Source organism: Rhizobium mayense (assembly GCF_030272705.1).
Taxonomy (GTDB): Bacteria; Pseudomonadota; Alphaproteobacteria; order Rhizobiales; family Rhizobiaceae; genus Rhizobium; species Rhizobium mayense.
The window spans coordinates 57,672-113,080 of record NZ_JARFYM010000007.1 but is presented as its reverse complement, the minus strand read 5'-3'; the positions used below and the strand labels follow the sequence as shown (position 1 = coordinate 113,080).

The window sequence follows — 55,409 nt, the reverse complement described above, 5'->3', positions numbered from 1 at the left end:
TTCAACGACGGGTGCACGTGTTTCAGGACGCGCATGACTTCGGCGCTGGTGATGGCGATAGAGCCGCTTGTTTCTTCCAACGCTTTGAGAGCTGCCTCGGCATCGTGCACCGGTTCTGCCAGCGGCAGAAGCAGCGGCTCATGGCCCATCTCCGCAAGCCGCCGGGCGGTGCGTTCACCCGAATATGCGGGACGGGTGACGACGACGCGCATTGGATATCAGGTCCAATCTTCGAAGAAAGTACTTCCTGCTTCCGCACGGATCGCCTGGCCGGCGTTCGTGCCAAGCGCCTCGGCGTCCCGGCGGTGGCCTTCGATGGTGGTGGTGTGCACCTGCCGGCCGTCGGGCGTCAAGATCATGCCGAAGAACCTGATATGGTCACCCTCGCAGACGGCATAACCGGCGATCGGCGTGCGGCAGGAGCCATCGAGTGCCGCCAGGAAACCGCGTTCGCAGGAGACGGTGTCGAAGGTCGGGCCATCATTGACGGCGAAAAGCAGATCGTTGATCGGGCCGTCACCGATACGGCTTTCGATGCAGATCGCACCCTGGGCCGGCGCCGGCGGGAATTCGTCGGGATTGAGTATGTCGGTAATCACATCCACCTTGCCGAGCCGTTTCAGGCCGGCAAGCGCCAACAGCGTGGCGTCGGCCTGGCCTTCTTCGAGCTTGCGCAGGCGGGTTTCGACCGATCCGCGAAAGGTGATGACGTTGAGATCGGGACGCAGCCGGCGGATCAGCGCCTGGCGGCGCAGCGATGCGGAACCGACGGTCGCGCCGTGCGGCAGGTCGATCAACCTCGGCGCCGTACGGCCGATCACGGTGTCGCGGATATCCTCGCGAGGCAGATAGGCTGACAGCGCCAGTCCTTCCGGCAGCTTCGTCGCCATGTCCTTCGCGGAGTGTACGGCGAAATCGAGTTCGCCGGAGGTCAGCTTCTGCTCCAGCTCCTCGGTGAACAGGCCCTTGCCGCCGATCGCCGCCAGGGAACGATCGATGATGCGGTCGCCCTTGGTGGTCAGGACGACGATCTCGAACATTTCCTCGGGCAGGCCATGCGCCGCCATCAGGCGGTCGCGGACCTCGTGCACTTGGGCCAATGCAAGTGGGCTGCCGCGCGTGCCGATCCGGAAAGGTTTTGTTTGCATCCGCTTTGATCCGTTGTTACCGACAGTTCCCGTAACCATATTTCCGCTTCATCGCAATCGACCAACAGGCAACGAACAGCTTCCATGGCGCCCATTCTTCGCATTCTCGGCATCGAAACAAGCTGCGACGAAACCGCCGCGGCCATTGTCGAGCGCCGGGACGACGGCACCGCCGCGGTCGCCTCAGACGTGGTTTTGAGCCAGTTGGACGAGCATAGCGCCTATGGCGGCGTCGTGCCGGAAATTGCTGCGCGGGCCCATGTCGAGGCGCTGGATACATTGATCGACGAGGCCCTGAAGCGCGCCAATGTGTCGCTGTCCGATGTCGACGCCATCGCGGCCACTTCCGGTCCCGGTCTCATCGGCGGCCTGCTCGTCGGCTTGATGACCGGAAAGGCGATATCGAGGGCGACCGGCAAGCCGTTATACGCAATCAACCATTTAGAGGGCCATGCACTGACGGCAAGGCTGACGGATGGCCTTAGCTTCCCCTATCTCATGCTGCTCGTATCCGGCGGCCACACGCAACTGATTTTGGTGCGCGGCATCGGCGAATATGAGCGCTGGGGTACGACCATCGATGATGCGCTGGGCGAAGCCTTCGACAAGACGGCGAAGCTGCTCGGTCTGCCTTATCCGGGCGGCCCGGCGGTCGAAGCGGCGGCGAAGAACGGTGATCCGGATCGATTCGATTTCCCCCGGCCGCTGGTTGGCGAGAGCCGCCTCGATTTTTCCTTTTCTGGCCTGAAGACCGCGGTGCGGCAGGCCGCAACGGCGATCGCGCCGGTGACCGAGCAGGATATCGCCGACATCTGCGCCTCCTTCCAAAAGGCGATCTCGCGCACGTTGAAGGATCGGATCGGGCGCGGATTGCAGCGCTTCAAAAAGGAATATCCGAAGACGGTGGACAAGCCGGCGCTGGTGGTTGCCGGCGGTGTCGCCGCTAATCTCGAGCTGCGCCGCACACTGCAGGACCTGTGCGATCTCAATGGTTTCCGCTTCATCGCGCCGCCGCTGAGGCTCTGCACCGACAACGCAGTGATGATCGCCTGGGCAGGGCTGGAGCGCATGGCGACAGGTGCAGCGCCCGACGGTCTCGATGTGCAGCCGCGCTCGCGCTGGCCGCTCGATCAGAAGGCCGAAACTCTTTTAGGGCACGGGAAACGAGGAGCGAAGGCATGAGCGATAGTGAACGGATCGCAGTGATCGGCGCCGGCGCCTTCGGCACGGCGCTTGCCGCCGTCATCGCCTTGACCGGCAAGAGCCAGGTGACGCTGGTCGGGCGCAATGCCGCGCTGATGGCCGATCTCAGGGCTGATCGGATGCACGACACGGCGTTGCCGGGCATCGATTTGCCGGATGCGCTGCAATTTTCCGCCGAGCCTGACGCGATTTCGGACGCCGGCATCGCGCTTTTTGCTATGCCGTCGCAGGCCCAGGCGGATGCGGCACGTCATTACGGGCCTTATCTCGCTGAGGATGCCGTGGTCGTCACATGCGCCAAGGGCATCGACAAGGTTTCCGGTGACCTCTTGACCGACATGTTGGAGCGGGAATTGCCGCACCACGCCATCGCCGTTCTCTCCGGACCGGGCTTTGCCAGCGATATTGCCAAGGGCTTGCCGACGGCAATGGCAATCGCGGCTGCGGATATGGCGGTGGCGGAACGGCTGGCACAGGCGATTTCAGGGCCGACATTCCGTCTCTATGCTTCTTCCGATCGGGTTGGCGTGCAGCTCGGCGGTGCGCTGAAGAACGTGCTCGCCATCGCCTGCGGTATCGTCGAAGGATGCGGCATCGGCGATTCGGCGCGTGCGGCGCTGATCAGTCGCGGCCTGGCGGAAATGTCGCGATTCGTGTCCGCCAAGGGTGGCAAGGCGGAGACCGTGCGCGGGCTCTCCGGCCTCGGCGATCTCGTATTAACCGCGACCAGCCACCAGTCCCGCAACCTGCGCTTCGGTATCGCACTCGGCCACGGCGAAACGGCCGATCCATCGCATGGCGAGCTGGTCGAGGGCGCCTATGCCGCCTCCATTGCGGCGCGCATGGCGCGGGGGCTTGGCGTCGATATGCCGATTACCGAAGCGGTCTCGGCCATCATCGACGGCAAGCTGGATATCCCGACGGCTATCGAGCAATTGATGACCCGTCCGATTACGACGGAATAGAAAGCTTGAATATCGGCAGCGCGCTGGATATATTACTGGATATAACCGGAGGCGATGATGGGCAGCTCACAAAAGCGCGCGATTCAGAATTACCGCTCTCGTCTTGAAGAGCGCGGCCTGGCTCGCTTCGAGGTGCTTGGCCTTGATGGTGATCGTGCCTTGATTCGTTCGTTGGCGCGACGTCTGGCGGAAGACGGGGCTGAATCTGCCCGTATCCGCAATATCCTGAACCAGGTGATCTCCGGGGAGCCGCCGAAGAAGGGCGGCGTTTATGCCTGGCTGCGCAGTTCGCCCCTTGTTGGCTCGGATCTTGATCTCGAGAGAGTTCGCGGCAAAGTGCGCGAGATCGATCTTTGACCCGCTATTTGCTCGATACCAATATCATCAGCAATACGATCAAACCTGAGCCGGCGCCCAATCTCGCCAATTGGTTTCAAACACAGATAGATGGCGATCTTTTCATCGCGGCGTCCACGATTGCCGAGATTCAGCGCGGAATTTTGATCAAGCCGGCGGGACGCAAACGGGACGAACTCGAAACTTGGTTTCTCGGCCCGCAAGGACCGCTGGCATATTTCGCCGGACGCATTCTTCCCTTCGACGAAAGTGCTGCCTTAATTTGGGCACAGCTTATGGCGGAGGGTCGAGCAGCCGGGCGACAGCGCGACCCCATGGACATGTTGATCGCTGCCGTCGCAATCGCGAATGAATGCGTTATCGCAACGGACAATGAGGCGGACTTTTGGGGCCTCGACATTATCAATCCGCTTCGCGCAGAAACAAGATGACCTTCGCTGGATGAGGCTTTATCCATCATCCTCAATAGCCTGCTGATTTCCATAGGAGAATAAAATCATGCTGTTTGCCTTTGTCTGCAAGGACAAGCCCGGTCATCTGAATGTCCGGATGGAGACCCGCCCTGCCCATGTCGAGTATTTGAACAAGCTCAATGCCGAGGGTACGTTGAAGATGGCGGGTCCTTTCCTCGACGCGGAAGGCAAGCCGAATGGCACGCTTGCCATCGTCAGCGCAGAAACGATCGAAGCAGCAAAAGCGATTGCCGATGCCGATCCCTATACCAAGGCCGGCTTGTTCGAGAACGTCGAGATCAAGCCCTACAACTGGGTCTTCAACAATCCGGAGGCATGAAACATGGCGCATTGGCTGTATAAATCCGAACCGGCGTCGTGGTCCTGGGAAGCGCAGAAGAGAGCCGGCGAAAAGGGCACCGAATGGACGGGCGTGCGCAACTACCTCGCCCGCAACAACATGCGGGCGATGCAGATCGGAGACAAAGGCTTCTTCTACCATTCCAATGAGGGGCTGGAGATTGTCGGCATTGTCGAGGTTTGTGCGCTGTCACATCCCGATTCGACTGCCAAGGACGATCCGCGCTGGGACTGCGTGGACATCCGTGCCGTTCGCGACATGCCGAAGCCGGTGACGTTGAAGGATATCAAGGCCAATCCGAAGCTTTCGCAGATGGCGCTCGTCACCTCGATGCGGCTTTCCGTGCAGCCGGTGACATCAGAGGAATATCTCGAAGTCTGCCGCATGGGCGAACTCGACAATCCGCCTGTCTGACACCTCTGACTCGAGGGCGATTTGAAGACCGATCCTGAGAGCTTCATTCTTGCAAACACCAGTCTCATGGCGCCGCCGCATGTGCCGGAAATCCGGCTGCATCTGGCGAGCGAAGTCCATGATCTCTGGTTGAAGACGGAGGAGGAACTCGAAGAGATCGGCTTGCCACCGCCTTTTTGGGCTTTTGCCTGGGCGGGTGGACAGGGGCTTTCGCGCTATGTGCTCGATCATCCCGATGAGGTCGCCGGAAAACGGGTTCTGGATTTCGCCAGCGGCTCCGGCCTCGTCGCGATTGCGGCGAAGCTTGCGGGTGCCAGCCATGTGTTCGCCGCCGATATCGATCCCTGGGCGGAGACGGCGATACGGTTGAACGCAGCGGAGAACGCGATCACGCTTGAATTTACCGGTGACGATCTCGTTGGCCAGGCGACGAATGCCGAGGTCATTCTTGCTGGTGATGTCTTTTACGATCGCGATTTCGCCGATCGTCTGATTCCCTGGTTCCGGCAGCTGGCGAACGAGGGCCATCTCGTTCTGGTGGGCGATCCCGGAAGAGCCTATCTCCCGAAGGATCATTTGGAGGCCCGTGCCACTTATCAGGTGCCGGTAACGCGGGCTTTGGAAGACAGCGAAGTGAAGAAGACGACGGTCTGGCGATTTCTTGCCGGCTAAGGACCGTCAGGGGCGAATCACGCAGACGCCGGCTTCATAGGAGCAGGCGCTGCGGGCGAGTTTGACGTTGATGACCTTGGCCCGCGGCTTCAACGGCGTAACAGCTCCGTTCTGGTGTCCGCCATAGCCGCCATTTCCGCCGTAGCCTAGGACATAGGTCCCGCCGTCGGCCTGATAGACATCGGTCGTCCCGGCATAGGTGCCCGCACTTGCCGCATATTGCGGATCCATCAGAATGATTCTGGCAGGCTGCGTCCGCCCGTAGCCCTGCGGCCAGGAGATTTGTCGCAACCGAACAAAGCGCGAATGGCCGAACGGAGCAAAGCGAGAATGGTGGAATGGAACTAGGCCAGAATTGTGGAACGGAACAAAGCTGGAATGGTGGAACGATACAAAGCGGGACTGGTGGAACTGGCTCTGTCCGCGGCGAAAGTCGCCCGCTGAGGCCGATACGCACGAAAGAGCGGCGGCTGCCGCCAAAACGAGCATTGCTGCCTTGAAAAGATGCCGTCCCATTGGTTCGTCTCGCCTTCCAAATCCTTAACGAATTATGAAGAGCAGAGTGCAGCAAGAGAAGCGTTAAGTCCACTCGGTTGACGGGAAAATCGTATCGATCGGCCAATCGGAGAATGTCGTTTCTGCGCACTCGCTAAAGGTGTCTGATGATCCGAATCGATTAAATTCGAGGCAGACAGCAATTGTGCTTGTCGACATGGCTTTCCGTGATTAATGGTCACAATTGATGCAACGCACACAGGATTTCTCCAGGTGCGTAGCCCCGGAGACATCCGGGATCGAAGCGTATCGTAACGCCGCGAGGTTCTGATGGCGAACGTCACACAAAACCGGCCCCTGTCGCCGCATCTGCAAGTCTACAAGCTTATTCCCACCATGGTTATGTCGATCGTTCACCGCATCACCGGCGGCGCGCTTTATTTCGGCACGCTGCTGGTCGCCTGGTGGCTGATCGCGGCGGCGACCGGTCAGGGTTATTTCGACCTGGTCAACTGGATCATGGGTTCGATCATCGGCCGGCTCGTCCTGCTCGGCTATACTTGGGCGCTGCTGCACCATATGCTCGGCGGCTTCCGCCATTTCATTTGGGACCTCGGATACGGCTTCGACCCCGCCGTCTCGACCAAGATGGCCAAAGCGACGCTTGTTGGTTCGCTCTGTCTTACCGCGCTGGTCTGGATCATCGGCATCGTCATCCGGCTGATTTGATTGGTATGGTCTTGTCCGAAAACGGCGTCACACTATTCGCTTCGCGGTCCTTCGGTTTGAGATCATTGCTTTAAAGGATATTTCTCATGGATATGCGCACCCCCTTGGGCAAAGTCCGCGGCCTCGGCTCCGCCAAGGAAGGCACCGAGCATTTCTGGCGCCAGCGTCTGACCGCCGTTGCCAATGTTCCGCTCATCATCTTCTTCGTCATTTTCCTGATGATCTATGCTGGCGCTCCCTATGCGGATGTCGTGCACGCGCTGTCGAATCCGCTCGTCGCGGTCATCATGGGCCTAATGGTGATCTCCGGCGTCATTCATATGAGGCTCGGCATGCAGGTCATCATCGAGGACTATGTCCACAGCGAGATAGGCAAAATCGTCCTTCTCATGCTCAACACATTCTTCGCGATTTTCGTGGCTGGGCTCTGTCTCTTCGCCATTCTGAAGATCGCGTTCGTAGGATAATTGTAAGATGGCACCGAATTCATCCGCTCAGAATGGGCCTGCTCAGAACGGGAAAGCCTACAAATATGTCGATCACTCCTATGACGTGATCGTCGTCGGCGCCGGCGGCGCGGGCCTGCGCGCCACGCTCGGCATGGCCGAGCAGGGTTTCCGTACCGCCTGTATCACCAAAGTATTCCCAACCCGCTCGCATACGGTCGCAGCCCAGGGCGGCATTGCCGCCTCGCTGCAGAACATGACACCGGACAGCTGGCAATGGCATCTCTACGACACCGTCAAGGGTTCCGACTGGCTCGGCGACGTCGATGCCATGCAGTATCTCACGATGGAAGCGCCAAAGGCGGTCTATGAGCTCGAGCATTACGGCGTGCCGTTCTCGCGCAACGAAGAAGGCAAGATCTACCAGCGTCCGTTCGGCGGCCATATGCAGAATTACGGCGAAGGCCCACCGGTGCAGCGCACCTGCGCCGCCGCCGACCGTACCGGCCACGCCATCCTGCACACGCTTTACGGCCAGTCGCTGCGCAACAATGCCGAATTCTTCATCGAATATTTCGCGCTCGACCTGATCATGTCCGATGACGGCAGCCGCTGCACCGGTGTTGTCGCCTGGTGCCTGGACGACGGCACGATCCATCGCTTCGCCGCCAAGATGGTGGTGCTGGCGACCGGCGGCTACGGCCGCGCCTATTTCTCGGCGACCTCGGCCCATACCTGCACCGGCGACGGCGGCGGCATGGTTGCCCGCGCCGGGCTGCCGCTGCAGGACATGGAATTCGTACAGTTCCATCCGACCGGCATCTATGGTTCCGGCTGTCTGATCACCGAAGGCGCGCGCGGCGAAGGCGGCTATCTCGTCAATTCCGAAGGCGAGCGCTTCATGGAGCGCTATGCGCCCTCGGCCAAGGACCTTGCCTCGCGCGACGTCGTTTCGCGCTGCATGACGCTGGAAATCCGCGAAGGCCGCGGCGTCGGCAAGAGCAAGGACCACATCTTCCTGCACCTCGACCATCTCGACCCGGCCGTGCTGCACGAGCGCCTGCCGGGCATTTCCGAGAGCGCGCGCATCTTCGCCGGCGTCGACGTGACCCGCGAGCCGATCCCGGTTCTGCCGACCGTCCACTACAATATGGGCGGCATTCCGACGAACTATTGGGGCGAGGTATTGAATGCCGACGGCAATAATCCTGAGCGAATTCTGCCGGGCCTGATGGCCGTCGGCGAAGCCGGTTGCGCTTCGGTGCACGGCGCCAATCGCCTCGGTTCCAACTCGCTGATCGACCTCGTGGTCTTCGGTCGTGCCGCCGCCATCCGCGCCGGTCAGGTTATCGACCGGGCGAGCCCGGTGCCGCCGGTCAATGTTGCCGCCTGCGACAAGATCATGGACCGTTTCGACGGCTTGCGCCACGCCAGTGGCTCGACGCCGACCGCGGTGCTGCGCGAAAAGATGCAGCGCGCCATGCAGGAAGACGCTGCCGTGTTCCGCACGCAGGAATCGCTGGAATCCGGTTGCCGCCGTATCTCGGCAATCTGGAAGGAGCTGCCTGACGTCAAGGTCACCGACCGTTCGCTGATCTGGAACTCCGATCTTGTCGAAACGCTGGAACTGCACAACCTGATGGCCAACGCCATCACGACGATCTACGGCGCCGAAGCCCGCAAGGAAAGCCGCGGCTCGCATGCCCGCGAAGATTACACCGAAGGCAAGTTCGGCGGCCGCGACGATGAAAACTGGCGCAAGCACACGCTCGCCTGGGTTAACGAAGCCGGCGACGTCAAGCTGGATTATCGCCCTGTTCATACCGAACTGATCGCCGAAGGCATCGATCCGCACAAGATCGAGCCTAAGGCGCGCGTGTATTGATCTGAGAGGAACTGACTATGGTTGAACTCGCTCTACCCAAGAACTCTCAGATGCGTGAAGGCAAGGTCTGGCCGAAGCCGGCAGGCGCGAAGAATACACGCGAATTCCGTGTCTACCGCTGGAGCCCGGATGACGGCCAAAACCCGAGCATCGACACGTATTACATCGACGTCGACGATTGCGGCCCGATGGTGCTCGACGGCCTGCTCTACATCAAGAACAAGATCGATCCGACGCTGACGCTGCGCCGTTCCTGCCGCGAAGGCATTTGTGGCTCCTGCGCGATGAACATCGACGGCACGAACACGCTCGCCTGCACCAAGGGCATGGACGAGATCAACGGTACGGTGAAGATCTATCCGCTGCCGCATATGCCTGTCGTCAAGGACCTCGTGCCGGATCTGACGAATTTCTATGCTCAGCACCGCTCGATCGAGCCCTGGCTTAAGACGGTGTCGCCGCCGCCGGCGAAGGAGTGGAAGCAGAGCCATGAGGATCGTCTGAAGCTCGACGGCCTCTACGAATGCATTCTCTGCGCTTGCTGCTCGACCTCCTGTCCGAGCTATTGGTGGAACGGCGATCGCTATCTTGGCCCGGCCGTTCTTCTGCAGGCTTACCGCTGGCTGATCGACAGCCGCGACGAGGCAAAGGGCGAGCGCCTCGACAATCTCGAGGACCCGTTCCGCCTCTACCGCTGCCACACGATCATGAACTGCGCCCAGACCTGCCCCAAGGGTCTGAACCCGGCCAAGGCGATCGCCGAAATCAAGAAGATGATGGTCGAACGGCGGGTCTGACCCGCCGGTGATCGTGCGTCTGTGCCGCGGGTAATATGAACCTAACCACTGTGATCGCCGCTTCGTTCATGTCGGACCGGAGCGGGATCATTCCGCAAATTGCTCTCGGTTGAGAAGCAGTTGCGCGAGGCGGGCAAGCGCTCGCTGGTGTGGCCGCTCACGGAATTTTTATCAGCCTCGCTCGCACGCCATTCCGATCTTTCGGGCAATCTCCGCCATGACATGGAACGCGATAAAAACATGCGGAGGCTGGCCGATCATTTCTATCTGGATGAGGTTCGCCGGATGGTGCCTTGAAACCACCCGATTCTTGTCGAGCTATGGTCTAGGGCAATTTGTGGCGGTATCGACTTGATTAACCAAAGTGAAATACGCTAATTCCCACATCATTGAGCATCACTTTGCAAATGTCAGCGGTGGACAAATAATTAGGAGTGTGATGATGCAGTTCAGATATGCAGTGACGGCTGCGGCGATAGGTCTGTCGCTTGCCGGTTGCCAGCGCACAGCATACAACGACGATTATTCTCCCCCGCCACTGCAGGCTCAGCCCGTTCCCTCCGTCCAATCCAGCCAGCTTCCGCCCACCGCCGGCGCTTCGCAGTTTCCGGCGGCGCCGACGAATACGCCGAATGCAGCCAATCCGCAGCAACAACAGGCGATGGCCGCTTCGGCGCAGGACGTGACCAAGGAATCCATGGTCGGTAGCTGGAAGGTCAGCAATGGCGGATCGAGCTGTGACATGTTCCTGACGCTCACCAATCTCGGCAGCGGCTCGCGCGGCGGCACGCGCGGTTGCGCGGGTGAACTGACGACCATGGGCTCGTGGGAAGTTTCGGGCAAGCAGGTCATCCTCAAGAACCGTGATGGCAGCCAGATCGGCTCGCTCTACAAGACGGCGGATTCGCGTTTCGATGGCTCCACGGCGTCCGGACAGCCGCTCAGCCTCAGCCGATAAAGCCTCTTTTGAAGCGGTTGGGCCATCCGGCCGCTTCCCTCATGCACAGGCGGGTATCTCCCCATGCAGCCCATGCCAGACTATTCCATCAGCGTCGTCGAACATTTAAAGGCGCTGACGGCTTCCGGATCGCTCCAGGTGGATTCGGCGCAGATGGATGTGGCGAAATCCCTCGATCACGTGCTCGCCGCTCTTAAGCGGAAGCGGCCGGCGACCAAATCGAGCGCGCTCGGCTGGATGTTTGCCGCGCGCAAGAAGCCGGCCGAGATCGTCCGCGGCCTCTATATCCATGGCAGTGTCGGGCGTGGCAAGACGATGCTGATGGACATGTTCTACGGAATGGCGCCCTGCAACAGGAAGCGTCGGGCGCATTTCCATGAATTCATGGCCGATGTGCACAACCGCATCGCCGCCCATCGGCTGAAGTTCAAGAACGGCGAGACCAAGCAGGCCGATCCGGTGCCGCCTGTCGCGGCCGACCTTTTTAGCCAGGCAGAGCTGCTCTGCTTCGACGAATTCTCGGTGACCGATATCGCCGATGCGATGATCCTGTCGCGGCTGTTTTCCGAGCTGTTTTCGCTGGGCTGCGTGTTGGTCGCCACATCGAATGTCGAGCCCGACAATCTCTATCGCGACGGCCTCAATCGCGGTCTGTTCCTGCCCTTCATCGATCTTTTGAAGCGCTACGTCGATATCGTCTCGCTGGATTCGCCGACGGACTACCGCCTGGAAAAGTTGAACAGCCAGCCGGTCTATCTGATACCGCTCAACGATCGCACCGATATGGCGATGGATGCATCCTGGACGCAGGTACTGCACGGGCGCAAGGCGCTACCGCAGGACATTCCGATGAAGGGGCGTTCCGTCCATGTGCCGCTCGCGGTCGATCGCATGGCGCGGTTTTCCTTTGCCGACCTTTGCGAGGCGCCGTTGGGTGCCGCCGATTTCCTGGCCATCGCCAACCGCTTCGACACGATCTTTATTGATCGCGTTCCGAGGCTCGGGCCGGAAAAGCGCAACCAGACCAAGCGCTTCATCATCCTTATCGACACGCTTTACGATCATGCCGTCCGGCTTTATGTTTCTGCAGAGGCGATGCCGGAGGATTTACTGGTCGAACGGCGCGGTACGGAGGGCTTTGAGTTCGACCGTACGGCATCGCGGCTTTTCGAAATGCGCAGCGCGGAATATCTCGCCCAGACTCACGGAAAGCGTGCCGCCGAGTAACAATTTGGTGACAGAATGTCTTACGTTTACGTAAGACATTATTGATCTAACCGATTGAAATTCCTGATCTCAAAATAATCAATTGCCAATTTCGGCCTTTGGGTCTATGCGATTGGCGGCAATGGTGGATGCCTTGCAAGGTGTCCCGCCACAGATTTTGATCGCAAAGGATACACCGAAATGGCGCGCAACAAGATCGCACTTATTGGTTCTGGCATGATTGGTGGCACGCTGGCGCATCTCGCCGGCCTGAAAGAATTGGGCGACATCGTCCTGTTCGACATCGCGGACGGCATCCCCCAGGGCAAGGGTCTCGACATCGCCCAGTCTTCGCCGGTCGAAGGTTTCGACGCCAATCTCACTGGCGCCAGCGACTATTCCGCGATCGAAGGCGCCGATGTCTGCATTGTCACGGCCGGCGTTCCCCGCAAGCCCGGCATGAGCCGCGACGATCTGCTCGGCATCAACCTCAAGGTCATGGAACAGGTCGGCGCCGGCATCAAGAAATATGCCCCCGACGCTTTCGTGATCTGCATCACCAATCCGCTCGACGCCATGGTCTGGGCGCTGCAGAAGTTTTCGGGCCTGCCGACCAACAAGGTTGTCGGCATGGCCGGCGTGCTCGACTCCTCGCGCTTCCGCCTCTTCCTCGCCAAGGAATTCAACGTCTCCATCGAAGACGTCACGGCTTTCGTCCTCGGCGGCCATGGCGACTCGATGGTGCCGCTCGCTCGCTACTCCACCGTTGCCGGCATTCCGCTGACCGACCTCGTCACCATGGGCTGGGTCACCAAGGAGCGCCTCGAAGAAATCATCCAGCGCACCCGTGACGGCGGCGCCGAAATCGTCGGTCTCCTGAAGACCGGTTCGGCCTATTACGCCCCGGCCGCTTCCGCCATCGCGATGGCTGAATCCTACCTCAAGGACAAGAAGCGCGTCCTGCCTTGCGCCGCCTACCTCTCCGGTCAGTACGGCGTGAAGGACATGTATGTCGGCGTTCCCACTGTTATCGGCGCCGGCGGCATCGAGCGCGTTATCGAGATCGACCTGAACAAGGCCGAGAAGGAAGCGTTCGACAAGTCAGTCGCAGCCGTTGCCGGCCTCTGCGAAGCCTGCGCGACCATCGCGCCGTCGCTGAAGTAATTTCCGCGTTCCAATAGGGATAAATCCATGAACATTCATGAATATCAGGCCAAGGCGCTGCTGAAGACCTATGGCGCACCCGTCGCGGACGGCGTTGCCATCTTCTCCGCCGATGAAGCCGAAGCCGCTGCAAAACAGCTTCCGGGCCCGCTTTACGTCGTCAAGAGCCAGATCCATGCTGGCGGTCGTGGCAAGGGCAAGTTCAAGGAACTCGGCCCCGACGCCAAGGGCGGTGTTCGCCTCGCCAAGTCGATCGAGGACGTTGTTGCCAACGCCAAGGAAATGCTCGGCCACACGCTGGTGACCAAGCAGACCGGCCCCGCAGGCAAGCAGGTCAATCGCCTCTACATCGAAGACGGCGCCGATATCGACCGCGAACTCTATCTCTCGATCCTGGTCGACCGCTCGGTCGGCAAGGTTGCCTTCGTCGTTTCGACGGAAGGCGGCATGGACATCGAGACCGTTGCGCATGACACGCCGGAAAAGATTATCACCGTCGACATCGACCCGTCGGCCGGTGTTACGGCTGCCAACTCGGCTGCCCTTTCCGACGCGCTGAAGCTCGAAGGGGCTGCCCGCGAAGACGCCGCCAAGCTCTTCCCGATTCTCTATAAGGCCTTCGTCGAAAAGGACATGGCCCTGCTCGAAGTCAACCCGCTGATCGTCATGACCAATGGCCATCTGCGCGTGCTCGACGCCAAGGTCTCCTTCGACGGCAATGCGCTGTTCCGCCACGAGGACATCGTTGCGCTGCGCGACACGACCGAAGAAGACGCCAAGGAAATCGAAGCGCACAAGTATGACCTCGCCTATGTCGCCCTCGACGGCAACATTGGCTGCATGGTCAACGGCGCCGGCCTTGCCATGGCAACCATGGACATCATCAAGCTCTACGGCGCCGAGCCTGCGAACTTCCTCGATGTCGGCGGCGGCGCGTCCAAGGAAAAGGTTACCGCGGCCTTCAAGATCATCACCGCAGACCCGGCTGTCGAAGGCATCCTGGTCAACATCTTCGGTGGCATCATGAAGTGCGACGTCATCGCCGAAGGCGTGCTCGCAGCCGTCAAGGAAGTCGGTCTGAAGGTTCCGCTCGTCGTGCGCCTCGAAGGCACCAACGTCGAGCTCGGCAAGAAGATCATCAACGAATCCGGTCTCAATGTCATCTCGGCCGATGACCTGGACGATGCCGCCCAGAAGATCGTCAAGGCAGTCAAGGGAGCCTGAGGCAAGATGTCGATCCTCATCAACAAAGACACTAAGGTTCTCGTTCAGGGCCTGACCGGCAAGACCGGTACCTTCCATACCGAACAGGCGCTCGCCTATCACGGCACGAAGATGGTCGGCGGTATCCATCCCTCCAAGGGCGGCGAAACCTGGACCGGCAAGGACGGCGAAAAGCTGCCGATCTTCAAGTCTGTCGCTGAAGGCAAGGATGCGACCGGCGCCAACGCCTCGGTCATCTATGTGCCGCCGGCAGGTGCTGCGGCTGCGATCCTCGAAGCGATCGAAGCCGAGATCCCGCTGATCGTCTGCATCACGGAAGGCATTCCGGTTGCCGACATGGTCAAGGTCAAGGATCGCCTGCAGAAGTCGAAGTCCCGCCTGATCGGACCGAACTGCCCCGGCGTCTTGACGCCGAACGAATGCAAGATCGGCATCATGCCGGGCTCCATCTTCAAGAAGGGCTCTGTCGGCGTTCTCTCGCGTTCGGGCACGCTGACCTACGAAGCCGTGTTCCAGACCACCAATGAAGGCCTCGGTCAGACGACGGCGGTCGGCATCGGCGGCGACCCGGTCAAGGGCACGGAATTCATCGACATCCTGGAAATGTTCCTCGCCGACGACGAAACCAAGTCGATCATCATGATCGGCGAAATCGGCGGATCGGCGGAAGAAGACGCCGCACAGTTCCTCAAGGACGAAGCCAAGAAGGGCCGCAAGAAGCCGATGGTCGGCTTCATCGCCGGCCGCACGGCACCTCCCGGCCGCACTATGGGCCATGCCGGTGCGGTAATCTCCGGCGGCAAGGGCGGCGCTGAAGACAAAATCGCTGCTATGGAATCGGCGGGCATCCGCGTGTCGCCTTCGCCGGCGCGTCTCGGCAAGACTCTGGTGGAAGTCCTGAAGGGCTGATCCTACCTGTAGCAAGATCCGGACGGGGCAGCGACATCCGCAATCCCGTCCGGCTTTCGAGTTTTTGAAAGCCGATGTGCGGTCCAAGGATCGCGAACGAAATAGGGTCGCCGGATTTCCATAAGCCGGCAAAGTAAACAAGTCGGGAGGCGGACGAGAGCGTCCGCATATCACCATGGCAAGGCAAGAAGCCAACGAGCAGTTTCAGATTACCTCGTTCCTGGACGGCGCCAACGCTGCCTATATCGAGCAGCTTTATGCGCGCTACGAGGAAGATCCGTCGTCGGTCTCCGACGAGTGGCGGTCATTCTTCAAGGCATTGGAAGACAATCCGGATGACGTGAAGAAGGCGGCCAAGGGCGCCTCCTGGCAGCGCAAGAACTGGCCGATCCAGGCGAACGGCGAACTCGTCTCAGCGCTCGACGGCAACTGGGGCATCGTCGAGAAGGCTATCGAGACCAAGGTGAAGGCCAAGGCCGAAGCCGCCGGCAAGCCGACCGACACTGCAGACGTCCTGCAGGCGACACGCGATTCCGTTCGCGCTATCATGATGATCCGCGCCTATCGCATGCGCGGCCACCTGCACGCCAAGCTCGACCCGCTCGGCATCGCCGCCGCGGTCGAGGACTATAAGGAACTGTCGCCGGAAGCCTATGGCTTCACCGAGGCCGACCTCGACCGCAAGATCTTCATCGATAACGTGCTCGGCCTCGAATATGCGAGCGTGCGCGAGATGATGGAAATCCTCGAGCGCACTTATTGCTCGACGCTCGGCGTCGAATTCATGCACATCTCCAATCCGGAAGAGAAGGCATGGATCCAGGAGCGCATCGAAGGCGTCAACAAGGGCATTAACTTTAGCGCCGACCGCAAAAAGGCGATCCTGCAGAAGGTCGTTGAATCCGAAGGCTATGAGCAGTTCCTCGACGTCAAGTTCAAGGGCACCAAGCGTTTCGGCCTCGACGGCGGCGAATCGCTTATCCCGGCGCTGGAGCAGATTCTGAAGAGCGGTAGCCAGCTCGGCCTCAAGGAAGCCGTGTTCGGCATGGCCCATCGCGGTCGCCTCAACGTGCTGTCCCAGGTCATGGGCAAGCCGCATCGCGCCATCTTCCACGAGTTCAAGGGCGGTTCCTACGCACCGGACGAAGTCGAGGGCTCGGGCGACGTCAAGTACCATCTCGGCGCCTCTTCGGATCGCGATTTCGACGGCCTCAAGGTGCACGTTTCGTTGACGGCCAATCCGTCGCATCTGGAAATCGTCAACCCGGTCGTCATGGGCAAGGCTCGCGCCAAGCAGGACATGAGCGCCACCGTCTGGGACGGCGACATCATTCCGCTTTCCGAGCGTGCCAAGGTCGTGCCGCTGTTGATCCACGGCGACGCCGCTTTCGCCGGCCAGGGCGTGGTTGCTGAAATCCTCGGCCTGTCGGGCCTGCGCGGCCACCGCGTCGCCGGCACGATGCACGTCATCATCAACAACCAGATCGGCTTCACCACCAATCCGGCCTTCTCGCGTTCGTCGCCCTATCCGTCCGACGTCGCCAAGATGATCGAAGCGCCGATCTTCCACGTCAACGGCGATGATCCGGAAGCTGTGGTCTATGCGGCCAAGATCGCGACCGAATTCCGCATGAAATTCCACAAACCTGTCGTCCTCGACTTGTTCTGCTACCGCCGCTACGGCCACAATGAAGGCGACGAGCCGTCCTTCACGCAGCCGAAGATGTACAAGGTCATTCGCGCCCACAAGACCGTGCTGCAGCTCTACTCCGAGCGACTGGTCGGCGAAGGCGTGCTGACCGAAGGCGAAGTCGAAAAGATGAAGGCCGACTGGCGCGCCCATCTCGAACAGGAGTTCGATGCCGGCCAGTCCTACAAGCCGAACAAGGCCGACTGGCTGGACGGCGAATGGTCGGGCCTGCATACGGCCGACAATGCCGATGAGCAGCGTCGCGGCAAAACCGCCGTGCCGATGAAGTCGCTGAAGGACATCGGCCGGAAGCTGTCGGAAATTCCGGCTGGTTTCCACGCGCATCGCACCATCCAGCGCTTCATGGAAAACCGCGCCAGCATGGTTCAGACAGGCGAAGGCATCGACTGGGCGATGGCGGAAGCGCTCGCTTTCGGATCGCTCGTGGTCGAAGGCCACAAGATCCGCCTGTCCGGCCAGGATTGCGAACGCGGCACCTTCTCTCAGCGTCATTCGGTTCTCTACGATCAGGAAACCGAGGATCGTTACATCCCGCTCGCTAACCTGTCGCCGACCCAGGCCCGCTACGAAGTCATCAACTCGATGCTTTCGGAAGAGGCGGTTCTCGGCTTCGAATATGGCTATTCGCTCGCACGTCCGAATGCGCTGACCCTGTGGGAAGCTCAGTTCGGCGACTTTGCCAATGGTGCGCAGGTCGTCTTCGACCAGTTCATCTCCTCAGGCGAACGCAAGTGGCTGCGCATGTCCGGCCTCGTCTGCCTGCTGCCGCATGGCTATGAAGGTCAGGGTCCGGAACACTCCTCGGCCCGCTTGGAACGCTATCTGCAGCTCTGCGCCGAAGACAACATGCAGGTCGCCAACGTCACGACGCCGGCGAACTACTTCCACATCCTGCGCCGTCAGCTGAAGCGCGACTTCCGCAAGCCGCTGATCCTGATGACGCCGAAGTCGCTGCTGCGCCACAAGCGCGCCGTATCGACGCTCACGGAGATGGCGGGGGAAACCTCCTTCCATCGCCTGCTGTGGGACGATGCGGAAGTGATCAAGGACGGCCCGATCAAGCTGCAGAAGGACGCCAAGATCCGTCGCGTCGTCATCTGCTCGGGCAAGGTCTATTACGACCTGCTGGAAGAGCGCGAGAAGCGCGGCATCGACGATATCTACCTGCTGCGTATCGAACAGCTCTACCCGTTCCCGGCCAAGGCGCTCATCAACGAGCTCAGCCGCTTCCGCAATGCGGAGATGGTCTGGTGCCAGGAAGAGCCGAAGAACATGGGCGCATGGTCCTTCATCGATCCCTATCTGGAATGGGTGCTTGCCCATATCGATGCCAAGTACCAGCGGGTTCGCTACACCGGCCGTCCGGCCGCCGCCTCTCCGGCGACGGGCCTGATGTCCAAGCATCTGGCGCAGCTTGCTGCATTCCTTGAGGATGCGCTCGGCGGTTAAGGTGTGATTCGGAAAGGGGTGCGCGATGGCTTATTTTCATCTGAAACTTGTGCCGCCGCGCCCCAGCTTCCCGCATGACGCCACAGGGGAGGAGATGGCCGCCATGCAGCAACACGCCGCCTATTGGCGCGAACAGGCGAGCGCCGGGACGGCAATTGTCGTCGGTCCGGTCTTCGCGGCCGATGGCGCTTTCGGCATGGCCGTCCTCGACGTGGAAGACGCCAATGCCGCCAAGGCGCTTGGTGATGCCGATCCCGTCCTTCTCGCCGGGCTCGGTTTCCGTATTGAAATCTCGCCGATGCCCTCGATCATTCTCCGGCCGTCCGCCGCCGGAAACTCTACCGCGCCGCACGTCCGCGAGGACGTGCAAAGGTCGCAGTAGCACTTAAAAATGGCGCATAAGCCTTTCCGAAAATCGATTCCGATTTTCGGGGTTATGCGCAAACTTATAACGACGAAAAATCAGGATTTGAACAATGGCCACAGAAATCCGCGTTCCTACCCTCGGCGAATCCGTCAGCGAGGCGACCGTCGGCACCTGGTTCAAGAAGGTCGGCGATGTCATCAAGGTCGATGAGCCGATTCTCGAGCTGGAAACCGACAAGGTCACGATCGAAGTACCCGCGCCCGCAGCCGGCACCTTGTCCGAAATCGTTGCCCAAGCCGGTGAAACTGTCGGCCTCGGCGCGTTGCTCGGTCAGATCTCCGCCGGCAACGGTGCTGCGGCTGCTCCGGCTCAGGCTGCCGCGCCGGCCGCTGTTGCTGCCGCTCCGGCAGCGACTGCCCCGGTCGCCGCTCCAGCCGTTGCTGCTCCGGCTTCCGCCATGCCGCCGGCACCCGCCGCCGCCAAGCTGCTCGCCGAAAACAATCTCTCCGCCGATCAGGTCGATGGCAGCGGCAAGCGCGGCCAGGTCCTGAAGGGTGATGTCATTGCTGCTGTCGCCAGGGCCGCTTCGGCTCCGGCCGCGGTCCCGGCCGCTCCGATCAGCGCCCGTGCGCCGACGCCGGTCGAAGACGCCGGCCGCGAAGAGCGCGTCAAGATGACCCGCCTGCGCCAGACGATCGCCAAGCGCCTCAAGGATGCGCAGAACACCGCCGCCATGCTGACCACCTATAACGAGGTGGACATGAAGGCCGTCATGGACCTGCGCAACAAGTACAAGGACATCTTCGAGAAGAAGCATGGCGTGAAGCTCGGCTTCATGGGCTTCTTCACCAAGGCCGTCACGCATGCGCTTAAGGAACTGCCAGCCGTCAATGCCGAAATCGACGGTACCGACATCGTATACAAGAACTACTGCCACATCGGCATGGCTGTCGGCACCGACAAGGGCCTCGTTGTTCCCGTCATTCGTGATGCCGACCAGATGTCGATCGCGGAAGTCGAAAAGGAGCTTGGTCGTCTGGCAAAGGCTGCCCGCGACGGAACGCTGTCGATGGCTGACATGCAGGGCGGCACCTTCACCATCACCAATGGCGGTGTCTACGGCTCTCTGATGTCCTCGCCGATTCTCAATGCGCCGCAGTCGGGCATCCTCGGCATGCACAAGATCCAGGAGCGCCCGGTCGCAATCGGCGGCCAGGTTGTCATCCGCCCGATGATGTATCTGGCGCTTTCCTACGATCACCGCATGGTCGACGGCAAGGAAGCCGTGACCTTCCTCGTGCGCGTCAAGGAAAGCCTGGAAGATCCGGAACGTCTGGTTCTCGATCTCTAAGGGAGCGTTGGCTCATGTCGAAATGGCCCATGCGGACGATGCGCGGACTTTTGTGCGCCGTCGCCGCATGGATTCCGTCGTCCGCCGCCGCGGAAGATTTCGACGTAGCAAAGCTCAGCAGCAATCTCGATCTGGCGTCGCTGAGCGACGCCGATCTCTCTGCCCGGTCGATCACCGTCTTTCATATGGGCGATGTCGAACTGACGTCTGGCCGCATCGTCGCCAGTGATCCGCTGGTCGGGCCGGATCGCTTGGCCTTCGTCAGGACCGTTCCGCCCGGCAACTATCCCGTGACGCTCTATGAAGCCTTCGGCCGCATCGCCGCCGCCAGCCTGCGCTTTGCCGACGGCAAGCCCGCACGCTGGGAGTTGGCGCTTATTCCCGGCCAGGATGTCAGGTCGCTGAAGAGCGACCAGTTCTTCGGCTATCCGGTCGATGCTGGCCTCGGTTGCTACATGGATGCGGATACCTACGCGCTGATCCAGGAGCGGGAACAACAGGTTCGTATCCAGAGGTCCTCTTCGGACATCAACTATTACGACGATGTGCTGGCTGCCGAGATCAAGATAAACGACGACAAATATGTCATGCATCGGCCAATTGTCGGCAAACGCGGCAATGTCGCGGTGTTCTGGAGCGGCTGGGGAGACGGCTTCTATCCGGTGTTCTGGGGCCTCGATGCAAATGATCGCCCGCTTGTCCTGTTCACGGATTTCGGGGTGACGGAAAATGCGGACGGTCGGCACGAACCGAGGGAAGGGTGATCATGCCGACAAACCGCGCGATGGCACGATTTACCCCGGTGCACTGGGCGATGATGGCGTTTACAGCCATCCCCGCACCGGCGCTGGCGGACGAATGCGTGCAGGAAAAGGCGATCTATGGCGACATGGACGACGCTTATGAGCTGCGCTTCGAGCCAGTCGGTGCCGAGATGGCCGTCAGCAACAAGTTCAAATTCGCCGTGCGCAACACCCCGGTCGTGGCCGATGGCGTTGTGATGCGCTCGGACGATCTTCTGCATGCCAACGGCATGATCATGTTCAACTGCCCGGAAGGCGATGTGACCGGCGCCGATCTTCGCGCCTGCACCGTCTGGCAGGGGATGATCTATGCCTCAGACCTGACGGGCAATATCAGTGCCCTGCCGGCGGAGGGTGCCGGAGCTGCGGAACGCTTGTTCCTGCCGGCGCTCGGGCCTTCGATCCGTGAATCCTCCATGTGGGGTGCGGGCAAAGCGACCATCGCGCTTTGGGATGTCTTGACCTTGAAAGGATGTAGCGAATGACCGGCAAATCTCCTGTTCTTCTCGTCACCGGCGGCAGCCGCGGTATCGGGGCGGCGATTTCGATCGCCGCTGCGCGGCAGGGCTGGGCCGTGGCGGTCAACTATGCTTCGAACAAAGCGGCTGCGGAAACCGTCGTCTCTGCGATCCGCGACGCCGGCGGCGAGGCGATTGCTATCGAGGGCGATGTCGGCTCAGCCGACGATATCCGATCCATCTTTTCCGCCGTCGACCAGCATTTCGGCCGGCTGAATGGTCTCGTCAACAATGCCGGCATCGTCGATCGCGTGCAGCGGCTTGACGAAATGACGCCGGAGCGGCTCGACCGCATGTTTCGCATCAACATCACCGGCTCGATGCTGGCAGCCGCTGAAGCTGTCCGCCGTATGTCCACTCGCCATGGCGGCAAGGGCGGCGCGATCGTCAATGTCTCCTCCGTGGCTGCCACCCTCGGCGGCGGCGGCCAATATGTGGACTACGCGGCGTCCAAGGGGGCGATCGATACGTTCACCCTCGGCTTGGCGCGGGAGGTGGCGGCCGAAGGCATCAGGGTCAATGCGGTCCGGCCCGGTATTATCGATACGGATATCCACGCCGCCGCCGGCCTGCCTGAACGGGCGCGCGAGATCGCTCCGCAACTGCCGATGAAGCGAGCCGGGACGGCGGACGAAGTGGCCGACGCCATCCTCTACCTGTTGGGGGACCAGGCTTCCTATATAACGGGCGCCATCCTCGATGTGAGCGGCGGTCGCTGATCGGAAAGGGCTGTGACCATGCAATATGTTTTGGAATTCCTCGGGTTGATGGCGGTGTTTTCGATTTTCATCGTCGCACCGGGCGCTGATTTCGCCGTCATCCTGCGCCAGAGCATTGTGCATGGCCGCCGCGCGGCCGTCATGACCGGCCTTGGCATGGGCTTCTCGCTGCTCTTCCATGTGAGCTATACCATTCTCGGCCTCGGCCTGATCGTGTCGAAATCGCTGATGCTTTTCAGCCTGATCAAGTGGGCTGGTGTCCTCTATCTCGTCTATCTAGGCATCAAGTCCTTCCGGGAGCCGGGCTTCAAGGTGAAGGAGATCGAGATCAGCGATGAGGACCGCACGCCGGTTTCCGTCTGGCGCTGCCTGGCGACGGGTTTCATCACCAATGCGCTCAATCCGAAGCCGGTGCTGTTTTTCCTGTCGCTGTTTTCGACGCTGGTACATCACGACACGCCGGCACTGATCCAGTTCAGCTACGGCGTCGGCATGGCGATGGCGCTCGTCGCCTGGTTCGCCGGCGTTTCCATCTTCTTCACCGTCAAGCCGGTCCGCGATCGCTTCATCGCCAGCGGCAAATGGTTCAACCGCATCACCGGAACGGCACTCGTCGGCTTCGGCATCCGCCTCGCACTGGCGCGGGCGACTGACTAACAAAGATAGAAAACAAGGAAATTAAAACCATGTCCTACGATGTGATCATTATCGGAACCGGCCCCGGCGGCTATGTCTGCGCCATCAAGGCGGCGCAGCTCGGCCTCAAGGTGGCCGTCGTCGAAAAGCGTTCCACCTTTGGCGGCACCTGCCTCAACATCGGCTGCATCCCGTCCAAGGCGCTGCTGCACGCCTCCGAAATGTTCCATCATGCCGGCCATGGCATGGATGCGCTCGGCATCGAAGTCGCGGCACCCACGCTCAACCTTTCGAAGATGATGGCGCACAAGGATGCGACCGTGAAGGCGAATGTCGACGGCGTCGCCTTCCTTTTCAAGAAGAACAAGATCGATTCCTTCCAGGGCACCGGCAAGATCGTCGCTGCCGGCAAGGTTTCGGTTACCGCCGAAGACGGCAAAGTGACCGAGATCGAAGGCAAGAACATCGTCATCGCCACCGGCTCCGACGTTGCCGGCATTCCGGGCGTGTCCCTCGAAATCGATGAGAAGGTGATCATTTCGTCCACCGGCGGCATCGCGCTCGACAAGGTGCCGGCGAAGATGATCGTCGTCGGCGGCGGCGTCATCGGCCTCGAGCTCGGGTCGGTCTGGTCGCGCCTCGGCGCCAAGGTCACCGTCGTCGAATATCTCGACACCATTCTCGGCGGCATGGACGGCGAAGTCTCCAAGCAGTTCCAGCGCATGCTGGCCAAGCAGGGCGTCGACTTTCACCTCAGTGCCAAGGTCACCGGCGTCGAGAAGGTCGGCAATGGCGCCAAGGTCACCTTCGAGCCGGTCAAGGGCGGCGACAAGGTAGTGCTCGATGCCGATGTCGTGCTGGTATCGACCGGCCGCAAGCCCTACACTGCAGGTCTGGGCCTGGAAGAGGCAGGCGTTGTCCTCGATGTCAGGGGCCGCGTCCAAATCGACGGCCATTTCAAGACCAATGTCGCAGGCATCTATGCCATCGGCGACGTGGTGAAGGGCCCGATGCTGGCGCACAAGGCCGAAGACGAGGGCGTGGCGCTCGCCGAAATCCTCGCCGGCCAGGCTGGCCATGTGAACTACGACGTCATTCCGAGCGTCGTCTACACGCAGCCGGAAGTCGCTTCCGTCGGCAAGACCGAGGAAGAGCTGAAGGCCGCGGGTATCGCCTACAAGGTCGGCAAGTTCCCCTTCACCGCCAACGGCCGTGCCCGCGCCATGCTGGCGACGGATGGCTTCGTCAAGATCCTCGCGGACAAGGAGACTGACCGCGTTCTCGGCGGCCACATCGTCGGCTTCGGCGCCGGCGAAATGATCCACGAGATTGCCGTGCTGATGGAATTCGGCGGCTCGTCGGAAGATCTCGGCCGCACCTGCCATGCACATCCGACCATGTCGGAAGCCGTGAAGGAAGCTGCACTCGCGACCTTCTTCAAGCCGATCCATATGTGAGGATTGGGGCAGGTCAGGCGGGTGCATCTTTGCCGCGCCGATGTGCCTGGCCCCTCACCCTGGCCCTCTCTCCGCCATTGCGGGGAGAGGGAACTGGTTCGGCGTTTGCCGTTCTCTCAGAGCGTTGATCTTACACGGTAAATCCCCTCTCCCCGTTTTACAGGGAGAGGGTTAGGGTGAGGGGCAGGGCACAGTCTTTCCCCCCAAACAGCTCTATTCGGCGTCGCCAAACTCGCTCAATTCGCCGCCGTTACCGTGAAACCCTGCTTGCGCAGCAGCTCCACCAGACCCTGATCGCCTACCAGATGCAGAGCGCCGACGGCGATGAAGACGTTGCCCCTGGCGAGGATCGGTGCGGCGCGCTCGGCCATCACCTTGTTGCGGTCAAGAATGATTCGTTGTTCGAAGGTGGCGGTGTCTTCGTCCGACAGCGTCTCGTCGGGTTCGATCGTTTTCAGCATCGGAACGATCGCTCCAACATTTCCGGCAAGATAGAGATCGGTCATCGTTTCGTTGACGTCATTGATCTTGTCGCCAAGTTCCAGCGTCTGGATCAGCGATTTCAAATGCAGTTCGATCGGCAGATCGCTCATGGCCTTGGCCTGCTCCGCCAGTGTTTCCAGGCCCTTGACCTGTTTGCCGGTGGCCGCGGCATCGGTGGCGAGTTTCTGATCGAGGAATTTCATGCCGGCCGCTTTGCGGCGGACTTCGCAAGCGGTCAGTTCGAAGGAACTCGAGATCAACCAAGGCTGCATATGGGAGACGGCGGCGAGCGGCACGCCGCGCTGTTTCAGGCCCGCTTCCAGCTTGGCATTGTCTTCGGGCGACAGATGCTGGCTGATGGTCGACCCGTCGGTCAGCATGGTCAACGACGGATTGACGAAGAGAGCCGCCGCCGCTTTCTTGTCGTCCAGGATTTCATCGGATTCGACGACGATCGTGTCGGCGGCAGCGCTCGCTTCGGCTGCCCCCTTCGGCATGGTCACCACGCGCGCGTCGCTGACGTGCATGGTGCCGAGCAGCCAGGAGGGTTTCAGGCCGGGCTTTTCGATCTTCCAGAAGATGCCCTTTCCGTTTTCCACCTTGTCGCCGGCTGCGATGATGGAGGCATATTTGGCGGGATCGCTTTTCTGCAGTTCAGCCATCAGATCCTTGCCGCCGCAGCTCTCGGGTACTGTCTCGTCGGCATGCGCCAGCTGCGAGCTGAGTATGGCTGCGATCAACAGGACCGCCAGCATTAACGGAAGAGCTGTGGCGAGCCAAAGGAGGAGGTCGCCGATTACCGGTTTCATCGACCGCATCGTCTTGGGTTCGAGGGCAGAAATCATCTAAACCTTCCGCTGGCAGAGGGCATGACTTCTAGAGCGCGAACGTGGCTTTCGCGAGACATGCCAATACATGCATCAGCTCTACCCTTCGGACACGCATATTCCCTTAACACGAGGGGTTAATGCTTTCTTACGCCCGCGGATGAGCCCGATCATAAACCTCCAGCAGCCGCGATGAATCGACGCCGGTATAGACCTGCGTCGTCGAAAGCGAAGCATGACCGAGCAATTCCTGGATCGTGCGCAGGTCACCGCCACCTGCGAGCAGGTGCGTGGCGAAAGAATGGCGCAGTGCGTGCGGCGTGGCGGTGTCCGGCAGGCCGAAGGCGCTGCGCAGCTTCTGCATGCCGCGCTGGATGATGCCGGGTTGCAGCTTGCCGCCGCGCGCGCCGCGAAAGAGCGGCGTGCCTGGGTCGAGATGATAGGGGCAGAGGGCGCGATATTTCTCAACCGCTTCGAGGACGATGGGGAGCAGCGGCACCAGCCGGGTCTTGTTGCCCTTGCCGGTGATTCGCAGCGCCGTCGCGCCGGGGCGCACATCTTCCGGCATCAAATTGAGCGCCTCGGAGATGCGCAGGCCGCAGCCATAGAGCAGCGTCAGCACGGCAGTGTCGCGCGCGGCGATCCATGGTTCGTCATGCATCTGCGCCTCATCGCTGACGACAGTGATCGCCTGTGTGTCCGACAGTGGCTTCGGCAGCGATTTGGGCTGTTTCGGCGATCGCACGGCCCCGGCGCCGGCCGCATTCACCAGCCCCTTCTTTTCGAGATAGCGCAGTAGCGAACGAAGGCCAGCGAGATTGCGCCCGAGCGAACGCGCACCCACGCCATCCTTGCGGCGCGCGGCGAGAAAGGCACGAAAGTCGGCGGGGCGCAATGCGTGAATATCCCCAATGGTTGCCGGACCGCCGAGATGGCCGGTCAGAAACGTCAGAAACTGTCGCGTGTCGCGTTCATAAGCATCCAGCGTGTGGGCGGAGAGCCGCCGTTCTTGGCCGAGTGCGTCCAACCAACGGCCGCGCTCGGCCATCAGCTTGGGATCAGCGATAATCAGCAACTCGTTCAGTGGAAAACCCCTTGAAATCCAAATTCCTTCTGCCACTTTGAAGGAGGGAAGGTTATGGAATCGCTAACATTCCTACTGCGCCGTGCCTCGTTTGCGGGCGGAAACACCGCGGTAGTACTTTTCAACTGCGTATAAGTCATTACTTAAATCAAATTCGATTTAAGCGGGTTATACGCGAGGCGCTTGTCATGCTTCGATCATATTCGATTGCGATAGAGTATAACCCAACCACCCAGGGCATTTCATGGCACGTCGCGGTTCGATAACTGCATTGGGACAACTTGCAGAAGCGATCGCTTTGGTGTCCCAGGGCCAGCCCGGGCATATCGTCGATACGCTGATTGCCGAACGCGGCCAGAAGATCGTTCGCAACCCGCTTTGGCCGTTGATGCGGCCCTTTCTCTACACGCTGCTGCGCTACAGCAAGGCGATCGAATTTGCCAACGATGTCGCCAAGCTCTCGGGTTTTCAGTGCTTCGAATATATGAGCGATCTGCTGAAGCTCGATATCGGGGTAACCAACGCCGAGCGCATACCTGCTTCCGGCGGCTTCATTCTGGTCAGCAACCATCCCACCGGCATTGCTGACGGCGTCGCTGTTTTTGATCTCTTGAGGACACGCCGGCCCGATATGATGGTTTTCGCCAATCGCGACGCCGTCCGCGTCAATCCGCGATTCGCAGAGATGATCATCCCGGTGGAATGGCGCGAGGAGCATAAGAGCAAGCTGAAGACGCGCGAAACGCTGCAGCTCACCAATCGTGCCGTTGCCGACGGCAAGGTCACCGTGCTCTTCCCGTCCGGCCGCATCGCCTTTTGGGCAAACGGCAAGCTGAACGAGCGGCCCTGGAAGACGTCGGCCGTTGGCCTTGCGCGCAAATACAATCTGCCGATCCTGCCGGTGCATCTGACGGCGCGCAATTCCGGGCTGTTTTATTGGTTCGCCAAATGGTCGACGGAACTGCGGGACATGACGGTGTTCCACGAGCTTCTCAACAAGCGCGGCGACCGCTTCGATTTCCTGGTCGGCAATCTCATTCCGGTCGAGCATCTGGACGGCGACGTCAACGAGGTGACGAAGGCGCTGGAAAAGCACACGGTGTTCGATCTGGCGGCGGACGGGAATGCGACTTTTGTGCCGGTCAGTGCGCCGGCTACCGGTCAGGATATGGCCTCTGCCGTCGCGGTACAATCCGCTTGACGGCTGTTGGCGGCCAGTCCCGCCGCACCCATATCTCCCGCGCAAAAAGACGATATCGGTGAAAAGTGTGAAGTGGCTTTCGGACGAGACCATGCCGAACCCAAGCCGGGTTTCTTTTTATGACTGCTCGGGGCATGGTCTGGCGCGATGAATAAAGATTCCTCCGATCTGTTCGGCGAGTTGTTCGCGCCCGCAAAACCGACCATGAGCCGCACGGTCCCGGTTCTGGTGCCCATGCCGGCGCCGAAGCCCTATTCCTATGCGGTGCCGGAAGGCATGGCGGTCGAGCCCGGCTCGGTCGTGCAAGTGCCGCTCGGGCCGAGGCAGGTGATCGGCGTCGTCTGGGACGGTGGCGACGAAGGTGGCGTCGATCCGAAGAAGCTGCGGCCGATCAGCCATGTCTTCGACTGCCCGCCGCTCACCAAAGAGATGCGCGATTTCATCGACTGGGTGGCCGCTTATACGCTGTCGCCGCCGGGGCTGGTGGCGCGCATGGCGCTGCGCGCGCCCGCAGCCTTCGATCCTGAACCGATGGTCGAGGGCCTTCGTTTCGTGGGTGGCGCGCCGGAACGGCTGACACCGGCTCGCGTGCGGGTGATGGAGACGGCAAAGGATGGGCTCTCGTGGACGCGTAGCGGGCTGGCGCATGCAGCCGGCGTCTCGCTGAGTGTCGTCGACGGACTGATTTCGCAAGGCATTTTCGAAACCGTATTCCTGCCGCCGCCGCCCGTCGTTGCCAGACCCGACCCGGATTACGTCGCCTCGCGGCTCGAAGGCCCGCAGCGCGAAGCGGCCGATGAAATCCTTACCGAGGTGCACAAGGGCCAGTTTTCCGTCTCGCTGATCGACGGCGTCACCGGTTCGGGCAAGACCGAGGTCTATTTCGAGGCGATCGCGGAGACGCTGAAGCGCGGCAAGCAGGTGTTGATCCTGCTGCCGGAAATCGCGCTGACGGCCAGTTTCCTCGAGCGCTTCCAGGATCGTTTTGGCGCCAAGCCGGCCGAGTGGCACTCGGATCTTGCGCCGCGCATGCGCGAAAAGGTCTGGCGGCAGGCGGTGACCGGCGAGGTCCGGGTTGTCGCAGGCGCACGTTCGGCGCTGTTTTTGCCCTTCGAAGACCTAGGCCTGATCATCGTCGACGAAGAACACGATCCCGCCTACAAGCAGGAGGATCGGGTTTATTACAATGCCCGCGACATGGCGGTCGTGCGCGGCCGCATCGGCGATTTTCCCGTGGTGCTGGTCTCGGCCACCCCTTCGGTCGAGAGCCAGGTCAACGGCCAGAGCGGACGCTACAGCACCATCCATCTGCCGACCCGCTATGGTGATGCGGCTCTTCCGGACTTGCATCTCATCGACATGCGCCGGCATGCGCCGGAGCGCGGCGGCTTTCTGTCGCCGCTGCTGATCCGGGCTATCGGCAAGACGGTGGAGAAGGGCGAGCAATCACTCCTCTTCCTCAACAGGCGCGGCTATGCACCGCTGACGCTTTGCCGGGTCTGCGGGCACCGTTTCCAATGCCCGCAATGTTCGAGCTGGCTGGTGGAGCATCGCTTTCGCGGTCAGATCCAGTGCCATCAATGCGGCTATGCCGAACGGACGCCGGAAGCCTGCCCGGAATGCGGCACGCTCGACCATCTCGTGGCCTGTGGGCCGGGCGTCGAACGAATCGCCGAGGAAGTGGAGCGGCATTTCCCGGACGCACGGACGATCGTGCTCTCCTCCGACATCATGGGCGGCGTCAAGCGGCTGCGGCTGGAGCTCGATGCCATCGCCAAGGGCGAAGCGGATATTGTCATTGGCACGCAGCTCGTCGCCAAGGGCCATAATTTCCCGCTGATGACGCTGGTCGGCATCGTCGACGCAGACCTCGGCCTTGCCAATGGCGATCCGCGCGCCGCCGAGCGGACGTTCCAGTTGTTGTCGCAGGTGACAGGCCGCGCCGGGCGAACCGGCCTGAAGAGCCACGGCCTGTTGCAGACCTATCAGCCGCAACATCCGGTCATGCAGGCGATCGTCTCCGGCGACGCCGGCGCCTTTTACGAGCGCGAGATTTCCGAGCGCGAAAGGGCCGTGTTGCCGCCTTTTGGGCGCCTCGCCTCGATCATCGTCTCCGCTGAAACGCGCCAGGATGCCGAGACCCATGCCCGTGGCATGCGTAGCGCCGCACCGCAGGTGCAGGGCATTGCCGTTCTTGGGCCGGCCGAGGCGCCGCTCGCCCTGGTGCGCGGCCGCCACCGCTTCCGCCTGCTGGTGCACGGCAAACGCAACTCGGACATGCAGGGGTTTCTGAGGGCCATGCTGGCGCAGGCGCCGAAGGAGCGCGGCTCCGTGCATGTGCAACTGGACATTGATCCGCAGAGTTTCTTGTAGTTTCGCGAGACCGACGACTTCTCGGCGTCTTCCCCTATTCGGCCGCTTCATGTCATAAGACGCCGACAATATTAAAAGTGATTTGGGGACGTCCGATGGAGCTTTATTTTCCGACTGACCTCGGCGAGCGGTTTGCCTATTGCTCGGCCGCATTCACGGCGCTCATCGGCCTCATCGCAATGTTCGCGCCGGGCTATACCTATCGTTTCCTCAAGCTGCAGGTGCGTGAAGGGCGACCGGAAGCCTATGCCGAGGGCCGTTCGGCCGGCGGTTTCTATCTTGGTTTCGGATTAGTTGCGATTCTGCTGGCCCAGCCGATGATCTATCTGGCGCTCGGAGCATCCTTTGCGGTTGCCGCCTTTGGCCGCATCCTCTCGATGATGTCGGATCGGGGAAGCGTGATCGTGAACACGTTACTTCTGGTCGTGCAAGCGGTTCTGGCGGCTCTACCGCTTCTCTACGGATTGGGCTATATTTGACCGAAAATGGCTGCTCCTCTGCTGCTATTGGCCGCACTATCCCCATGGTTTTGAATTTTTGCCATCATAAATTCACCCGAATAGCGTATTCGGCCATTACGCGTGTTGCGAGTCTCAATATCCTATGTTAGACGAACCCCGAATTTCGGATGAGGTAGGGGGAAGCTCCTGCTGATTTCTGGGGGAAATCAAAACGAATTCAAGAGCATGTGACTTCCGTCTCGCGGAAGCCGAATTCTTGGGTTGAAATCAGGGAATCTTGTGCCCGTGGCAGACACATCCCAGCATATTTCTGGTGTTGCCGAGCGCTATGCTTCGTCATTGTTCGAGCTGGCTCTGGAGGAGAGCGCTGTCCCGGCAGTGACCGCAGATCTCGACCGGTTCCAAACCATGCTGGATGACAGCGATGATTTGAAGCGCTTGGTCATGAGCCCGGTCTTTTCGGCCGAAGAGCAGGTCGGTGCCGTCCAGGCGCTGGCGACGAAGGCAGGCTTCGGCGTTTACGTCACCAATTTCCTCAAGGTCGTGGCAGGCAACCGGCGCCTTTTTGCGCTGCCGGGCATGATCAGGGCTTTCCGCATCATTGCTGCGCAGCATCGCGGCGAAGTTTCTGCCGAGATCACCTCGGCTCATGCGCTGACTCCGGCGCAGGAAGACGAATTGAAGGCGGCGCTGAAGGGCGTCACCGGCAAGGACGTGGCGATCGCCGTTACGGTTGATCCGTCGATTCTTGGTGGTCTGATCGTGAAGGTCGGGTCCCGTCAGATTGATACGTCTCTTCGTACCAAACTCTCTACCCTTAAGCTTGCATTGAAAGAGGTCGGCTGATGGATATCCGCGCCGCGGAAATTTCCGCAATTCTGAAAGATCAGATTAAAAATTTCGGCAAGGAAGCCGAAGTCTCCGAAGTCGGCCAGGTTCTTTCCGTCGGTGACGGTATCGCCCGTGTCTACGGTCTGGACAATGTTCAGGCCGGCGAAATGGTCGAATTCCCCGGCGGCATCCGTGGTATGGCGCTGAACCTCGAATCCGATAATGTCGGCGTGGTTATCTTCGGCTCCGACCGCGACATCAAGGAAGGCGACACCGTCAAGCGCACCGGCGCGATCGTTGACGTGCCGGTTGGTCCGGAACTGCTCGGCCGCGTTGTCGACGCGCTCGGCAACCCGATCGACGGCAAGGGCCCGATCAATGCGACCCGCCGTTCGCGCGTCGACATCAAGGCTCCGGGCATCATCCCGCGCAAGTCGGTTCATGAGCCGATGTCTACCGGCCTCAAGGCTATCGACGCTTTGATCCCGGTTGGCCGCGGCCAGCGTGAGCTGGTCATCGGCGACCGCCAGACCGGCAAGACCGCTATCATCCTCGACACGATCCTGAACCAGAAGCCCATCCACGATGCAGGCCCGGAAAGCGAAAAGCTGTTTTGCGTTTACGTCGCTGTCGGCCAGAAGCGTTCGACCGTTGCTCAGTTCGTCAAGGTGCTCGAAGAGCGCGGTGCGCTGAAGTACTCGATCATCGTCGCCGCAACGGCTTCGGATCCGGCCCCGATGCAGTACCTGGCACCGTTCGCCGGTTGCGCCATGGGCGAATATTTCCGTGACAACGGCATGCACGCCCTGATCGGCTATGACGACCTGTCGAAGCAGGCTGTGTCCTACCGTCAGATGTCGCTGCTGCTGCGCCGCCCGCCGGGCCGCGAAGCCTATCCGGGCGACGTTTTCTACCTGCACTCGCGCCTCCTCGAGCGCGCCGCCAAGATGAACGATGAACAGGGCGCTGGTTCGCTGACCGCTCTGCCGGTCATCGAAACGCAGGGCAACGACGTTTCGGCCTTCATCCCGACCAACGTGATCTCGATCACCGACGGCCAGATCTTCCTTGAAACCGACCTGTTCTATCAGGGCATCCGTCCGGCCGTTAACGTCGGCCTCTCGGTTTCGCGCGTCGGTTCGTCCGCTCAGATCAAGGCAATGAAGCAGGTTGCCGGTTCGATCAAGGGCGAGCTCGCCCAGTATCGCGAAATGGCCGCCTTCGCTCAGTTCGGTTCGGACCTCGATGCGGCAACGCAGCGCCTGCTGAACCGCGGCGCCCGCCTGACCGAGCTCCTGAAGCAGCCGCAGTTCTCGCCGCTGAAGACGGAAGAGCAGGTTGCGGTGATCTTCGCCGGTGTCAACGGCTACCTCGACAAGATCGCGGTTCCGCAGATCGGCAAGTTCGAGCAGGGCCTGCTTTCCTACCTCCGGTCGGAAGGCAAGGACATCCTCGACGCGATCCGCACCGAAAAGGCCATCAGCGACGCGACCAAGAGCAAGCTCATCGCTGCTCTCGACAGCTACGCCAAGTCTTTCGCCTGATCGGGCCTCACTTCTAGGACGGATACCGGATGCCTTCACTTAAGGATCTGAAAAACCGGATCGCCTCCGTCAAGGCGACGCAGAAGATCACCAAGGCGATGAAAATGGTCGCCGCGGCGAAGCTTCGGCGCGCCCAGGAGGCGGCTGAGGCCGCACGGCCTTATTCGCAGCGCATGGGTGCCGTTCTTGCCAACATCACGGCTGCCGTCAGCGACGCGGACGCCGCGCCGCCGCTGATGACCGGGACCGGCAAGAGCGATGTACACCTGCTGATCGTCTGCACGGCTGAACGCGGCCTTTGCGGTGGTTTCAACTCGCAGATCGCGCGTTTTGCCCGCGATCACGTTCGCAAGCTGACCGCCGAAGGCAAGACCGTGAAGATCTTCACGGTGGGCAAGAAGGGCTACGACATTCTGCGTCGCGAGTTCGCCTCGCTGATCGTCGAGCGCAAGGAATTGCGCGACGTCAAGCGCATCGGCTTCGATAATGCCGATGCCATCGGCACGCGCGTCATCGAAATGTTCGAAAACGGCGAGTTCGACGTCTGCACGCTGTTTTATTCCGAATTCAAGTCGGTCATCAGCCAGGTGCCGACGGCGCAGCAGCTCATTCCGGCGTCTGCTCCGGAAGTAGTCGAAGAAGATGCCGCTCATAAGGGCGCTATTTACGAATACGAGCCGGATGCGGCTTCGATCCTCGCGGACCTGATCCCGCGCAATATCTCCGTTCAGATCTTCCGCGCGCTCCTTGAGAACGTTGCCGGCGAGATGGGCGCGAAGATGAGCGCGATGGACAATGCGACGCGAAATGCTGGTGAGATGATCAACAAGCTGACGCTGAACTACAACCGTCAGCGCCAGGCGCAGATCACCAAGGAACTGATTGAAATCATTTCGGGCGCGGAAGCGCTCTGAGGTTAGGGAAAGAGGGTAAGATTATGGCTGACGCAGCTATGGCCGCAGTTTCGGTCGGCAAGGTTACGCAGGTTATCGGCGCCGTCGTGGACGTTTCTTTCGATGGCGATCTGCCGAAGATCCTGAATGCTCTCGAAACCGACAACAATGGCCACCGCCTTGTTCTGGAAGTCGCACAGCACCTTGGCGAAAATTCGGTCCGCACGATCGCCATGGACTCCACCGAAGGTCTGGTCCGCGGCCAGTCGGTTTCCGACACCGGCGCGCCGATCTCGGTCCCGGTTGGTCCCGAAACACTCGGCCGTATCATGAACGTCATCGGCGAGCCGGTCGACGAAGCCGGTCCGCTGGTGACCGCCCATAAGCGCGCCATCCACCAGGACGCTCCGGCTTACGTCGAGCAGTCGACGGAAGGCCAGATCCTGGTTACCGGCATCAAGGTCGTCGACCTCCTGGCACCTTACGCCAAGGGCGGCAAGATCGGCCTGTTCGGCGGCGCAGGCGTCGGCAAGACCGTTCTGATCATGGAACTGATCAACAACGTCGCCAAGGCGCACGGTGGTTACTCGGTGTTCGCAGGCGTCGGTGAACGTACCCGCGAAGGCAACGACCTCTATCACGAAATGATCGAATCCGGCGTCAACAAGCACGGCGGCGGCGAAGGCTCCAAGGCTGCGCTCGTTTACGGCCAGATGAACGAACCGCCGGGCGCACGTGCACGCGTTGCTCTGACCGGTTTGACGGTTGCTGAAAACTTCCGCAACGAAGGCCAGGACGTTCTGTTCTTCGTCGACAACATCTTCCGCTTCACCCAGGCAGGTTCGGAAGTGTCGGCTCTGCTCGGCCGTATTCCTTCGGCCGTGGGCTATCAGCCGACGCTCGCCACCGACATGGGTCAGATGCAGGAACGCATTACCACGACGACGACGGGCTCGATCACCTCGGTTCAGGCCATTTACGTTCCGGCCGACGACTTGACCGACCCGGCACCGGCAACCTCGTTCGCCCACCTGGACGCAACGACGGTTCTTTCGCGCTCGATCGCTGAAAAGGGCATCTACCCGGCCGTTGACCCGCTTGACTCCACCTCGCGCATGCTCGACCCGATGGTCGTCGGCGAAGAGCACTATGACGTGGCTCGTAAGGTTCAGTCGACCCTGCAGCGCTACAAGGCCCTGCAGGACATCATCGCCATCCTGGGCATGGACGAACTGTCCGAAGACGACAAGCTGGCTGTTGCCCGCGCCCGCAAGATCGAGCGCTTCCTGTCGCAGCCGTTCTTCGTCGCCGAAGTCTTCACCGGTTCGCCGGGCAAGCTCGTCGCGCTCGAAGACACGATCAAGGGCTTCAAGGGTCTGGTCAATGGCGACTACGACCACCTGCCGGAAGCTGCCTTCTACATGGTCGGTTCGATCGAAGAAGCGGTCGAAAAGGCCAAGAAGCTGGCTGCCTGATAGGGCCAATCGAACGGCGCGCGAGGCTTCGTGCGCCGTTGCGTTGAAATAAAGACAATCGAGAAGTGACCGGTCATGGCTGACAATTTCATTTTCGACCTCGTGTCTCCGGAGCGTCTGCTTCTGTCGGAACCCGTCATCGATGTCGTCATCCCCGCCAGCGAAGGCGAGATGACCGTTATGGCCAATCATGCGCCGACGATGACCGCTATCAAGCCGGGCGTCGTCAAGGTGCATTCGGCGACGGGTAAGAAGCAGGATTACGTCGTGTTCGGCGGTTTCGCCGATATCCTGCCGACCGGCTGCACGCTGCTTGCCGAATCCGCAATTCCGGTCCAAGACCTTAGACAGGATGAGCTGACGCGTCGTATCGATATCGCCAAGGCAGAACTTGAAAATGTCGAACATCATGAGCGCAAGTCGCAACTCGAGCATTTCATCATGGAAATGACGCGTCTTCGCGGCGCCATCGGGCAAGATTGATCCGAAAACCCGTTTCGGAACTCCAGACGAGCGGCCCTTCGGGGCCGTTTTTGTCTTTGGGGGTGCCGCGAGAGATGTGGCTCACTATCGTAGCAAATTTGAGGCCCATCCGGCTCGCCAGCGAGATGGACTGACGGCTGTACCCGCCATTTAGACCTGCTGCCCAAGTAGCAGATGGCGGTGTAATTGGCCCGCTTCCGGCGAGAGCGCGCGGAAGCGTGGGGTGCCGAGATAGTAGCCGAATCCGCTTTCGACCCGATCATTTCCGAGCGTGATCAGGGCACCGGAGCGCAAGTGTTCCTCAATGAGCCCGAGACTGCCAAGCGCGATTCCTTCGCCGCGCAAGGCGGCCTCGACTGCCATGATATAGGTAGAGAAGGAAAGCCGCGGCCGCGGCAGCTTGCCCTTCAGCGGGTTGCCGATGCGGCCGAACCACTGGCGGAAGCTGATCCAGTGGGCGTTGAAGCGCTCGTAATCGATCAGATCCAGACTAGCGATATCAGCCGATGTCAACGCCTGTGGTTCCAGGTTGCGGCTGGCCAGATAATCCGGCGACGCGATCGGCACCAGCACCTCCTTCATCAGCAGCGTCAGGTTCCAGCGCGGGTGTTCGCCGGTGGAATAGAGAATGACGAGGTCGTTGGTTTCCGACGCGAGTTCTGATGGCGAGTCCGTCGTCAGCAGGCGAACGGAGATGCCGGGGCTCTCCTTGCCGAAATCCTTGAGCCGCTGCCCGAGCCAGAGATGCGAGACGGAGCCGCTGGCGGCGATCGAAATGATCTCGCCCGTGCCAGCGCGGAAAGGCTCCAGGCTCTCCTCGAGATATTCGAGCGTGGCGCGGACGCGCTGGAACAGCCGCTCGCCATCTGCCGTCAGGGCCAGGTTCCGGCCGCGCCGGGCAAAGAGCGCGGCGCCCAGATGATCCTCCAGCCCCTTGATGCGCCGGCTGACAGCCGCCTGGGTGATATTCAGCTCACGGCCGGCGCGGGAAAAGTTCATCGCGCGGGCTGCGGCATCGAACACGCGGAAGGCTTCCAGTGGAATCTTTTCGAGCATTGGCTCTCCATAACTTCAAATCATCAATATTCCCGATAAATGGCCAGATTTGAAGAGTTGAAATTGTGATGCAGGATTGAGGAACAGAATCTACGGCGTTTTTCCAAGGTGATCCTCGTGTCCTTTTCTATTTCCGCCATTCCAGACATCCGCTTCGGCAGCGGCGCGCTGGCCGGCCTCGCTGCAGCCGCCAAATCCTTCGACGACGTTTCCGCCGCTCTCTTGGTGATCGATACGTTTCTGGCCCGGTCGGGTCTTGCGGACAAGATCAGGGGCGATCTGACGGAAGCGGGTATCGCCGTGCAGGTCTTCTCGGATTTCTCCGGCGAGCCAAAGGTCGCGCACGTCCGCGCGGCGATAGAGGCGGCGAAGGGCGCGGATATGGTGATCGGCGTTGGCGGCGGCTCGGCGCTGGATATAGCCAAGATCGTCGCCTGTTGCGCGGCGTCGGGCGAAGACCCGATGTTCTATGCGCTCGCCGCCAATCCCCTGCCGAAGAACCCGCTGAAGAAGATCATGGTGCCGACGACGGCCGGCACGGGTTCGGAAACCTCGGCCACCAATATATTCGCCGGCCCCGAGGGCAAGAAACTCTGGATTTGGGGGGCCGAAACCAAGGCCGACCTCGTCATCCTCGATCCGGCTCTGACGACCACGCTGCCGGCCGATCTGACCGCCTGGTGCGGCTTCGACGCCTTCATCCATGCCTTCGAGGCGGCGACCAATCGCAATACGCACCGCGGTGGGCAGCTCTATGCGCATCAGGCGCTACGGCTGATCACAGGCGCATTGGAAGTGGCGGTGAAAGAGCCTGGCAATATCGAAGCGCGGGGCGATGTATTATTCGGTTCCTGCCTCGCCGGCATCGCTATCGACAATTGCGGCACGGCGATTGCCCATAATGTCAGCCATGCGCTGGCGGGTCTTGCACCAGTCCACCATGGCCTCGCAACCGTTCTCGGTTTTGAAGCGACATTGCCGTGGCTGGTCGAGGCGAATACGGATGACCTTGCTGCTGCGGCCAAAGCTTGCGGTCTCGAAAACGCGGCAGCGCTGCCTGCCTTCCTCTCCGATTGGATGGACCGCTGCGGTATCGTCCGCGCCCTGCCGGCAGCGTTCATGCCGTTTGCCGCGACCGATCTCGCGCGAGAAATGCGCGCTCCGGAAAACCAGCCGATGCGACGCTCGACCGTCCGCGATGTTACGGATGCCGATATCGACCGCTTCGCCGCTGCCGTCATGGCACTGCCGAAAGGAATATGAGATGACCAAGACTTACACACGCGACTATTGGGAAGGCGTTCTGTCCAGCCTCAAGCTCGAAGGGCGACATTTCATCGATGGTGCCCATCGCGCCTCTTCGTCCGGCGCGACCTTCACTCGCATCCGTCCAATGGATGGCAAACCCGGTGCGGAATTGGCCCGTGGCAATGCCGCTGACGTCGATGCGGCCGTGGCTGCCGCTCGCGCCGCATTTAAGAGCGGTGCGTGGTGCAGGAAGGAGCCTTTGGAAAAGAAAAGGATCATGCTGAAGTGGGCCGAGCTCATCCGTGCCCATGGCGAAGAGCTCGCCATGCTGGAAACGCTTGATGTCGGCAAGCCGGTCATGGCCTCGCTCACTGTCGATGTGCGCCTTTGCGCCGATGGTATCCAGTTCTACGGCGAGATGATCGACAAGATGTATGACGAGATCGCGCCGACGGGGCCGAATGCCCGCGCTTTGGTGCGGAAGGTGCCGCTCGGCGTCGTCGGGGCGATCACGCCGTGGAACTATCCGATGATCATTGACGCCTGGAAGCTGGGTCCGGCGATTGCGGCCGGCAATTCCGTGGTACTGAAGCCGGCGGAACAATCCTCGCTCTCGGCCATCCGCCTGGCCGAACTTGCCCTCGAAGCGGGCGTGCCCGCCGGCGTCTTCAACGTCGTCACCGGCTATGGCGAAGAGACCGGCAAGCCGCTGGCGCTGCATATGGATGTCGACATGATCGCCTTCACCGGCTCGACCGAGGTCGGCAAGCTGATCATGGGTTATGCGGCCCAGTCGAACGTCAAGCGTGTGGCGCTGGAACTCGGCGGCAAGTCGCCGCTGGTCGTCTTCGAAGACGCGGATCTCGATGCGGCGGCGAGTGCTTCCGCCTGGGGCTGCTTCTACAATTCCGGCGAGACCTGCCATGCCTCGACGCGGTTGATCGTGCAACGCTCGGTGCAGGAGAAGCTGATTGCAAAGATCGAGGCGGTCACCCGCTCCGATATCGCGCTCAAGCATCCACTCGACCCTTCCGCCCAGATCGGTGCGCTGATCGAGGAAGAGCATATGAACAAGGTGCTCGGCATGATCGCTGCAGGAGAGAAGGAGGGAGCTCGCCGCGCCTTCGGTGCCGAGCGGGTGCTCAGCGAGACCGGCGGTTACTATGTCTCGCCCGGCGTCTTCGTCGATATGACCAACGATATGAGCCTGGCGCGGCAGGAAATCTTTGGCCCTGTGCTTGCCGCTATTCCCTTCGATACCGAGGAGGAGGCGCTTAAGATCGCCAATGACACGATCTATGGGCTGGCCGGCGCCGTCTTCACCAAGGACATGGATCGCGCTCACCGCTTTTCCGAATCGATCCATGCGGGCACTGTGTGGATCAATACCTACGATATGTCGAATTTTGCCACGCCCTTCGGCGGCTTCAAGCAGTCCGGCTTCGGTCGCGATCGCTCGGTGCATGCGATCGACAAATATTGTGACTACAAGACCATCTGGCAGCAGTTCGGCTGAGGTTTGCGGGGAGGCATGACCATGAGCAAGATCGTTTCCATCGAAATCACCCATCACCGGCTGCCGCTCGATCCGCCATTCAAGGCGAGTTGGGATGGCCGGCCTCGCCGGCATTTCGATGCGACGATCGTTCGTGTCAGGGACGACGAGGGCCGCGAAGGCATCGGTTCCGGCGACCTCATGAAGGGGTTCGAAGGCCACGAGGATCTGTTCATCGGCCAAGACCCCCGGCATCTGGAGCGTCACTACGAGGTCCTGTCGCATATCAACTTCCACTATGGCCGCTGCTGGCCGATGGACCTGGCGCTGTGGGACTTGTCCGGCAGGATCACTGGCGAGCCGGTCTGGCGGATGCTCGGCGGCCGCGCCAGCCGTGTGCGGCTCTATGCTTCCTCCGGCGTGTTGCGCGAGCCGGCCGCGATGGCGGAGCAGGCAGAGCGTTATCTCGAAGAGGGCTTTCCGGCGATGAAGGTGCGCTTCTCTTCATCTGCGGGCGGGCGCAGCAGTTGGCGGGATGATTTGAAGGCCCTGGAGGCGATCCGCGCCCGGGTTGGCACGAAGCTGGAGCTGATGGTTGACTGCAACCAGGGTTGGCGCATGCCCTGGGACACGACATTGCCCTGGACCTTCAAGGACGCCCTGACGGTTGCGAAAGAACTGGAGGAGCTTGGCATCTATTGGATGGAGGAGCCGCTGCACCGCTCGGACCGCAAGGGCATGAAGGAGCTGAAGCAGGCGACTTCCGTGCGCATCGCAGGCGGCGAGATGACGCGTGAGCTCTATGAGTTCCGAGATATCATCGAGGAGCGTGCCTTCGATGTCGTCCAGCCGGACGTGGCGCTGGTCGGCGGCATCACCGGTTGCCGGCGGCTCGCCTACCAGGCGCGCGAGGCGGGTGTCCAATTTACGCCGCACTCATGGACGAATGGTATAGGTGTGCTGGCGAACGCGCATTTGACCGCGGGTGTCGGCGATGCGCCCTGGCTCGAATATCCGTATGATAATCCGGAATGGAGCGAGGCCCGTCGTGACTATCCGATGGCGATGCCGCTCAGGCACGATCAGGGGTGGCTGGATTTGGGCCTATCTCCCGGCCTCGGCGTTGTTCTCGACGAAGAGCGTCTGAAAGCCACCCGCATCTGACCTGATGCTCGGCCATCGTGGTCGAGTTTCGTTTCCCACCTTATCTGCCGCCCAATGGTTTTCCTTGGGCGGCTTTTTTGTCGGATGTGGGCGTCCGGGCTGCCTGCTCGCGCGTGCGAGCCCAGCGAATGACCGGGCGTTCCAGGAAAATGTAGCTGATTGTGCCGATCGCAAAGATGATGACGATCGCGGCGAGGCTCGATGTGATCCACCCGCCAAGTACATCGCTGGAGCCGGTGCCGAAGGTCCGGGGGAAGAGCTGCTTCATCAGCGTCAGCACAATATCCTGCCAGATATAGACGCCGAAGGAGACGGCGGCGACATAGCGGATAAGACTGTTGTCGAGCACTCTTCCCAGAAAGACCGACTGCGGCAGAACGCAGAGGGCGATAGCTGCGGCCAGGGGAAACAGCGGGAATTGATAGGGAATGCCAAGCCAGGCATAGCCTTCCGCTGCGCCACCGATGGACTGCGGCAACTGCCATGCGCCCATGACGATCGCGAGTGCGCCGATGACATCGTAGATTGCCGAGCGGCGGGCCGGGATAATGGTCTGGATTCCCGCTGCCAGCGCTCCGATCGCGAATATCGCGAAGAAGCCGATGGGGTTATAGCGCGGCATCCACTCCTTGGCGCCACCCTGGAAGCCGAATTGCCATCCTCGCCCGACGCTGTCTGTCGGGAGATAGGTAACCACCAGCCAATGGGCGACCAGCGCAGCCGCGATAATGCCGATCCAGAGCAAGCGGCTAACGAGAGCGGAGCGTGATCTCAGCGTCGCATGGAAAAGCAGCAGGAAGCCGATCGGTAGAAGAATATAGCAGGTCGTCTCGAAGGGGATCGACCATAGAGGCCCGTCACCCTGCACCGGAAAAAAGGTGCGCCAGTGCCATTGGCTCATCAGGAAGAAGCCGGCGATGTAGCGGCCGAACAGCTCTCCATCGAGCGGAAATCCATAGACGGTGAAACTCAGCAGGAAGCCGACCGTCAGGGCGACCCAGAAGCCCGGCAGGATGCGGGCAGCGCGGCGCATGGTGTAGATCTTCAGCGAAGGTAACGGCTGGGCTCTGTCCAGCGCCAGCCAGAAGGGGCGCGAGAGAAGAAAGCCGCTAAGAACGAAGAAGACCGAGACGCCGTGATTGCCGAAGCGCGCCAATATGAAGGTCAGGTCCAGCGTCGGGGGGATCTTGTTGAAATCCATCCGGAGCGCCAGATGATGAACGAGCACCATCAGGCACGCGACGGCGCGCATGAAATCTGCTCCTCCCAGACGCGTCTCTTTCTCGATCCTCATCCCGCAGACACCTTCCTCGACACTTGGTTAGGGCATCGCGAAGGTGTCGGCAAGTATGGGTGAGTTTAGCCGAACAGCGTGTTGGTGTAATAGGTGCCGAAATCCGGCTTATCCTTGAGAACCGCACCCTGGCCGTCGAGCAGGATGCCGTGGGCGAAGAGGAAGTCTCCGAGCGCCAGCGTCTTGGCCGGATCGATGAGACCGCTTTTGCCGTCGGCGGTCTTGAGGTAATGGCCGGCGATCAGCTCCTTGAGGGATGCCTTGACCAGATCCGCGTTGGTGAGCGCGCCATTGGCGCCCGCTATCAACAGATCCGCGGATTCGTCGGGATGGTCGACAGAGTAATCGTAGCCGCGCTTGGTCGCCTGGATGAAAGCCTTGGCCGCCTCGGGATTCTTGGCGATATAGGCGTCGCTGGATCCGATCAGGGTCGTCTGTTCATCCGGAACGCCATAGTCGGAATAGCGGAAGCGGCGCACCGCCTTCTTCTCGAGCTGAGCCTCTATGCCCTCCCACGTATAGACCTCAAGCGTGAAATCGACCGAGCCGCTGGCAAGCGCCTCATAGGCCGAGGTGCCGAGCGTCACCGTATTGATTTTGCCCTCTCCGCCGTCATTGCGGATGATGGCGGAGATCAGGGCATTTTCCCAAGCGCTGCCGAAACCGCCATAGGTCTTGCCGTCGAGATCTTTCGGGCGCTGGATGTCCTTGCGGCTGTCGTTGAAGATGACGCGGCCGGTCTCGGTCTGCACTATGGCATAGACGCTCTTGATGTCGGCACCCGCGGCGCGTTGGGTAAAGACTCCGATCGGCCCGGTGATGCCGAAATCGGCGACGCCATTGGCAACCAGCGTGCCGGCATCGGTGTCGGTATAGGGCAGGATCTGCACGTCGAGCCCGGCATCCTTGTAGAAATTCTTCGCCTGGGCGACATAGAGGCCGATGTGGTTGGTGTTCGGCGTCCAGTCGAGGGCTATCTTCACCTGGGCCGGCTCGGCGGCCGCAAAGGCGGTGCGGGCGAGCGGCAGGGTGGCGGAGGCAAGCGTCAGGGCAAGAGCCTGGCGGCGCGTGAGAAGCGGCATGGCGGTCTCCTTCAAGAGGGTCGATGAAGCAAGGTTTCGAGAATGTCGGCCTCGATATCGCGGACGGAGGCGTCGGCAAGATCGGCGAGCTTGCGCGGGCGCGGTAGCGGCACGCGAATTTCGCGGATGATCCGCGCCGGGCGCGGCGAAAGCACATAGATGCGGTCTGAGAGGAACACGGCCTCTCGGACGTCATGGGTGATCAAGAGCGCCGTCCAGCGATGATCAGCCCACATGGTCTGCAGCCATTCCTGCATCTGTGTGCGCGTCAGCGCATCGAGTGCGCCAAAGGGCTCGTCGAGGAGCAGCATGTCATGCTTCTGCACAACGGTGCGCAGCAAAGCGACGCGCTGGCGCATGCCGCCGGAAAGCTGAGACGGATAGTGGTTTTCGAACCCGGCAAGGCCGAAGGGCTCGAAGAGCGGTTCGACCATCGCCCGCGCCGTCCTCCGGTCCATGCCCTGGACGCGAAGGCCGAGCGTGGCATTGTCGATGATCCGGCTCCAGGGCATCAGCGCGTCGCGCTGCGGCATGAAAGCGAAAGTGGCTGCACTTTCCGAGAGCGGCTGGCGATCGAAGACTATCTCGCCACCGCTCGCCTTTTCGGTGCCGGTCAAGAGCCGCAGGATGGTGGATTTGCCGGCGCCGGAGGGACCGACGATGGTGACGAATTCGCCGTCGTTTACGGTGAGCGAGATGTCGTCCAACACGGTCATGGCGCCGAAGGATTTGGAAATCCCGCGGAATTCCAACCTATGCGTAATCATTGGCTGTAAGGCCATTGCTTGTAGGGTCATGACGATGTCGGCCTTTCGCTATGGCGCCAGGGCATCGTCAGGTGGCCGAGCAGAACGGTGATCGCAAAAAGTGCGAGCGTCAGGCCAGCGCTGACGAAGACGGCGGCGAGCACGAGATCGGGGCGAAAATTGTTCTTGGCGTTGAGGATGTAGATGCCCAGCCCTTTGGCGGCGCCGGCATATTCTGCGAAGATCGCGCCGACGACGGCATAGGTGATCGCGATCCTCAGGCCTGCGAAGAAATATGGCAGAGCCGAAGGCAGGCGGGCCAGGAAGAAGATCCGCCAACGCGAGGCCTTCATCGAGATCAGCAGCTCGTGGATATCCTTATCCGTCGCCTCATAGCCCTGCAGCAGCGCCACCAGCATCGGGAAGAAGGTGACGAGGGCGACGAGCAGGATCTTCGGCACTAGGCCGAAGCCGAACCAGAGCACGACCAGCGGCGCAATCGCCACCAGTGGCAAGGTCTGGCTGATGACGAAAAGCGGAAACAGCGCACGGCGCACCGGCCGGGCAAAATCCATCAGCACCGAGAAGATGAAGGCGACGGCAAGCGAGCAGCCAAAGCCTGCGAGTGTGGCGCTGAGCGTCGGCCATGTATTGTCGATGAGCGCCTGCCGGTTAATCCAGCCTTGCATCAGGACGCGCGAGGGCGACGGCAGGATGGACGGGCGGATGCCGGAGAAATCGGCGTAGAATTCCCAGAGGGCGAGGAAACCCACAGCAGCGGCAATCGCGGGCAAGGCGCCGATAATGGCAGCGGGAAGCGCAGATGGCGCAAAAGCGGACAGACGTCGTGACATGGCCGATAAGCTCTGATCAGGCTTTGGTCGGGCTGTTTGCGGATACCGTGATGTCCAGGGTGACGTGGCCTTCGGGCGGACCGAAATTGACGAAGGCCTGCTGCAGAGTGGCGAAGATAGCGCCAGCGTCGCCCCGCAGCTTGGTGGAGAAGTTCTTGGCCTTATCGAAGGTGCCCGACCGTTTCAGGAAGTCGATGCAGCCATAGATCTCGTCCATATGGTCGCCGGTGCCCATGACATAGAGCGAGAATTGGGCAGCCGACGGTTGATTGGTAACCGGCGTTTCGGCAACGGCGGTGAGCGCCGCATCGATACGCTCGGCAAGCGGCGCCTTGACGCCGTCCCCGAGGTTGACGCCGCAGATCGGATCGTCCGGTTCGCCGGGGCAGCCACGCGAGACGGCCGCCGAGAGCACGCAATGTTCGCCGGATCGTGCGGCAAAGACGAAGAGATCGCGCATGGCCGCGAAGAGCACATCAGGCGGGCCAACCAGAAGGGTGGAAATATCGTCGGTTTCGATGCGAAGCGCATCACGATAGGGGTCGAGGCCCTTGATGGCTTCGAGGATGATGCCGGCGAAATTGCCGGACATGGGATACAGGGATACTTGCGCGCCTGAGAACATTTTAACCTCGCTCCGCTGGCATTACCCAGATCAGCTTTGAAGGGTCCGGAGGCATGGCGCCTCACATCTCAGCCCCGGCTTTACGGAGCTCCCCTGTGAACGGCGCGGAAGCTAGCACCGGTTTTATGACAACGCAACGGCAAATGTTCAGGTACCGGCGAATGCAAAAGGCGCCCGAGCCAAACCCGTTGCGGTCAGTCTTCCACCACCTCAATCTCCGGACGGCCGGCAAGGGTGAGCCGCAGACGGCCGCGGTCGGCGCGCTCGAGCATGATCGGGCCTGCCTTTTCCTCCAGCCGCCGGCGCAGCAAGATCAGCCGGGTCTCCAGATTGTCCTTGAAGTCCGGCAATTGCAGGCGCCGGTCTCGGCGGATCTCACGGTTCAGAAAGTCCTGCTTGCCGGTGCGCGCATAGTCTTCGAGAAAGTGCAGAAGCAGCCGCCCCGGGACGCCGCGGATGAGATAGTCATCGTCGACGAACAGCGAGCCGTCGCGCGGATAGAAACGCACGGCGATGCGCCGACCGGCGGGCACGCTTCCGGCCTCGTCGGCCGACCTCTCCGCCTTCTCGCGCCGGCCCGTCTCCGTCCGCTCGCGTTCCTCGGAAAGAAATGAGAGCGCGGTGGCCAGATGTGCTGCGATCACTGTCAGCGCCTCCTCGTCGCGATGGCGAAAGGTGAACCGCTCCGTCGATTCCGAGAACAGTACGCCGACGAGCCTTCCGCGCGAGACAAGCGGCAGCGCGGTCTGACTGAGCGGCTTGTCGAGCGCCGGAAGCGGGATCGGCGTCGCATCCTCGACGCCCGCCATGGCCCGCACCGCCTGGATGTAGCGCTGGCCGCGACTCAAGTCGGTGATCCGCACATTGCGCCGCCGCTCGGCCGCAACGCCGATAATGCCGCGCCCGGGCGGAACCTCCGCGCCGAAGCCGAACTGGTCGTAGCCGCGGCTGGCGATCGTCGTCAGCCCGCCGCGTTCGCCGTCCGGCACCAGCACCATGGAATGGTGGTAGCCAAAGCACTCGCCGAGGCCCTCAAGCGTCACATCGAGCAGCGCTTCCGGATCGCTGCAGTCCGACATCCGCGCCGTCAGCCTTGCCACCTTGCCCATCAGCTCGGGCAGCACGAGCGGCTCCGGCTCGACCAGCGGATTGGCGGCCGGCACGGCCTGGCAATCCTCCACCCGGTAGATGTCGACGGCGCGCAGCTTCATGATCCCGGTCATGCGGCTTTCCAGGATCGCCAGATGAATCGCCACCCGCTCGAAGATCTCGCCTTCCATCTCGGAGCGCTCGAACACCAGGTCGAGCACGTGCTGCTGGCCGCTATAGCCGTCGACCACCATTACCGTCGCCAGCCCGTTGCGTGCCACATTGGTGGCGGTCTTGGAGAAAAACTGGTTGGAGAGCGCAACATGCGTCTCGTCGACGTAATGCACGTGCGAGAGATAGGAGATATTGGGCATTCCGTCCGCATCGGTCGTCGCGATGATGGAGGGAATGACGCCCTCGAAGCTGTCACGCAGCCTTTCGAGCGGGATCATGCTACGGTTTCCGGTATCAGCCTGCGTCCGGCACCCGGCCCGGGCGTCTGCTCGAAGACCTCCTGCGGCTCGATCGTCAGGCAGACGAGTTCCTGGTCCGAGAGCGTGCTGGAGAGTTGCATTCGGGTGACCCCGAGCGCCAGCATCCGCGCGAGCTGTTCTGCGACATAGGCCTGGCCCAGTGCCCGGCAAGCGGCATCCGCCGGCCCCGCCTCGAGGACCCGGCCTTTGATCTGGCAGGCCTTGTAGTCGGCGGCCCGTACATAGGTCGTGGCAATCGGCCGGCCGGCCCGCGCCTCGCCCACAGCCTTCGGCCATTGGCAGCGGGAGGCGAGAAAGTGCAGATGCCCGCTCTGCCGGCCGAAGCGCACGCCGGAACCGCGGCCAATCATCGGTCGGCCGGCCTCGTCGCGCGTCGCGAACAGCATCATGACGGGACTTTCTATGAATTCCGCGAGTTCCGGCCCCAGCAATACTTTTCCCCCTGAAATGCGGCGATGATAATTAGTTAGGATATTCTTAGCAATCGTCGCCATCGCTTAGGATGATTTTAGGAAGCGCCTCGGAAAGACCTTGGCTATCTCTCGGCTATCAGCCCGGCGCACAGGAATAGGCGCCGGCCAACGAGAGGAAAACCATTATGAGCCACGAATTCTCGCTTACCAGCATTCCCGATCTCAACGGTCGTTACGACATCTACGGCGCGATACACAAAGGCCTGCGCAAGGCCGGCTGCGACCTGCTCGGACGTCTCGGCACAGCCGATTTCCAGAACGCCGAGGAGACAGTCTTCCTGATCGACGACCTGCGCAATTACCTGATGCTCGCCGCATCCCACGTCAATCATGAGGATGACCACATCCACGTGGCGCTCGCCGCCAAGGGCGTCTCGACCGTCACGCTGGACGACCAGCACGACGACCACCGCACCGCCTTCCGCGAGCTGGAAGAACTGATTGCGGCCTGGGAAAAGGCCTGGCCGCTGCACAAGCCCGCCTGTGGCCGCAAGCTCTATCTGGCTTTCGCCGCCTATATCGCCGACGACTTCGCGCATATGCACGAGGAGGAGACGGTGACCGGTCCGCTGCTGTGGCGCAGTTTCACCGACAATGAAATTCTCGGCATCGAGATGGACATCATCGCCTCCTTGCCGCCGGAAAAGAGCATGGCCTTCATGCGTGTCATGATCCCGGCGATCAATCCGGCGGAGCGTGCGGCGCTCCTGGGTGCCATGAAGAAGGACGCGCCGCCGGAAATCTTCCAGGCGGTCATCGATTTCGCCGTCCGTCCGGGCCTTTCGGCCATCGACTTCGCCCAGCTTGCCGGCGCGCTGAAGCTGGCGGCCTGAGAAGGTCACCGCGGGCGAAGGATCGAGGCTCCGCCCGCGGCAGCGCCCAGAATTTCCGGAGAAGAACCATGTGCAAACCGAACGGCGGGGCCGGCATGCCGGACGAGTGTCCGCGCCGCGGCAATTGTCGCGGCTGCTCGGTGCCGCTTTCCGTCATGGCGGGGGAGGGGATCGTAGCGCGTCTCGACACGCTCCTCATGGAAGAACGCTCACTGCCCGTGCCCATCTTCTCGGAGACGCGCCTCGGATCTAGGTATCCTATGCCGATTCCGAAAAGAGAAGAACCATTCTAGCCGCCGGACCTGACAGCACTACGCCGTTCGGTACCAACTCTCCCACCATTTGAGCACCCGCATCGCTCGCAGGGTGATCCATTGCGAAGGCCTACCTTGTCCGTCGTCGATCTCAAACCACACTCGCCCCGTCGGGCTCCAGTCGAGCGGCCAGGTGCCGTCTTCGAGGCGTCTCAAACGAACATGTTCGATCGCCTCGCCAAGGCGCGGATCCGGGGCGGCGCCAGTCAGTAGCGCGGCGGAGCGGAAATAATCGAGGGCGCGCAGCATGTCGTAGCGCCAGCGGTTTGGGTGCACGAAGCGCAGAAAGCGCTCGTCTGCGGGCTCGCCGGTGCCGAGACGGCGAAAGAGGTTCCGTTCCAGGATATATTCTTCGCCCGACCTGCGCGCCTCTCGAGATTGAGGTGTGCCCCCGGTCGCCCTCTCAAATTCCAGCAGTCCTTCCAGTACATTGATCGTGCTCGCGAAGGACGAGCGGACCGAGCCGTTGATCCTCTCGCAATTCCACCCGCCGTCTTCGAGACGCTCGCCGACGAGCCTGTTAACAATGGATGAGACGTCGACCCCGAAATAGGCACCGTCGGCAACGGTCCGGCCGTTGATGCACTCCTCGACTTCGCCCTGCCAGTAGGGCTGACCGCCTTCATCCCATCTTGAGCTTGCGCCGATCAATTCGACAGTTCGTCTTGCCCGCTCCGACGATGGATCGAGGCCAAACTCCCGCAACTGCGACAGGGAAAAGCTGGTGGCCGTCCACGGCTGACCGTGTTCATGCCATTCTCGAGAATTGAAATTGCGTGGCAGGAAGGCGCCGCCTGCCCACTGACCGTCTTCGTCCTGATAGGAAAGAAGTCTGGCGCCCCAGCCCTCGGTCTCCACTTTGGCTCGCTCCGCCATCCATTCCGCTTCCGAGGCGTCGAGCAGGTCGCGCATCACCTGCCATCGGATCGATGGGTCGGAGCCGAGAAGCCAGTCGATTACCGCGCCAGAGTCGGTCATGCAGGCGAACCTATCAGTAAATCGGGGCGACGGCCTCTTTTAATGACTTCCGTTGGTCCGCGCCAGCCGCGCTCGCGAGGAACCCGGCTGGACCTCGCGCATCTGCTCAAGCATGAACGCGGGTGCCGGCCATATAGTCATCCAGCGCGGCAGCTTCGTCCTTCGAGAGATAGAGGCCCTTTTTCGAACGGCGCCAAAGGACGTCGGCCGCGGTATAGGCCCATTCATGTGTCATGAGATACTGGACTTCCGCTTCGTAGAGATCACTGCCAAAGCTGCGGCCGAGATCGGCCGTGGACTTCGCCTCTCCAAGGATCATGGCGGCGCGAGTGCCATAGCGGCGCACGAGTCTGCGTGCGTGCGGGTCGGCGAGGAAAGGATAGCGCCCCTTCAGCTTGGCAACCTGGGACTCATATCCGCGAACCGGGAAATCGCCGCCGGGAAGGGAGCTCTTGGCCGTCCACGGCGTGCCCTTGAGGCCGATGACCTCGCCGATCTTTTCTAGCGCATGTTCGCTTAGGCGACGATAGGTGGTGAGTTTGCCGCCGAAGACGTTGAGTAACGGCGCCTGCCCCTCCGCGCCCTCGACTTTCAGCACATAATCGCGCGTTGCTTCCTGCGCCTTTGAGGCGCCATCGTCATAGAGCGGACGTACGGCGGAATAGGTCCAGACGATGTCCTCGCGCCGGACGGGTTCCTTGAAATATTCGCTGGCGGCATTGCAGAGATAGGTGGTTTCCTCGTCGGAAATCTTCACATCCTTCGGGTCATCTTTGTAGTCGCGGTCCGTCGTGCCGATCAGGGTGAAATCCTGTTCGTAGGGGATGGCGAAGATGATGCGATTATCCGGATTCTGGAAGAAATAGGCGCGTGGATCATCGAATTTCTTGCGGACGACAATGTGGCTGCCCTGCACCAGGCGAACATTGTGCACCTGGTTCTTGCCGAACGCGTCGGACAGAACATGGTCGACCCAGGGGCCGGCGGCGTTGACCAGCATGCGCGAACGGAACGCGCGCTTCCCGCCGGTGATGGTGTCCTGTGTTTCGATCGTCCAGGTGTCGCCTTCGCGACGGGCGGAAATCACCTTGGTTCGCGGCATGATGGTGGCGCCGCGATCGGCAGCGTCCCGGGCGTTGAGCACGACCATGCGCGCGTCGTCCACCCAGCCGTCGGAATATTCGAAGGCCTTGCTGAACAGCGACTTCAACGGTCGTCCCGCCGGATCCGTCTTCATGTTCAGCATCGCGGTCGGCGGCAGCAGCTTGCGGCCGCCGAGGTGATCGTAGAGGAAGAGGCCGAGGCGGATGAGCCAGGCCGGGCGGATGCCGCCTCTGTGGTAAGGCAGGACGAAACGCAGCGGCCAGATGATGTGCGGCGCCATCGCCCACAGCACTTCGCGCTCCATCAGCGACTCGCGCACAAGGCGGAATTCGTAATGTTCGAGGTAGCGCAGGCCGCCATGGATGAGCTTGGTGGCGCCGGAAGAGGTGCCGGAAGCAAAATCATTCATTTCGGCAAGCGCGACCTTGTAGCCGCGTCCGGCGGCGTCACGGGCTATGCCACAGCCGTTGATGCCGCCACCGATAACGAAGATATCGTAGATCTGCTCGCTCACGCACGCCCCTCCGAAAAGGACTGCTATCGTTTAAAAATGGAAAAATTCGAAAATCAATTCATCTAAAGTGAAATCAATACGAATGTCAAACGAACGTTTCGTGACGAAAGCTATGAGATGATCAATTCTGCCGACGCGAGGTTTCCACCAAACGAACGCCGTGCTCCGCTGCCGTGGCGCGAACGGACTCGACGCGGCATTCGTCGGTGACGAAGGTATGGACTTGCGAGAGATGGCCGATGCGCACCGGCGCTGTGCGTTCGAACTTGGTGCTGTCGGCCACAAGGATGACATGGCGAGCATTGGCAATGATCGCCTGCGCCACTTTCACTTCGCGGAAATCGAAATCCAGAAGCGCGCCGTCGGCATCGACGGCCGAGGTGCCGATCACGGCGTAGTCCACCTTGAATTGCTTGATGAAGTCGACCGCCGCCTCCCCGACGATGCCGCCGTCCGAGCCGCGCACGACACCGCCGGCGATGACGACCTCGATCGACGGGAAGATGCGCAACTTATTGGCGACGTTGATATTATTGGTAATGACCATCAATTCGTGGTGGCCGAGAAGGGCCTCGCCGACCGCTTCGGTCGTCGTGCCGATGTTGATGAAGAGGGAGGTATTGTTGGGGATCAGGCCGGCAGCGGCGCGGCCGATCGCCTGTTTCTCGGGGGCTGCGATGGAGCGGCGCGCTTCGTATTTGACGTTTTCGGTACCGCCCGGAAAGATCGCGCCGCCGTGCACACGCGATAAAACGCGGCCGTCGCAGAGGTCGTTCAGATCCTTGCGGATGGTTTGCGGCGTGACGGAAAAGCGGAGCGCCAGTTCCTCCACCAGCACACGGCCCTCAGCCTTGGCGATTTCCAGAATCTCGGTCTGGCGCCCGGATAGGAACATTGTCGACGCTCCCTTTCTTTCGTTTTTCTCTCATCATATGATAAAGTGAAAATTCCGCAATTGCCGGTGCGCGGAATCTGCGACTTGGGGAGGTCATCGTGTTTCATCCGAAGCTATTCGAAAATCGCAATGTCGTGATCACCGGCGCCGGCCGCGGCATCGGGCTGGAGGTGGCGCGGCAGTTTCTTGATTGCAGCGCGCGTGTTCTTGTCCACGTCGGCCGCGATGCCGGCCGCGAGTTGCCCGATTTTCTGATGGAGGCCGAGCTCGATCGCCGCGCCTTTCTCGTTCCCGCTGATTTTACGAGCGAGAACGGCACGAGGGACTTTGCTCTCGCCGCTGCCGATGCGTTCGATCGCATCGATGTGCTGGTGAACAATGCCGGTACCATGGTCGGCCGCTTTCCGGCCGGCGAACTGACCGACGAATGGTATGACCGGATCGTTCAGCTCAACCAGACCTCGGTGGTCGAGGTGACAAGGGCGCTGTTGCCGATGCTTCGGGCGGCGGGCCAGGCGGCGATCGTCAACACGGTCTCGATTTCGGCTCTGACCGGCGGCAGCCCGGGATCGGCGATCTATTCCGCCTCGAAGGCCTTTGTCGCCACCTATTCGAAGGCTCTGGCGCGCGAGCTGGCGCCTGAGGGTATCCGGGTGAATTGCGTGTCGCCGGGAACTATCGCCACGGACTTCCACGAGCGTTATTCGTCGAGGGAAAAGCTTGAACAGACGCGCCGTTCTATCCCGCTGCAGCGTCTGGGCACGCCGGAGGATTGCGCGCCCGCCTATCTCTTCCTCGCCGCGCCCACGCTCTCCGGCTACATCACCGGACAGGTGATCGAAATCAATGGCGGACAGCTTATCTGCTGATAATTTGGACCTTTTTTGGTGTTCTGCGATTTTTTGAACCAGCTTCTGGACCCATAATATTATAGGCATATCTCTATGTGAGTTATCGCCAGAGGCTGTCATATGTCGCTGTGTTCACCGCTTGACGGTGCTGCCGAGCATAATGTTGAGGAACTGAGTGCGAAGGCTCAAAGGGCTAGTATCCTGTTGAAGGCTCTGTCGCATGAGACACGCCTGGCCATTCTCTTCATGCTGGCCAAGCGCGAAAAGACCGTGACGGAGATCGAGGAGCTTCTCGGTCTGCAGCAAGCAGTGGTTTCGCAGCATCTGGCGCGGTTGCGGCTGGAGAAGCTGGTCGATACGCGCCGTGAGGGCCGGCTCGTCTATTATGCCGTCGCCAGTACCGAAATCTGTACCGTGGTCAATTCGTTGCAGGAAGTCTTCTGCAAGGCCAATTGCTGATCGTCACAGGTCAGGCTGGTCGAGTGGCTGACGTCCGTCATAAACGGGACATGAATTTTGCCGGCCTTCTGCCAATCACGGCTATCCTCTCGACCTTGCAGATCAAGACGAGGGCCCCTGCGAGGCTGGCGAGACCGGTATCTGCGGGCTGTGACCGACTTTCCATTTATTCTGAAATGCGAACAGTCATTTCACCAAATGCGGACAGTAAAGTTAGCTTATTGTCACAAAGACTATGTCACAGAAGGCTTAATTATGGGGTTCCTCCGATAGCGATGTCGGAGGATTGAATAAAGGAAACCCCATGAAGAAGATCATTTTACTCGCGGCAATTGGATTGTTTTCCACAAACGCCGTAGCGATGTCCAGGCACGACTCCCAATCGCTCACCTGTTCAGCCGTTCATGACGAGATGGCCAAAGATGGCATGGTGGTGTTGCGACATCCCTCGCACGCGCACCCGGACATGATGATGTACGATCGGTATGTCACGAATTCGACGGCATGCATCGGGCAAGGCGCGATGGGAACTGTCAGCGTTCCGACCAAAGACGACCCGAACTGCAAGGTGAAGACCTGCGTCTTCGCAACAGGAAAAGGGCCGAATAAAAACCACTAAGGCGACTGACTGAGTACGCGCTTTTTGCGTGGACAGCTGAAGTCGCCTCTATGCTGACGGAATGCCGGGATTCCGATCCCGTCGTTCCAAAAGGTCCAGTCCCAGGATCGTTGAAAAGGCCCGGTACTCCCAGCCGGGCCTTTTTGGTCTGACGGAGGTCCGGAAATTTCTGAAGCCTCGTTTTGGCCTTCAATTCATCATCGTATCGTCAATTGCTTGACACGACAGTGTTATGCAATGGCGCTAATACTCCTAGCATAAGATAATAAGGAGGATAGGCTCGTGTATCACAGGGAAATGACGATGTCGGAAGTTTTGCGAGATCCGATGATCCGGCAGATGCTTCGTGCCGATCGGGTTTCGTTGAGCGAATTTGCGAAGCTTCTGGAAAAAGCCGCCCGCGCAAGTAATGCAATCTCTTTCGAAGAGAGTGCGATACCGTTTATCCCTCGCGTTTTCGTCGAGCACCCTTCTGTTTGCGGTGAAGCGGGTCACTAAGTTTTTCTGGGGCGCTAGGCGGACAGCCTTGAAACAATCCTATCGCCACAACGGGGCTGCCCTCAGCGCAGCTCCGCTCGAAGATCGCGCACTCCCCGTCCCAAGCGCTGGCGCAAGAGCGTTCTTAATGTTGCTCCGTCGGCGTAGCCGACCTCGGCCGCAATAGCGTCGAGGTCAAGGCCGCTGCCGTGGAGAAGGGATTGCGCGTGTTCAACACGCAAATCCTGGAAATAGGAAAGCGGCGATTTGCCGAGCACTGCTTCGCAACGACGTTGCAACGTGCGTGCGCTCGTTGCCAGCGCGCTCGCGGCTTCCTGCAGAGAGAACCCGGCCTTGAGATGATCCCGCGCCCAGCGTTCGAAGCGCAGGACGAGGGGATCTGCCTGCGCCAGATGGTTGGGGATGATGTAGGGCGCTTGCAAGGTGCGGATATCGGCGAGCAAATAGCGTGAGACGACGGTCGCCAGTTCCGGGCTCGCCTTGCGTATCAGCCAGAGAGCAAGGTCGAGATGCCCCATCGCTGCGCCGGCTGTGACGCCTATGTCGGTCGGCACGAGCATACGTGACTCGTCCAGCCGGACATTCGGGTAGCGTTGCCGGAACAGCGGCGCGAGCCACCAGGTCGTCGTCGCCTCGCGATGATCGAGAAGTCCGGCTTCCGCCAGAAAGAACG

At 61.0% G+C, this 55,409-nt stretch carries 58 protein-coding genes and 1 riboswitch (2 of these 59 cut by a window edge); of the genes, 41 read left to right on the top strand and 17 right to left on the bottom strand.

Going from position 1 to position 55,409, the window contains the following annotated elements; translation table 11 throughout:
- Together PY649_RS11640 and hemC are read right to left on the bottom strand one after the other, a co-directional pair.
- Positions 1-212, bottom strand: partial view of a uroporphyrinogen-III synthase gene (locus tag PY649_RS11640; protein WP_285868531.1) — the beginning only. 520 nt of this gene lie to the left of the window's left edge; the window shows 212 of its 732 coding nt (coding positions 1-212); its start codon is at positions 210-212; its stop codon lies off the left edge, out of view.
- Between the two features lie 6 nt (positions 213-218).
- Positions 219-1,148 carry a hydroxymethylbilane synthase gene (gene hemC / locus PY649_RS11635; protein ID WP_285868530.1) on the bottom strand — a complete coding sequence of 310 codons (930 nt, stop codon included), beginning with the start codon at positions 1,146-1,148 and terminating at the stop codon, positions 219-221.
- An 84-nt stretch (positions 1,149-1,232) separates the two neighbouring features.
- On the opposite strand from hemC, the gene tsaD reads away from it, so the two are divergent.
- From tsaD to PY649_RS11600, 7 genes are all read left to right on the top strand, one after another.
- On the top strand, positions 1,233-2,330 hold the full coding sequence (gene tsaD / locus PY649_RS11630) for a tRNA (adenosine(37)-N6)-threonylcarbamoyltransferase complex transferase subunit TsaD (RefSeq protein WP_285868529.1): 1,098 nt from the start codon (positions 1,233-1,235) through the stop codon (positions 2,328-2,330).
- Complete coding sequence (locus PY649_RS11625; RefSeq protein WP_285868528.1) at positions 2,327-3,316, top strand: NAD(P)H-dependent glycerol-3-phosphate dehydrogenase; 990 nt, start codon at positions 2,327-2,329, stop codon at positions 3,314-3,316. The genes tsaD and PY649_RS11625 overlap by 4 nt, the downstream gene beginning before the upstream one ends.
- Before the next feature lie 57 nt (positions 3,317-3,373).
- A complete protein-coding gene (locus PY649_RS11620; RefSeq protein WP_285868527.1) occupies positions 3,374-3,673 on the top strand; it encodes a hypothetical protein in 300 nt (99 codons plus the stop codon).
- Positions 3,670-4,104 (top strand): type II toxin-antitoxin system VapC family toxin, encoded by a 435-nt coding sequence (locus PY649_RS11615; RefSeq protein ID WP_285868526.1) that lies wholly within the window; start codon positions 3,670-3,672, stop codon positions 4,102-4,104. The genes PY649_RS11620 and PY649_RS11615 overlap by 4 nt, the downstream gene beginning before the upstream one ends.
- 67 nt (positions 4,105-4,171) lie before the next feature.
- Positions 4,172-4,465 carry a YciI-like protein gene (locus tag PY649_RS11610; RefSeq protein ID WP_285868525.1) on the top strand — a complete coding sequence of 98 codons (294 nt, stop codon included), beginning with the start codon at positions 4,172-4,174 and terminating at the stop codon, positions 4,463-4,465.
- Between the two features lie 3 nt (positions 4,466-4,468).
- The gene (locus tag PY649_RS11605) at positions 4,469-4,900 is read left to right on the top strand and encodes an EVE domain-containing protein (RefSeq protein WP_285868524.1); all 432 of its coding nucleotides are present in this window, start codon (positions 4,469-4,471) and stop codon (positions 4,898-4,900) included.
- A gap of 21 nt (positions 4,901-4,921) precedes the next feature.
- Positions 4,922-5,572 carry a class I SAM-dependent methyltransferase gene (locus PY649_RS11600; RefSeq protein WP_285868523.1) on the top strand — a complete coding sequence of 217 codons (651 nt, stop codon included), beginning with the start codon at positions 4,922-4,924 and terminating at the stop codon, positions 5,570-5,572.
- 6 nt (positions 5,573-5,578) lie between these two features.
- Here the strand turns inward: PY649_RS11600 and PY649_RS11595 are convergent, their stop codons facing one another.
- Complete coding sequence (locus PY649_RS11595) at positions 5,579-5,803, bottom strand: hypothetical protein (protein ID WP_285868522.1); 225 nt, start codon at positions 5,801-5,803, stop codon at positions 5,579-5,581.
- A gap of 594 nt (positions 5,804-6,397) precedes the next feature.
- Here PY649_RS11595 and sdhC point away from each other — a divergent pair.
- The 18 genes from sdhC to lpdA all read left to right on the top strand — a co-directional run bounded on the left by sdhC (position 6,398) and on the right by lpdA (position 24,396).
- Entirely contained in the window at positions 6,398-6,796 is a 399-nt protein-coding gene (sdhC, locus tag PY649_RS11590) for a succinate dehydrogenase, cytochrome b556 subunit (RefSeq protein ID WP_285868521.1), read from the top strand.
- 86 nt (positions 6,797-6,882) lie between these two features.
- The gene (gene sdhD / locus PY649_RS11585; protein WP_285868520.1) at positions 6,883-7,263 is read left to right on the top strand and encodes a succinate dehydrogenase, hydrophobic membrane anchor protein; all 381 of its coding nucleotides are present in this window, start codon (positions 6,883-6,885) and stop codon (positions 7,261-7,263) included.
- 7 nt (positions 7,264-7,270) lie between these two features.
- On the top strand, positions 7,271-9,127 hold the full coding sequence (gene sdhA, locus PY649_RS11580; protein ID WP_285868518.1) for a succinate dehydrogenase flavoprotein subunit: 1,857 nt from the start codon (positions 7,271-7,273) through the stop codon (positions 9,125-9,127).
- A 17-nt stretch (positions 9,128-9,144) separates the two neighbouring features.
- The gene (locus PY649_RS11575) at positions 9,145-9,924 is read left to right on the top strand and encodes a succinate dehydrogenase iron-sulfur subunit (RefSeq protein WP_285868517.1); all 780 of its coding nucleotides are present in this window, start codon (positions 9,145-9,147) and stop codon (positions 9,922-9,924) included.
- A gap of 120 nt (positions 9,925-10,044) precedes the next feature.
- Complete coding sequence (locus PY649_RS11570; RefSeq protein ID WP_285868516.1) at positions 10,045-10,221, top strand: hypothetical protein; 177 nt, start codon at positions 10,045-10,047, stop codon at positions 10,219-10,221.
- Positions 10,222-10,366: 145 nt separating this feature from the next.
- Positions 10,367-10,882 carry a protease inhibitor Inh/omp19 family protein gene (locus tag PY649_RS11565; protein ID WP_120705775.1) on the top strand — a complete coding sequence of 172 codons (516 nt, stop codon included), beginning with the start codon at positions 10,367-10,369 and terminating at the stop codon, positions 10,880-10,882.
- Between the two features lie 63 nt (positions 10,883-10,945).
- Positions 10,946-12,109: a cell division protein ZapE gene (gene zapE, locus PY649_RS11560; protein WP_285868515.1), complete on the top strand. Its 1,164-nt coding sequence runs from the start codon at positions 10,946-10,948 to the stop codon at positions 12,107-12,109.
- Positions 12,110-12,289: 180 nt separating this feature from the next.
- Positions 12,290-13,252, top strand: coding sequence for a malate dehydrogenase (gene mdh / locus PY649_RS11555; RefSeq protein WP_285868514.1), 963 nt, complete (start codon positions 12,290-12,292; stop codon positions 13,250-13,252).
- 27 nt (positions 13,253-13,279) lie between these two features.
- Entirely contained in the window at positions 13,280-14,476 is a 1,197-nt protein-coding gene (gene sucC / locus PY649_RS11550; protein WP_285868513.1) for an ADP-forming succinate--CoA ligase subunit beta, read from the top strand.
- Positions 14,477-14,482: 6 nt separating this feature from the next.
- On the top strand, positions 14,483-15,385 hold the full coding sequence (gene sucD, locus PY649_RS11545) for a succinate--CoA ligase subunit alpha (RefSeq protein WP_285868512.1): 903 nt from the start codon (positions 14,483-14,485) through the stop codon (positions 15,383-15,385).
- Between the two features lie 175 nt (positions 15,386-15,560).
- The gene (locus PY649_RS11540) at positions 15,561-18,545 is read left to right on the top strand and encodes a 2-oxoglutarate dehydrogenase E1 component (RefSeq protein ID WP_285868511.1); all 2,985 of its coding nucleotides are present in this window, start codon (positions 15,561-15,563) and stop codon (positions 18,543-18,545) included.
- Between the two features lie 25 nt (positions 18,546-18,570).
- Positions 18,571-18,927, top strand: a complete 357-nt coding sequence (locus tag PY649_RS11535; protein WP_285868510.1) for a YciI family protein — start codon at positions 18,571-18,573, stop codon at positions 18,925-18,927.
- 94 nt (positions 18,928-19,021) lie between these two features.
- A complete protein-coding gene (odhB, locus tag PY649_RS11530) occupies positions 19,022-20,263 on the top strand; it encodes a 2-oxoglutarate dehydrogenase complex dihydrolipoyllysine-residue succinyltransferase (RefSeq protein ID WP_285868509.1) in 1,242 nt (413 codons plus the stop codon).
- 14 nt (positions 20,264-20,277) lie between these two features.
- A complete protein-coding gene (locus tag PY649_RS11525; protein ID WP_285868508.1) occupies positions 20,278-21,027 on the top strand; it encodes a DUF4241 domain-containing protein in 750 nt (249 codons plus the stop codon).
- Positions 21,028-21,047: 20 nt separating this feature from the next.
- Positions 21,048-21,551, top strand: coding sequence for a hypothetical protein (locus PY649_RS11520; RefSeq protein ID WP_285868676.1), 504 nt, complete (start codon positions 21,048-21,050; stop codon positions 21,549-21,551).
- Positions 21,548-22,303, top strand: coding sequence for an SDR family oxidoreductase (locus PY649_RS11515; RefSeq protein ID WP_285868507.1), 756 nt, complete (start codon positions 21,548-21,550; stop codon positions 22,301-22,303). Before PY649_RS11520 ends, PY649_RS11515 begins: the two co-directional genes overlap by 4 nt.
- An 18-nt stretch (positions 22,304-22,321) precedes the next feature.
- Positions 22,322-22,960 (top strand): LysE family translocator, encoded by a 639-nt coding sequence (locus PY649_RS11510; protein ID WP_285868675.1) that lies wholly within the window; start codon positions 22,322-22,324, stop codon positions 22,958-22,960.
- Between the two features lie 29 nt (positions 22,961-22,989).
- Positions 22,990-24,396, top strand: a complete 1,407-nt coding sequence (gene lpdA / locus PY649_RS11505) for a dihydrolipoyl dehydrogenase (protein ID WP_285868506.1) — start codon at positions 22,990-22,992, stop codon at positions 24,394-24,396.
- Between the two features lie 236 nt (positions 24,397-24,632).
- Here lpdA and PY649_RS11500 read toward each other — a convergent pair whose 3' ends face one another.
- Complete coding sequence (locus PY649_RS11500; RefSeq protein WP_285868505.1) at positions 24,633-25,724, bottom strand: TraB/GumN family protein; 1,092 nt, start codon at positions 25,722-25,724, stop codon at positions 24,633-24,635.
- A 130-nt stretch (positions 25,725-25,854) separates the two neighbouring features.
- On the bottom strand, positions 25,855-26,790 hold the full coding sequence (locus tag PY649_RS11495) for a tyrosine recombinase XerC (protein WP_285868674.1): 936 nt from the start codon (positions 26,788-26,790) through the stop codon (positions 25,855-25,857).
- A 244-nt stretch (positions 26,791-27,034) separates the two neighbouring features.
- Here PY649_RS11495 and PY649_RS11490 point away from each other — a divergent pair, with 244 nt between their 5' ends.
- The 8 genes from PY649_RS11490 to PY649_RS11455 all read left to right on the top strand — a co-directional run bounded on the left by PY649_RS11490 (position 27,035) and on the right by PY649_RS11455 (position 36,051).
- Positions 27,035-27,991, top strand: a complete 957-nt coding sequence (locus PY649_RS11490; RefSeq protein ID WP_285868504.1) for a GNAT family N-acetyltransferase — start codon at positions 27,035-27,037, stop codon at positions 27,989-27,991.
- Positions 27,992-28,138: 147 nt separating this feature from the next.
- Positions 28,139-30,364, top strand: coding sequence for a primosomal protein N' (locus tag PY649_RS11485; RefSeq protein ID WP_285868503.1), 2,226 nt, complete (start codon positions 28,139-28,141; stop codon positions 30,362-30,364).
- A gap of 95 nt (positions 30,365-30,459) precedes the next feature.
- On the top strand, positions 30,460-30,843 hold the full coding sequence (locus tag PY649_RS11480) for an AGROH133_08824 family phage infection protein (RefSeq protein WP_285868501.1): 384 nt from the start codon (positions 30,460-30,462) through the stop codon (positions 30,841-30,843).
- Between the two features lie 261 nt (positions 30,844-31,104).
- Positions 31,105-31,671 carry a F0F1 ATP synthase subunit delta gene (locus tag PY649_RS11475; RefSeq protein WP_285868500.1) on the top strand — a complete coding sequence of 189 codons (567 nt, stop codon included), beginning with the start codon at positions 31,105-31,107 and terminating at the stop codon, positions 31,669-31,671.
- Positions 31,671-33,200 carry a F0F1 ATP synthase subunit alpha gene (atpA, locus tag PY649_RS11470; protein WP_285868499.1) on the top strand — a complete coding sequence of 510 codons (1,530 nt, stop codon included), beginning with the start codon at positions 31,671-31,673 and terminating at the stop codon, positions 33,198-33,200. Before PY649_RS11475 ends, atpA begins: the two co-directional genes overlap by 1 nt.
- A 29-nt stretch (positions 33,201-33,229) precedes the next feature.
- Positions 33,230-34,114 carry a F0F1 ATP synthase subunit gamma gene (locus PY649_RS11465; protein ID WP_285868498.1) on the top strand — a complete coding sequence of 295 codons (885 nt, stop codon included), beginning with the start codon at positions 33,230-33,232 and terminating at the stop codon, positions 34,112-34,114.
- Between the two features lie 23 nt (positions 34,115-34,137).
- A complete protein-coding gene (atpD, locus tag PY649_RS11460; RefSeq protein ID WP_285868497.1) occupies positions 34,138-35,568 on the top strand; it encodes a F0F1 ATP synthase subunit beta in 1,431 nt (476 codons plus the stop codon).
- Between the two features lie 75 nt (positions 35,569-35,643).
- Entirely contained in the window at positions 35,644-36,051 is a 408-nt protein-coding gene (locus tag PY649_RS11455) for a F0F1 ATP synthase subunit epsilon (RefSeq protein ID WP_285868496.1), read from the top strand.
- A gap of 150 nt (positions 36,052-36,201) precedes the next feature.
- On the opposite strand, the gene PY649_RS11450 is transcribed toward PY649_RS11455, so the two are convergent.
- Positions 36,202-37,107: a LysR substrate-binding domain-containing protein gene (locus PY649_RS11450; protein WP_285868495.1), complete on the bottom strand. Its 906-nt coding sequence runs from the start codon at positions 37,105-37,107 to the stop codon at positions 36,202-36,204.
- A 117-nt stretch (positions 37,108-37,224) separates the two neighbouring features.
- Here PY649_RS11450 and PY649_RS11445 point away from each other — a divergent pair, with 117 nt between their 5' ends.
- The 3 genes from PY649_RS11445 to PY649_RS11435 are packed head-to-tail and all read left to right on the top strand — an operon-like array spanning position 37,225 to position 41,014.
- A complete protein-coding gene (locus PY649_RS11445; RefSeq protein WP_285868494.1) occupies positions 37,225-38,370 on the top strand; it encodes an iron-containing alcohol dehydrogenase in 1,146 nt (381 codons plus the stop codon).
- A 1-nt stretch (position 38,371) separates the two neighbouring features.
- The gene (locus PY649_RS11440; RefSeq protein WP_285868493.1) at positions 38,372-39,871 is read left to right on the top strand and encodes an aldehyde dehydrogenase; all 1,500 of its coding nucleotides are present in this window, start codon (positions 38,372-38,374) and stop codon (positions 39,869-39,871) included.
- Between the two features lie 21 nt (positions 39,872-39,892).
- Positions 39,893-41,014, top strand: a complete 1,122-nt coding sequence (locus PY649_RS11435; RefSeq protein WP_285868492.1) for a mandelate racemase/muconate lactonizing enzyme family protein — start codon at positions 39,893-39,895, stop codon at positions 41,012-41,014.
- 40 nt (positions 41,015-41,054) lie between these two features.
- On the opposite strand, the gene PY649_RS11430 is transcribed toward PY649_RS11435, so the two are convergent.
- The 7 genes from PY649_RS11430 to PY649_RS11400 all read right to left on the bottom strand — a co-directional run bounded on the left by PY649_RS11430 (position 41,055) and on the right by PY649_RS11400 (position 47,692).
- Entirely contained in the window at positions 41,055-42,302 is a 1,248-nt protein-coding gene (locus PY649_RS11430; RefSeq protein WP_285868673.1) for an acyltransferase family protein, read from the bottom strand.
- A 71-nt stretch (positions 42,303-42,373) separates the two neighbouring features.
- Entirely contained in the window at positions 42,374-43,390 is a 1,017-nt protein-coding gene (locus PY649_RS11425; protein WP_285868491.1) for an ABC transporter substrate-binding protein, read from the bottom strand.
- A gap of 11 nt (positions 43,391-43,401) precedes the next feature.
- Positions 43,402-44,157, bottom strand: a complete 756-nt coding sequence (locus tag PY649_RS11420; protein ID WP_432761350.1) for an ABC transporter ATP-binding protein — start codon at positions 44,155-44,157, stop codon at positions 43,402-43,404.
- A gap of 26 nt (positions 44,158-44,183) precedes the next feature.
- Positions 44,184-44,990 (bottom strand): ABC transporter permease, encoded by an 807-nt coding sequence (locus PY649_RS11415; protein ID WP_285868488.1) that lies wholly within the window; start codon positions 44,988-44,990, stop codon positions 44,184-44,186.
- Positions 44,991-45,006: 16 nt separating this feature from the next.
- Positions 45,007-45,615: a YkoF family thiamine/hydroxymethylpyrimidine-binding protein gene (locus PY649_RS11410; RefSeq protein ID WP_285868487.1), complete on the bottom strand. Its 609-nt coding sequence runs from the start codon at positions 45,613-45,615 to the stop codon at positions 45,007-45,009.
- Positions 45,606-45,720: riboswitch (TPP riboswitch) on the bottom strand. It overlaps the preceding gene by 10 nt.
- A gap of 89 nt (positions 45,721-45,809) precedes the next feature.
- Positions 45,810-47,156, bottom strand: coding sequence for a GAF domain-containing protein (locus PY649_RS11405; protein WP_285868486.1), 1,347 nt, complete (start codon positions 47,154-47,156; stop codon positions 45,810-45,812).
- Positions 47,153-47,692 (bottom strand): hypothetical protein, encoded by a 540-nt coding sequence (locus tag PY649_RS11400; RefSeq protein ID WP_285868485.1) that lies wholly within the window; start codon positions 47,690-47,692, stop codon positions 47,153-47,155. Before PY649_RS11400 ends, PY649_RS11405 begins: the two co-directional genes overlap by 4 nt.
- A gap of 104 nt (positions 47,693-47,796) precedes the next feature.
- Here PY649_RS11400 and PY649_RS11395 point away from each other — a divergent pair, with 104 nt between their 5' ends.
- Positions 47,797-48,504: a hemerythrin domain-containing protein gene (locus tag PY649_RS11395; RefSeq protein WP_285868484.1), complete on the top strand. Its 708-nt coding sequence runs from the start codon at positions 47,797-47,799 to the stop codon at positions 48,502-48,504.
- A 311-nt stretch (positions 48,505-48,815) separates the two neighbouring features.
- Here PY649_RS11395 and PY649_RS11390 read toward each other — a convergent pair whose 3' ends face one another.
- The 3 genes from PY649_RS11390 to PY649_RS11380 all read right to left on the bottom strand — a co-directional run bounded on the left by PY649_RS11390 (position 48,816) and on the right by PY649_RS11380 (position 52,309).
- The gene (locus PY649_RS11390) at positions 48,816-49,796 is read right to left on the bottom strand and encodes a TRAP transporter TatT component family protein (RefSeq protein ID WP_285868483.1); all 981 of its coding nucleotides are present in this window, start codon (positions 49,794-49,796) and stop codon (positions 48,816-48,818) included.
- A 106-nt stretch (positions 49,797-49,902) separates the two neighbouring features.
- On the bottom strand, positions 49,903-51,414 hold the full coding sequence (gene glpD, locus PY649_RS11385; RefSeq protein WP_285868482.1) for a glycerol-3-phosphate dehydrogenase: 1,512 nt from the start codon (positions 51,412-51,414) through the stop codon (positions 49,903-49,905).
- A gap of 121 nt (positions 51,415-51,535) precedes the next feature.
- Positions 51,536-52,309, bottom strand: coding sequence for a DeoR/GlpR family DNA-binding transcription regulator (locus PY649_RS11380; protein ID WP_285868481.1), 774 nt, complete (start codon positions 52,307-52,309; stop codon positions 51,536-51,538).
- Between the two features lie 98 nt (positions 52,310-52,407).
- Here PY649_RS11380 and PY649_RS11375 point away from each other — a divergent pair, with 98 nt between their 5' ends.
- The 4 genes from PY649_RS11375 to PY649_RS11360 all read left to right on the top strand — a co-directional run bounded on the left by PY649_RS11375 (position 52,408) and on the right by PY649_RS11360 (position 54,736).
- Positions 52,408-53,178: an SDR family NAD(P)-dependent oxidoreductase gene (locus PY649_RS11375; RefSeq protein WP_285868480.1), complete on the top strand. Its 771-nt coding sequence runs from the start codon at positions 52,408-52,410 to the stop codon at positions 53,176-53,178.
- A 102-nt stretch (positions 53,179-53,280) separates the two neighbouring features.
- Positions 53,281-53,619 (top strand): ArsR/SmtB family transcription factor, encoded by a 339-nt coding sequence (locus PY649_RS11370; RefSeq protein ID WP_285868479.1) that lies wholly within the window; start codon positions 53,281-53,283, stop codon positions 53,617-53,619.
- Between the two features lie 304 nt (positions 53,620-53,923).
- Positions 53,924-54,238 carry a hypothetical protein gene (locus PY649_RS11365; protein WP_285868478.1) on the top strand — a complete coding sequence of 105 codons (315 nt, stop codon included), beginning with the start codon at positions 53,924-53,926 and terminating at the stop codon, positions 54,236-54,238.
- A 303-nt stretch (positions 54,239-54,541) separates the two neighbouring features.
- A complete protein-coding gene (locus tag PY649_RS11360; RefSeq protein ID WP_285868477.1) occupies positions 54,542-54,736 on the top strand; it encodes a hypothetical protein in 195 nt (64 codons plus the stop codon).
- A 62-nt stretch (positions 54,737-54,798) separates the two neighbouring features.
- Here PY649_RS11360 and PY649_RS11355 read toward each other — a convergent pair whose 3' ends face one another.
- Positions 54,799-55,409 carry the 3' portion of a GlxA family transcriptional regulator gene (locus tag PY649_RS11355; protein WP_285868476.1) on the bottom strand. Its footprint extends 355 nt past the window's final position, so 611 of the gene's 966 nt are visible here — the last part of the coding sequence; the start codon falls outside the window, past its right edge; its stop codon occupies positions 54,799-54,801.

What these genes read in the sequence shown, in the direction of transcription:
- hemC (WP_285868530.1), bottom strand. Translation starts at nt 1,148, where the DNA reads ATGCAAACAAAACCTTTCCGGATCGGCACGCGCGGCAGCCCACTTGCA.
- tsaD (WP_285868529.1), top strand. Translation starts at nt 1,233, where the DNA reads ATGGCGCCCATTCTTCGCATTCTCGGCATCGAAACAAGCTGCGACGAA.
- PY649_RS11625 (WP_285868528.1), top strand. Translation starts at nt 2,327, where the DNA reads ATGAGCGATAGTGAACGGATCGCAGTGATCGGCGCCGGCGCCTTCGGC.
- PY649_RS11620 (WP_285868527.1), top strand. Translation starts at nt 3,374, where the DNA reads ATGGGCAGCTCACAAAAGCGCGCGATTCAGAATTACCGCTCTCGTCTT.
- PY649_RS11610 (WP_285868525.1), top strand. Translation starts at nt 4,172, where the DNA reads ATGCTGTTTGCCTTTGTCTGCAAGGACAAGCCCGGTCATCTGAATGTC.
- PY649_RS11605 (WP_285868524.1), top strand. Translation starts at nt 4,469, where the DNA reads ATGGCGCATTGGCTGTATAAATCCGAACCGGCGTCGTGGTCCTGGGAA.
- PY649_RS11595 (WP_285868522.1), bottom strand. Translation starts at nt 5,803, where the DNA reads ATGGATCCGCAATATGCGGCAAGTGCGGGCACCTATGCCGGGACGACC.
- sdhC (WP_285868521.1), top strand. Translation starts at nt 6,398, where the DNA reads ATGGCGAACGTCACACAAAACCGGCCCCTGTCGCCGCATCTGCAAGTC.
- sdhD (WP_285868520.1), top strand. Translation starts at nt 6,883, where the DNA reads ATGGATATGCGCACCCCCTTGGGCAAAGTCCGCGGCCTCGGCTCCGCC.
- sdhA (WP_285868518.1), top strand. Translation starts at nt 7,271, where the DNA reads ATGGCACCGAATTCATCCGCTCAGAATGGGCCTGCTCAGAACGGGAAA.
- PY649_RS11575 (WP_285868517.1), top strand. Translation starts at nt 9,145, where the DNA reads ATGGTTGAACTCGCTCTACCCAAGAACTCTCAGATGCGTGAAGGCAAG.
- PY649_RS11565 (WP_120705775.1), top strand. Translation starts at nt 10,367, where the DNA reads ATGCAGTTCAGATATGCAGTGACGGCTGCGGCGATAGGTCTGTCGCTT.
- zapE (WP_285868515.1), top strand. Translation starts at nt 10,946, where the DNA reads ATGCAGCCCATGCCAGACTATTCCATCAGCGTCGTCGAACATTTAAAG.
- mdh (WP_285868514.1), top strand. Translation starts at nt 12,290, where the DNA reads ATGGCGCGCAACAAGATCGCACTTATTGGTTCTGGCATGATTGGTGGC.
- sucC (WP_285868513.1), top strand. Translation starts at nt 13,280, where the DNA reads ATGAACATTCATGAATATCAGGCCAAGGCGCTGCTGAAGACCTATGGC.
- sucD (WP_285868512.1), top strand. Translation starts at nt 14,483, where the DNA reads ATGTCGATCCTCATCAACAAAGACACTAAGGTTCTCGTTCAGGGCCTG.
- PY649_RS11540 (WP_285868511.1), top strand. Translation starts at nt 15,561, where the DNA reads ATGGCAAGGCAAGAAGCCAACGAGCAGTTTCAGATTACCTCGTTCCTG.
- PY649_RS11535 (WP_285868510.1), top strand. Translation starts at nt 18,571, where the DNA reads ATGGCTTATTTTCATCTGAAACTTGTGCCGCCGCGCCCCAGCTTCCCG.
- odhB (WP_285868509.1), top strand. Translation starts at nt 19,022, where the DNA reads ATGGCCACAGAAATCCGCGTTCCTACCCTCGGCGAATCCGTCAGCGAG.
- PY649_RS11525 (WP_285868508.1), top strand. Translation starts at nt 20,278, where the DNA reads ATGTCGAAATGGCCCATGCGGACGATGCGCGGACTTTTGTGCGCCGTC.
- PY649_RS11520 (WP_285868676.1), top strand. Translation starts at nt 21,048, where the DNA reads ATGGCACGATTTACCCCGGTGCACTGGGCGATGATGGCGTTTACAGCC.
- PY649_RS11515 (WP_285868507.1), top strand. Translation starts at nt 21,548, where the DNA reads ATGACCGGCAAATCTCCTGTTCTTCTCGTCACCGGCGGCAGCCGCGGT.
- PY649_RS11510 (WP_285868675.1), top strand. Translation starts at nt 22,322, where the DNA reads ATGCAATATGTTTTGGAATTCCTCGGGTTGATGGCGGTGTTTTCGATT.
- lpdA (WP_285868506.1), top strand. Translation starts at nt 22,990, where the DNA reads ATGTCCTACGATGTGATCATTATCGGAACCGGCCCCGGCGGCTATGTC.
- PY649_RS11500 (WP_285868505.1), bottom strand. Translation starts at nt 25,724, where the DNA reads ATGATTTCTGCCCTCGAACCCAAGACGATGCGGTCGATGAAACCGGTA.
- PY649_RS11490 (WP_285868504.1), top strand. Translation starts at nt 27,035, where the DNA reads ATGGCACGTCGCGGTTCGATAACTGCATTGGGACAACTTGCAGAAGCG.
- PY649_RS11485 (WP_285868503.1), top strand. Translation starts at nt 28,139, where the DNA reads ATGAATAAAGATTCCTCCGATCTGTTCGGCGAGTTGTTCGCGCCCGCA.
- PY649_RS11480 (WP_285868501.1), top strand. Translation starts at nt 30,460, where the DNA reads ATGGAGCTTTATTTTCCGACTGACCTCGGCGAGCGGTTTGCCTATTGC.
- atpA (WP_285868499.1), top strand. Translation starts at nt 31,671, where the DNA reads ATGGATATCCGCGCCGCGGAAATTTCCGCAATTCTGAAAGATCAGATT.
- PY649_RS11465 (WP_285868498.1), top strand. Translation starts at nt 33,230, where the DNA reads ATGCCTTCACTTAAGGATCTGAAAAACCGGATCGCCTCCGTCAAGGCG.
- atpD (WP_285868497.1), top strand. Translation starts at nt 34,138, where the DNA reads ATGGCTGACGCAGCTATGGCCGCAGTTTCGGTCGGCAAGGTTACGCAG.
- PY649_RS11455 (WP_285868496.1), top strand. Translation starts at nt 35,644, where the DNA reads ATGGCTGACAATTTCATTTTCGACCTCGTGTCTCCGGAGCGTCTGCTT.
- PY649_RS11450 (WP_285868495.1), bottom strand. Translation starts at nt 37,107, where the DNA reads ATGCTCGAAAAGATTCCACTGGAAGCCTTCCGCGTGTTCGATGCCGCA.
- PY649_RS11440 (WP_285868493.1), top strand. Translation starts at nt 38,372, where the DNA reads ATGACCAAGACTTACACACGCGACTATTGGGAAGGCGTTCTGTCCAGC.
- PY649_RS11435 (WP_285868492.1), top strand. Translation starts at nt 39,893, where the DNA reads ATGAGCAAGATCGTTTCCATCGAAATCACCCATCACCGGCTGCCGCTC.
- PY649_RS11425 (WP_285868491.1), bottom strand. Translation starts at nt 43,390, where the DNA reads ATGCCGCTTCTCACGCGCCGCCAGGCTCTTGCCCTGACGCTTGCCTCC.
- PY649_RS11420 (WP_432761350.1), bottom strand. Translation starts at nt 44,157, where the DNA reads ATGATTACGCATAGGTTGGAATTCCGCGGGATTTCCAAATCCTTCGGC.
- PY649_RS11415 (WP_285868488.1), bottom strand. Translation starts at nt 44,990, where the DNA reads ATGTCACGACGTCTGTCCGCTTTTGCGCCATCTGCGCTTCCCGCTGCC.
- PY649_RS11410 (WP_285868487.1), bottom strand. Translation starts at nt 45,615, where the DNA reads ATGTTCTCAGGCGCGCAAGTATCCCTGTATCCCATGTCCGGCAATTTC.
- PY649_RS11405 (WP_285868486.1), bottom strand. Translation starts at nt 47,156, where the DNA reads ATGATCCCGCTCGAAAGGCTGCGTGACAGCTTCGAGGGCGTCATTCCC.
- PY649_RS11400 (WP_285868485.1), bottom strand. Translation starts at nt 47,692, where the DNA reads ATGGCGACGATTGCTAAGAATATCCTAACTAATTATCATCGCCGCATT.
- PY649_RS11395 (WP_285868484.1), top strand. Translation starts at nt 47,797, where the DNA reads ATGAGCCACGAATTCTCGCTTACCAGCATTCCCGATCTCAACGGTCGT.
- PY649_RS11390 (WP_285868483.1), bottom strand. Translation starts at nt 49,796, where the DNA reads ATGACCGACTCTGGCGCGGTAATCGACTGGCTTCTCGGCTCCGACCCA.
- PY649_RS11380 (WP_285868481.1), bottom strand. Translation starts at nt 52,309, where the DNA reads ATGTTCCTATCCGGGCGCCAGACCGAGATTCTGGAAATCGCCAAGGCT.
- PY649_RS11370 (WP_285868479.1), top strand. Translation starts at nt 53,281, where the DNA reads ATGTCGCTGTGTTCACCGCTTGACGGTGCTGCCGAGCATAATGTTGAG.
- PY649_RS11365 (WP_285868478.1), top strand. Translation starts at nt 53,924, where the DNA reads ATGAAGAAGATCATTTTACTCGCGGCAATTGGATTGTTTTCCACAAAC.
- PY649_RS11360 (WP_285868477.1), top strand. Translation starts at nt 54,542, where the DNA reads ATGTCGGAAGTTTTGCGAGATCCGATGATCCGGCAGATGCTTCGTGCC.